Origin of the sequence: Enterobacter cloacae complex sp. I3 (genome assembly GCF_014896175.1) — a bacterium.
Classification (GTDB): Bacteria; Pseudomonadota; Gammaproteobacteria; order Enterobacterales; family Enterobacteriaceae; genus Enterobacter; species Enterobacter bugandensis.
In genome coordinates this window covers 172,768-219,378 of record NZ_JADBQZ010000005.1, presented here as the reverse complement: position 1 = coordinate 219,378, position 46,611 = coordinate 172,768, and the positions used below count along the sequence as shown (strand labels likewise).

The 46,611-nt window shown below is 57.9% G+C and carries 47 protein-coding genes, 2 tRNA genes, 1 other RNA gene and 1 riboswitch (1 of these 51 only partly in view); of the genes, 29 read left to right on the top strand and 21 right to left on the bottom strand.

The features are described 5' to 3' along the window. The 5 genes from IM271_RS05695 to pnuC all read left to right on the top strand — a co-directional run bounded on the left by IM271_RS05695 (window position 1) and on the right by pnuC (window position 2,288). Window positions 1-76, top strand: a tRNA-Val gene (locus IM271_RS05695). A 3-nt stretch (window positions 77-79) separates the two neighbouring features. Further along, window positions 80-155 (top strand) — tRNA-Lys (locus IM271_RS05690). Between the two features lie 26 nt (window positions 156-181). Further along, window positions 182-310: non-coding RNA, RtT sRNA (locus IM271_RS05685), on the top strand. A gap of 191 nt (window positions 311-501) precedes the next feature. Further along, on the top strand, window positions 502-1,545 hold the full coding sequence (nadA, locus tag IM271_RS05680) for a quinolinate synthase NadA (protein WP_193052299.1): 1,044 nt from the start codon (window positions 502-504) through the stop codon (window positions 1,543-1,545). 23 nt (window positions 1,546-1,568) lie between these two features. Further along, window positions 1,569-2,288 (top strand): nicotinamide riboside transporter PnuC, encoded by a 720-nt coding sequence (gene pnuC, locus IM271_RS05675; protein WP_028012391.1) that lies wholly within the window; start codon window positions 1,569-1,571, stop codon window positions 2,286-2,288. Here pnuC and zitB read toward each other — a convergent pair. After that, complete coding sequence (gene zitB / locus IM271_RS05670) at window positions 2,285-3,220, bottom strand: CDF family zinc transporter ZitB (RefSeq protein WP_193052298.1); 936 nt, start codon at window positions 3,218-3,220, stop codon at window positions 2,285-2,287. The genes pnuC and zitB overlap by 4 nt on opposite strands. Before the next feature lie 105 nt (window positions 3,221-3,325). Beyond that, entirely contained in the window at window positions 3,326-3,706 is a 381-nt protein-coding gene (locus IM271_RS05665; RefSeq protein ID WP_045259933.1) for a protein YbgS, read from the bottom strand. Window positions 3,707-4,009: 303 nt separating this feature from the next. Between IM271_RS05665 and aroG the strand changes: the two genes are divergently transcribed. Further along, a complete protein-coding gene (aroG, locus tag IM271_RS05660) occupies window positions 4,010-5,062 on the top strand; it encodes a 3-deoxy-7-phosphoheptulonate synthase AroG (protein WP_028012394.1) in 1,053 nt (350 codons plus the stop codon). 61 nt (window positions 5,063-5,123) lie between these two features. Here the strand turns inward: aroG and gpmA are convergent, their stop codons facing one another. The 7 genes from gpmA to modE form a co-directional block, all read right to left on the bottom strand. Continuing rightward, window positions 5,124-5,876, bottom strand: a complete 753-nt coding sequence (gene gpmA / locus IM271_RS05655) for a 2,3-diphosphoglycerate-dependent phosphoglycerate mutase (RefSeq protein WP_008501111.1) — start codon at window positions 5,874-5,876, stop codon at window positions 5,124-5,126. 206 nt (window positions 5,877-6,082) lie between these two features. Next, complete coding sequence (galM, locus tag IM271_RS05650; protein ID WP_059357964.1) at window positions 6,083-7,123, bottom strand: galactose-1-epimerase; 1,041 nt, start codon at window positions 7,121-7,123, stop codon at window positions 6,083-6,085. Further along, window positions 7,117-8,265, bottom strand: a complete 1,149-nt coding sequence (gene galK / locus IM271_RS05645; RefSeq protein WP_193052297.1) for a galactokinase — start codon at window positions 8,263-8,265, stop codon at window positions 7,117-7,119. Before galK ends, galM begins: the two co-directional genes overlap by 7 nt. Before the next feature lie 2 nt (window positions 8,266-8,267). Next, on the bottom strand, window positions 8,268-9,314 hold the full coding sequence (galT, locus tag IM271_RS05640) for a galactose-1-phosphate uridylyltransferase (protein WP_041910755.1): 1,047 nt from the start codon (window positions 9,312-9,314) through the stop codon (window positions 8,268-8,270). 9 nt (window positions 9,315-9,323) lie between these two features. Then, window positions 9,324-10,340: a UDP-glucose 4-epimerase GalE gene (galE, locus tag IM271_RS05635; protein ID WP_193052296.1), complete on the bottom strand. Its 1,017-nt coding sequence runs from the start codon at window positions 10,338-10,340 to the stop codon at window positions 9,324-9,326. A gap of 200 nt (window positions 10,341-10,540) precedes the next feature. Beyond that, on the bottom strand, window positions 10,541-12,013 hold the full coding sequence (modF, locus tag IM271_RS05630) for a molybdate ABC transporter ATP-binding protein ModF (protein ID WP_028012399.1): 1,473 nt from the start codon (window positions 12,011-12,013) through the stop codon (window positions 10,541-10,543). A gap of 67 nt (window positions 12,014-12,080) precedes the next feature. Next, entirely contained in the window at window positions 12,081-12,869 is a 789-nt protein-coding gene (gene modE / locus IM271_RS05625; RefSeq protein WP_047367754.1) for a molybdenum-dependent transcriptional regulator, read from the bottom strand. A gap of 127 nt (window positions 12,870-12,996) precedes the next feature. On the opposite strand from modE, the gene IM271_RS05620 reads away from it, so the two are divergent. The 4 genes from IM271_RS05620 (at window position 12,997) to modC (ending at window position 15,848) form a co-directional block, all read left to right on the top strand. Next, on the top strand, window positions 12,997-13,146 hold the full coding sequence (locus tag IM271_RS05620; RefSeq protein WP_041910751.1) for an AcrZ family multidrug efflux pump-associated protein: 150 nt from the start codon (window positions 12,997-12,999) through the stop codon (window positions 13,144-13,146). Between the two features lie 178 nt (window positions 13,147-13,324). Next, complete coding sequence (gene modA, locus IM271_RS05615; protein ID WP_193052295.1) at window positions 13,325-14,098, top strand: molybdate ABC transporter substrate-binding protein; 774 nt, start codon at window positions 13,325-13,327, stop codon at window positions 14,096-14,098. After that, the gene (modB, locus tag IM271_RS05610) at window positions 14,098-14,787 is read left to right on the top strand and encodes a molybdate ABC transporter permease subunit (protein WP_041910749.1); all 690 of its coding nucleotides are present in this window, start codon (window positions 14,098-14,100) and stop codon (window positions 14,785-14,787) included. The genes modA and modB overlap by 1 nt, the downstream gene beginning before the upstream one ends. 2 nt (window positions 14,788-14,789) lie before the next feature. Continuing rightward, the gene (gene modC / locus IM271_RS05605; protein ID WP_028012403.1) at window positions 14,790-15,848 is read left to right on the top strand and encodes a molybdenum ABC transporter ATP-binding protein ModC; all 1,059 of its coding nucleotides are present in this window, start codon (window positions 14,790-14,792) and stop codon (window positions 15,846-15,848) included. Here the strand turns inward: modC and IM271_RS05600 are convergent, their stop codons facing one another. Further along, the gene (locus IM271_RS05600; protein ID WP_045259940.1) at window positions 15,849-16,667 is read right to left on the bottom strand and encodes a pyridoxal phosphatase; all 819 of its coding nucleotides are present in this window, start codon (window positions 16,665-16,667) and stop codon (window positions 15,849-15,851) included. A gap of 140 nt (window positions 16,668-16,807) precedes the next feature. Between IM271_RS05600 and pgl the strand changes: the two genes are divergently transcribed. Beyond that, on the top strand, window positions 16,808-17,803 hold the full coding sequence (gene pgl, locus IM271_RS05595; protein ID WP_041910746.1) for a 6-phosphogluconolactonase: 996 nt from the start codon (window positions 16,808-16,810) through the stop codon (window positions 17,801-17,803). A gap of 443 nt (window positions 17,804-18,246) precedes the next feature. Next, window positions 18,247-18,336, top strand: a complete 90-nt coding sequence (gene tisB, locus IM271_RS05590; RefSeq protein WP_023332440.1) for a type I toxin-antitoxin system toxin TisB — start codon at window positions 18,247-18,249, stop codon at window positions 18,334-18,336. Window positions 18,337-18,391: 55 nt separating this feature from the next. Here tisB and IM271_RS05585 read toward each other — a convergent pair whose 3' ends face one another. Continuing rightward, window positions 18,392-19,675 carry a putative acyl-CoA thioester hydrolase gene (locus IM271_RS05585; protein WP_193052294.1) on the bottom strand — a complete coding sequence of 428 codons (1,284 nt, stop codon included), beginning with the start codon at window positions 19,673-19,675 and terminating at the stop codon, window positions 18,392-18,394. Window positions 19,676-19,899: 224 nt separating this feature from the next. Between IM271_RS05585 and hutI the strand changes: the two genes are divergently transcribed. From hutI to hutH, 5 genes are all read left to right on the top strand, one after another. Beyond that, entirely contained in the window at window positions 19,900-21,120 is a 1,221-nt protein-coding gene (gene hutI / locus IM271_RS05580; protein WP_226841092.1) for an imidazolonepropionase, read from the top strand. Then, complete coding sequence (hutG, locus tag IM271_RS05575) at window positions 21,117-22,055, top strand: formimidoylglutamase (protein ID WP_193052293.1); 939 nt, start codon at window positions 21,117-21,119, stop codon at window positions 22,053-22,055. Before hutI ends, hutG begins: the two co-directional genes overlap by 4 nt. Window positions 22,056-22,074: 19 nt before the next feature. Continuing rightward, window positions 22,075-22,809, top strand: a complete 735-nt coding sequence (locus IM271_RS05570; protein ID WP_126326701.1) for a histidine utilization repressor — start codon at window positions 22,075-22,077, stop codon at window positions 22,807-22,809. A 127-nt stretch (window positions 22,810-22,936) separates the two neighbouring features. Next, window positions 22,937-24,625, top strand: a complete 1,689-nt coding sequence (hutU, locus tag IM271_RS05565; RefSeq protein ID WP_063154684.1) for a urocanate hydratase — start codon at window positions 22,937-22,939, stop codon at window positions 24,623-24,625. Continuing rightward, the gene (hutH, locus tag IM271_RS05560; protein ID WP_193052292.1) at window positions 24,622-26,142 is read left to right on the top strand and encodes a histidine ammonia-lyase; all 1,521 of its coding nucleotides are present in this window, start codon (window positions 24,622-24,624) and stop codon (window positions 26,140-26,142) included. The genes hutU and hutH overlap by 4 nt, the downstream gene beginning before the upstream one ends. A gap of 84 nt (window positions 26,143-26,226) precedes the next feature. Here hutH and IM271_RS05555 read toward each other — a convergent pair whose 3' ends face one another. Next, the gene (locus IM271_RS05555; protein WP_193030866.1) at window positions 26,227-26,703 is read right to left on the bottom strand and encodes a kinase inhibitor; all 477 of its coding nucleotides are present in this window, start codon (window positions 26,701-26,703) and stop codon (window positions 26,227-26,229) included. Between the two features lie 48 nt (window positions 26,704-26,751). Next, on the bottom strand, window positions 26,752-28,059 hold the full coding sequence (bioA, locus tag IM271_RS05550) for an adenosylmethionine--8-amino-7-oxononanoate transaminase (RefSeq protein WP_088204423.1): 1,308 nt from the start codon (window positions 28,057-28,059) through the stop codon (window positions 26,752-26,754). Window positions 28,060-28,127: 68 nt separating this feature from the next. Here bioA and bioB point away from each other — a divergent pair, with 68 nt between their 5' ends. From bioB to bioD, 4 genes are read left to right on the top strand one after another with little or no spacing between them, the layout of a single operon-like run. Continuing rightward, window positions 28,128-29,168, top strand: a complete 1,041-nt coding sequence (gene bioB, locus IM271_RS05545) for a biotin synthase BioB (RefSeq protein ID WP_028012414.1) — start codon at window positions 28,128-28,130, stop codon at window positions 29,166-29,168. Continuing rightward, on the top strand, window positions 29,165-30,322 hold the full coding sequence (bioF, locus tag IM271_RS05540; RefSeq protein ID WP_193052291.1) for an 8-amino-7-oxononanoate synthase: 1,158 nt from the start codon (window positions 29,165-29,167) through the stop codon (window positions 30,320-30,322). Before bioB ends, bioF begins: the two co-directional genes overlap by 4 nt. After that, window positions 30,306-31,061 (top strand): malonyl-ACP O-methyltransferase BioC, encoded by a 756-nt coding sequence (gene bioC, locus IM271_RS05535; protein ID WP_045259949.1) that lies wholly within the window; start codon window positions 30,306-30,308, stop codon window positions 31,059-31,061. Before bioF ends, bioC begins: the two co-directional genes overlap by 17 nt. Continuing rightward, complete coding sequence (bioD, locus tag IM271_RS05530; protein ID WP_047367763.1) at window positions 31,054-31,755, top strand: dethiobiotin synthase; 702 nt, start codon at window positions 31,054-31,056, stop codon at window positions 31,753-31,755. The genes bioC and bioD overlap by 8 nt, the downstream gene beginning before the upstream one ends. Here the strand turns inward: bioD and IM271_RS05525 are convergent. Next, window positions 31,718-32,440, bottom strand: a complete 723-nt coding sequence (locus IM271_RS05525) for an ABC transporter ATP-binding protein (protein WP_193052290.1) — start codon at window positions 32,438-32,440, stop codon at window positions 31,718-31,720. The two genes, bioD and IM271_RS05525, sit on opposite strands and share 38 nt — an antisense overlap. A gap of 749 nt (window positions 32,441-33,189) precedes the next feature. Here IM271_RS05525 and uvrB point away from each other — a divergent pair. Then, entirely contained in the window at window positions 33,190-35,205 is a 2,016-nt protein-coding gene (uvrB, locus tag IM271_RS05520; RefSeq protein ID WP_028012419.1) for an excinuclease ABC subunit UvrB, read from the top strand. Between the two features lie 74 nt (window positions 35,206-35,279). On the opposite strand, the gene yvcK is transcribed toward uvrB, so the two are convergent. Further along, entirely contained in the window at window positions 35,280-36,188 is a 909-nt protein-coding gene (yvcK, locus tag IM271_RS05515) for a uridine diphosphate-N-acetylglucosamine-binding protein YvcK (protein ID WP_193052289.1), read from the bottom strand. A 225-nt stretch (window positions 36,189-36,413) separates the two neighbouring features. Further along, a riboswitch (molybdenum cofactor riboswitch) is annotated at window positions 36,414-36,547 on the top strand. Here yvcK and moaA point away from each other — a divergent pair. The 6 genes from moaA to IM271_RS05485 all read left to right on the top strand — a co-directional run bounded on the left by moaA (window position 36,535) and on the right by IM271_RS05485 (window position 40,016). After that, window positions 36,535-37,524: a GTP 3',8-cyclase MoaA gene (gene moaA, locus IM271_RS05510; RefSeq protein WP_193052288.1), complete on the top strand. Its 990-nt coding sequence runs from the start codon at window positions 36,535-36,537 to the stop codon at window positions 37,522-37,524. (Overlaps the previous riboswitch by 13 nt.) Window positions 37,525-37,548: 24 nt before the next feature. Then, window positions 37,549-38,061: a molybdenum cofactor biosynthesis protein B gene (moaB, locus tag IM271_RS05505; protein WP_028012422.1), complete on the top strand. Its 513-nt coding sequence runs from the start codon at window positions 37,549-37,551 to the stop codon at window positions 38,059-38,061. Window positions 38,062-38,064: 3 nt separating this feature from the next. Then, on the top strand, window positions 38,065-38,550 hold the full coding sequence (moaC, locus tag IM271_RS05500; RefSeq protein WP_008501142.1) for a cyclic pyranopterin monophosphate synthase MoaC: 486 nt from the start codon (window positions 38,065-38,067) through the stop codon (window positions 38,548-38,550). Further along, window positions 38,543-38,788: a molybdopterin synthase sulfur carrier subunit gene (gene moaD, locus IM271_RS05495; RefSeq protein ID WP_045259953.1), complete on the top strand. Its 246-nt coding sequence runs from the start codon at window positions 38,543-38,545 to the stop codon at window positions 38,786-38,788. The genes moaC and moaD overlap by 8 nt, the downstream gene beginning before the upstream one ends. A gap of 1 nt (window position 38,789) precedes the next feature. Then, window positions 38,790-39,242, top strand: a complete 453-nt coding sequence (moaE, locus tag IM271_RS05490) for a molybdopterin synthase catalytic subunit MoaE (protein WP_048999201.1) — start codon at window positions 38,790-38,792, stop codon at window positions 39,240-39,242. Window positions 39,243-39,308: 66 nt separating this feature from the next. Then, window positions 39,309-40,016: a Bax inhibitor-1/YccA family protein gene (locus tag IM271_RS05485; RefSeq protein ID WP_010428846.1), complete on the top strand. Its 708-nt coding sequence runs from the start codon at window positions 39,309-39,311 to the stop codon at window positions 40,014-40,016. Window positions 40,017-40,121: 105 nt separating this feature from the next. On the opposite strand, the gene IM271_RS05480 is transcribed toward IM271_RS05485, so the two are convergent. The 3 genes from IM271_RS05480 to IM271_RS05470 are packed head-to-tail and all read right to left on the bottom strand — an operon-like array spanning window position 40,122 to window position 43,080. Then, on the bottom strand, window positions 40,122-41,084 hold the full coding sequence (locus tag IM271_RS05480; RefSeq protein ID WP_048959982.1) for a YbhN family protein: 963 nt from the start codon (window positions 41,082-41,084) through the stop codon (window positions 40,122-40,124). Continuing rightward, complete coding sequence (gene clsB / locus IM271_RS05475; RefSeq protein ID WP_193052287.1) at window positions 41,084-42,322, bottom strand: cardiolipin synthase ClsB; 1,239 nt, start codon at window positions 42,320-42,322, stop codon at window positions 41,084-41,086. The genes IM271_RS05480 and clsB overlap by 1 nt, the downstream gene beginning before the upstream one ends. Further along, a complete protein-coding gene (locus tag IM271_RS05470; RefSeq protein WP_041910727.1) occupies window positions 42,319-43,080 on the bottom strand; it encodes an endonuclease/exonuclease/phosphatase family protein in 762 nt (253 codons plus the stop codon). Before IM271_RS05470 ends, clsB begins: the two co-directional genes overlap by 4 nt. A gap of 133 nt (window positions 43,081-43,213) precedes the next feature. On the opposite strand from IM271_RS05470, the gene IM271_RS05465 reads away from it, so the two are divergent. Beyond that, a complete protein-coding gene (locus tag IM271_RS05465; protein WP_028012428.1) occupies window positions 43,214-43,624 on the top strand; it encodes a YbhQ family protein in 411 nt (136 codons plus the stop codon). Here the strand turns inward: IM271_RS05465 and IM271_RS05460 are convergent. The 3 genes in view from IM271_RS05460 to IM271_RS05450 are tightly spaced (at most 9 nt apart) and all read right to left on the bottom strand, a layout consistent with a single transcriptional unit that may run on beyond the window. Beyond that, window positions 43,586-44,692 carry an ABC transporter permease gene (locus IM271_RS05460; protein ID WP_041910726.1) on the bottom strand — a complete coding sequence of 369 codons (1,107 nt, stop codon included), beginning with the start codon at window positions 44,690-44,692 and terminating at the stop codon, window positions 43,586-43,588. The two genes, IM271_RS05465 and IM271_RS05460, sit on opposite strands and share 39 nt — an antisense overlap. Before the next feature lie 9 nt (window positions 44,693-44,701). Beyond that, on the bottom strand, window positions 44,702-45,835 hold the full coding sequence (locus IM271_RS05455) for an ABC transporter permease (protein ID WP_193052286.1): 1,134 nt from the start codon (window positions 45,833-45,835) through the stop codon (window positions 44,702-44,704). After that, window positions 45,825-46,611 carry the end of an ATP-binding cassette domain-containing protein gene (locus IM271_RS05450; RefSeq protein ID WP_193052285.1) on the bottom strand. 953 nt of this gene lie beyond the right edge of the window, so 787 of the gene's 1,740 nt are visible here — the last part of the coding sequence; its start codon lies beyond the right edge, outside the window; it ends in the stop codon at window positions 45,825-45,827. Before IM271_RS05450 ends, IM271_RS05455 begins: the two co-directional genes overlap by 11 nt.

Genomic DNA, 46,611 nt, shown 5'->3' with positions numbered 1-46,611 from the left:
GGGTGATTAGCTCAGTTGGTAGAGCATCTCCTTTACACGGAGGGGGTCGGCGGTTCGAGCCCGTCATCACCCACCACTCGGGTCGTTAGCTCAGTTGGTAGAGCAGTTGACTTTTAATCAATTGGTCGCAGGTTCGAATCCTGCACGACCCACCAATGTAAAAAAGCGCCCTAAAGGCGCTTTTTTGCTATCTGCGATCTGGATGATTCGAACCTGCAGCAGGTTCGAGCCGAACGTAGTGAGGCACCGGAGCCGTTTACGGCGACGGCCCGAAGGGCGAGCGAAGCGAGTCATCCTGCACGACCCACCAGTGTAGAAAGGCGCCCTAAAGGCGCCTTTTTGCTATCTGCCGTACAACAAATGCTCCTCCCATCTATTCCCGGTGACTTTTCACTCCAGATTCGCTATCTTGTTTAGTATATAAAACACAATTGCCCTGCGTTTTGCTTTGTCAGGCAAAAGAAAGGCAATATTGTTAAGCCAGTAAAACGAGAAGCCATAATGAGCGTGATGTTCGATCCTGAAGCCGCAATCTATCCGTTTCCGCCAAAGCCTGTGCCATTAAGCCAGGATGAAAAACAATTCTACCGCGAGAAGATCAAACGGCTTCTCAAAGAGCGCGATGCGGTGATGGTTGCCCATTACTACACCGATCCGGAAATCCAGCAGCTGGCGGAAGAGACCGGGGGCTGTATTTCTGATTCACTGGAGATGGCCCGCTTCGGTGCAAAACATCCCGCTTCCACGCTGCTGGTTGCAGGCGTGCGCTTTATGGGCGAAACGGCAAAGATCCTCAGCCCGGAAAAAACCATTCTGATGCCGACGCTCAATGCGGAGTGTTCGCTCGATCTCGGCTGCCCGATTGACGAATTCAACGCCTTCTGCGACGCCCATCCTGACCGGACCGTGGTCGTTTACGCCAACACCTCTGCGGCGGTAAAAGCGCGCGCAGACTGGGTGGTTACGTCGAGCATCGCCGTTGAGCTGATTGAGCATCTGGACAGCCTGGGTGAGAAAATTATCTGGGCCCCGGACCGCCATCTTGGCAATTACGTTCAGAAGCAGACCGGCGCTGACGTTCTCTGCTGGCAGGGCGCCTGCATTGTGCACGACGAATTCAAGACCCAGGCGCTGTCCCGTATGAAGGCGCTTTATCCTGACGCGGCCATTCTTGTGCACCCTGAATCACCGCAGTCGATTGTCGATATGGCCGATGCGGTTGGCTCAACCAGCCAGCTTATCAACGCGGCCAGGATGCTGCCGCACAAGCAGCTCATCGTCGCGACCGATCGCGGTATCTTCTATAAGATGCAGCAGGCCGTACCGGAGAAAGAGCTGCTGGAAGCACCAACGGCAGGTGAGGGCGCGACGTGCCGCAGCTGCGCGCATTGCCCGTGGATGGCGATGAACGGCCTGAAGGCCATTGCCGAAGGGCTCGAGACAGGTGGTGCAGCGCATGAAATTCATGTGGACGCCGCTCTGCGTGAAGGTGCGTTAATTCCGCTTAACCGCATGCTGGATTTTGCGGCTACACTACGTACTTAATTCAAAAACGCCCTGGGGAAAAGATGGATTTTTTTAGCACGCAAAACATTCTGGTTCATATACCGATTGGTGCAGGTGGCTATGACCTGTCATGGATTGAAGCCGTAGGCACGCTGGCGGGGTTGCTGTGTATCTGGCTGGCAAGCCTGGAGAAGATCAGCAACTACGCGTTCGGGCTGATTAACGTCACGCTGTTTGCGATTATCTTCTTCCAGATCCAGCTGTACGCCAGCCTGCTTTTACAGCTGTTTTTCTTCGCTGCCAATATTTACGGCTGGTACGCCTGGTCCCGGCAGAACAGCCAGCAGGAGGCGGAGCTACAGATCCGCTGGCTGCCCTTACCGAAAGCCATCGCCTGGTTTGTCGCCTGCGTCGTCGCCATTGGTTTGATGACCGTCTACATCAACCCGGTGTTTGCGTTCCTGACCCGCGTTGCCGTTTCGGTTATGTCCGCGATTGGCCTCAACGTGACGATGCCGGAGCTTCAGCCGGATGCCTTCCCGTTCTGGGATTCATGCATGATGGTGCTGTCGATCGCGGCGATGGTCCTGATGACCCGTAAATACGTTGAGAACTGGCTGCTGTGGGTCATCATCAACGTCATCAGCGTGGTGATTTTTGCCCTTCAGGGCGTCTATGCCATGTCGCTGGAGTATCTGCTGCTGACCTTCATTGCCCTGAACGGCAGCCGGATGTGGATCAAGAGCGCGCGTGAGCGTGGCTCACACGCGCTTTCGAGCTAGTGGTGATGATGTGAATGGTCGGGCTGCTCCTCGTTAAGGTGGCAGTCCGGCCCGCTACAGGGCTGATACTCCATCTGGATGGTGGCGTGACCTATCTCATAGTGATGTTCAAGAAAGTGCTGGATACGTTCAAGCAGCGCGTCGTGGTCGTGGGGCGGGATGACCTGGACGTGCAGCGTCATGACCGGCTTCTCGCCTACCAGCCAGACGTGCACGTGATGAACGTTACGCACTTCCGGGACAGTACGGCGCAGGTTTCGTTTCAGCTCGTCAATGTCCACTGATGCCGGCGCCCCTTCCAGCAGTTCATTGACGCTCTCCTTCAGCAGCCGCCAGGCGCTGCGCAAGACCAGACACGATACCAGCACGGAGAGAATGGGGTCGACAGGCGTCCAGCCGGTATAGAGGATCACCAGCGCGGCGACAATCGCCCCGACTGAGCCGAGCAAATCCCCCAGCACATGCAGAGCCGCAGCGCGAACGTTGAGGTTCTTTTCCCCGCTGCCGCGATGCAAAATCCAGAACGCCAGAATATTTGCCAGCAGCCCCGCCACGGCAATCACCATCATTGTCGTCCCGGCGATGGGCTGCGGGTGCCTGAAACGCTGTACGGCCTCCCAGACGATAAGAACAGTAATAACCACCAGCGCGATGGCGTTAACAAACGCGGCAAGGGTGGTCAGCCTCAGCCAGCCGAAGGTGTGGCGCGCATTGGGTGGACGACGCGCGAACTGCACGGCCAGCAGGGCGAAGAGCAGCGCGGCGGCATCGGTCAGCATGTGTCCTGCATCAGCCAGAAGCGCCAGAGAGCCGGAAACCAGGCCGCCAATGACCTCGATAACCATAAACGTGGCCGTAACGCCAAAGGCCAGCATAAGTCGTTTTGCATTGTCGTTGCCGGGAGAAGATGGGTGTGAGTGGGTGTGCGCCATGTCTGCTTTCCTGATTCGTTATTATTTTAGTGTAGCGTTTTTAACAGGTTACTCCAAAAAGAAAGGAGAGCCTGGGCTCTCCTTTCGCATTTGAAGCATCAAGAATTACTGGGTTGTGCCATCAGTTTTGGTATTGGCGTCGTTACCCACTTTGTCGTTCGGATCGGGACATTTGCCGTCCTTGCACATCGAGTTCTTATGAACCTCATCCGAGCTCATGTTGTCATGATTCATGGTGTCGGAAGCACTACCGTTCGGATGCAGCATAGTGCCGCCGGTATTGGTATTGCCGGTATTGATTTGGCTGTTATCGACATTATTCGGGGCGATATTCTGTTTCGCATCAGGCGCAACCTGGCCTGCCGCTGCTGCCGCATTGGCATCACCGTTGCTGTCTGAAGCCCCCGTTTCTGCGGCCAGGACGCTGCCGCTGGCAAGGGTGAGTGTGGCAGTCAGGAAGAGGGTAGTCAGTTTTGTCATTTTCATGATGGTGCTCCTGTTCTTGTCGTTACGCTGGATAACATTCTCCAACAGTGCATCTTTTTAGAGGCGAAAGATTCCGCCTTACGGACTTACGTCAGTAGGGAATCGCGTTTAAGCGTTTAAAAATGGTTGTTACAGTTAAAAAGCTTAGGTTAGATCTCATTTTTCGCTATTTTGTGGCGATTTTTAGGCAAATTCCAGGAATTATCTGCGTGAAGTGTAAAACCGTGTTTACACTTCCTGGTCGACAAGATAGATTGAAAGGATTGCTTTCATTACTAAAGATATGGCAGAGCTGGAAAGAAGATGAATTATCAGAACGACGATTTACGCATCAAAGAGATCAATGAGTTATTACCTCCTGTAGCACTCCTTGAGAAATTCCCCGCCACTGAAAATGCCGCAAATACGGTTTCTCATGCTCGTAAAGCGATCCACAAGATCCTGAAAGGTAATGACGATCGTCTTCTGGTGGTGATTGGCCCGTGCTCCATTCACGATCCTGCCGCTGCGAAAGAGTATGCGGCGCGTCTGCTCACCCTGCGTGAAGAGTTAAAGGATGAGCTGGAAATCGTCATGCGCGTCTATTTTGAAAAACCACGCACGACCGTGGGCTGGAAAGGGCTGATTAACGATCCGCACATGGATAACAGCTTCCAGATCAACGACGGCCTGCGCATTGCGCGCAAGCTGTTGCTGGAGATCAACGACAGCGGCCTGCCTGCTGCCGGCGAGTTCCTGGATATGATTACGCCACAATACCTGGCAGACCTGATGAGCTGGGGCGCCATTGGTGCCCGTACCACTGAATCTCAGGTTCACCGCGAGCTGGCTTCCGGTCTCTCATGTCCGGTGGGCTTCAAAAACGGTACTGATGGCACCATCAAAGTGGCTATCGATGCCATCAACGCCGCGGGTGCGCCGCACTGCTTCCTGTCCGTGACCAAATGGGGTCACTCCGCCATCGTCAACACCAGCGGTAACGGTGATTGCCACATCATTCTGCGTGGCGGTAAAGAGCCAAACTACAGTGCAAAACACGTGGCAGAGGTGAAGGCCGGGCTGGAAAAAGCCGGGCTGCCACCGCAGGTGATGATCGACTTCAGCCACGCCAACTCCAGCAAGCAGTTCAAAAAGCAGATGGAAGTGGGGGCGGACGTCTGTCAGCAGATCGCTAACGGTGAGAAGGCGGTAATTGGGGTGATGATCGAAAGCCATCTGGTTGAAGGTAACCAGAACCTGGAAGGCAGCGAGCCGCTGGTGTATGGCAAAAGCGTCACCGATGCCTGCATTGGCTGGGACGATACCGATGCCATCCTGCGTCAGCTGGCGAATGCGGTAAAAGCGCGCCGCGGCTGAGTCCTCACGCACAAATAAAAAAGCGCGGAAGGGTCCGCGCTTTTTTTATGTCCGGCGAAAATTACTTCGCTTTACCCTGGTTCGCGACAGCCGCTGCTTTCGCTGCGATCTCGTCCGCGTTACCCAGGTAGTAATGTTTGATTGGCTTAAAGTTTTCGTCGAACTCATATACCAGCGGTACGCCAGTTGGGATGTTCAGTTCGAGGATCTCGTCTTCGCCCATGTTGTCCAGGTATTTCACCAGCGCGCGCAGAGAGTTACCGTGAGCAGCGATGATCACGCGCTCACCGCTTTTCAGGCGTGGCAGAATGGTTTCGTTCCAGTAAGGCACAACGCGGTCGATGGTCAGCGCCAGGCTCTCGGTAGTTGGCAGCTCAGCATCGGTCAGTTTCGCGTAGCGCGGGTCGTGGCCCGGATAGCGCTCGTCATCTTTGGTCAGCTCTGGTGGGGTGACCGCGAAGCCGCGACGCCACTGTTTAACCTGCTCGTCGCCGTATTTCTCAGCGGTTTCCGCTTTGTTCAGACCCTGCAGCGCACCGTAGTGACGCTCGTTCAGTTTCCAGGATTTCTCAACCGGCAGCCAGGCCTGATCCAGTTCGTCCAGCACGTTCCACAGGGTGTGGATGGCACGTTTCAGCACAGAGGTGTAAGCAAAATCAAAGCTGAAGCCTTCTTCCTTCAGCAGTTTACCTGCTGCTTTTGCTTCGCTTACGCCTTTCTCGGACAGATCAACGTCGTACCAACCGGTAAAGCGGTTTTCGTTGTTCCACTGGCTTTCGCCGTGACGCACCAGGACCAGCTTAGTAATAGCCATCTCTTACTCCTCAAGCATTTTTAGAATGATAACAATTCTCATTATATTGCTGTGGCCGTGCCAGCAGCAACGCTTAACCCTAACCATAGCGAAAATAGTCTCTGAGTGTAAGATGCTTGTGAATCCAGGGTTAGGATTTTGTCAGCGATCGGCGCTATTTTCAGCAAGACGCGCAGAAAAAAGCCCTCCGATGGGAGGGCTGGAAATCATTTCGGAATAAAATGGTATTCCGTCACGCTAATGTACTCTTCACCGGGGCGCAGCACGCAGTCCGGCTGCGGCCATTCAGGATGATTGGGGCTGTCCGGCAGGAACTCGCTCTCAAGCGCAAGTCCTTGCCAGTCGCTGTACTCATTGTGTTCGCGCGCCGTCGTGCCGCCGAGGTAGTTGCCCGAGTAGAATTGCAGGGCTGGGGCGGTGGTATACACCGTCATCTGCAGTTTCTCATCGCTGGACCAGACCTGTGCGGCAGGCTGCTTCACATCACCTTTGGCGTGCAGCAGGAACGCGTGATCGTAGCCTTTCACCTTGCGCTGATCGTCATCGCTCAGGAAATCCTGGGCGATAACTTTCGCGCTGCGGAAGTCAAAGCTGGTCCCGCTCACGTCTTTCAGGCCCTGATACGGAATGCCCATCTCGTCAACCGGCAGATACGCGTCCGCCAGGATCTGCAGCTTGTGGTTACGCACGTCGCACTGGTTGCCGTCGAGATTGAAGTAGGCATGGTTAGTCAGGTTAACCGGACACGGCTTGTCGACCGTCGCACGGTATTCAATAGCGATACGGTTGTCGTCCGTCAGCGTAAAGCGCGCGGACGCGGTAAGGTTCCCCGGGAAGCCCTGATCGCCATCAAGCGAATCCAGCGAGAACAGCACTTCGCCGTCGTTTTGACGAACAATTTTCCAGCGGCGTTTATCAAACCCGTCCGGACCGCCGTGAAGCTGGTTCTCGCCCTGGCTTGGCAGCAGCGGGTACTGCACGCCGTCGAGCTCAAAACGGCTTTTCGCGATGCGGTTGGCATAGCGCCCGACGGACGCGCCCAGATAGGCAGACTGATTAACGTACTGCTCGGGTGAGGCGCAGCCCAGCAGGGTTTCGCGCACGCTGCCGTCCGGCATCGGTACGCGGGCAGAAAGCAGGGTCGCACCCCAGTCCATCAGCGTAACCACCATCCCCGCGCTGTTGCGCAGGGTTAACAGGCGATACGGCAGACCATCCGGTGCGAGGGTAGGTGTTTCGTTTAGCACTGTCCGGCTCCTTGTGATGCTTTACATACATAGAACGTTTCTTTGATGCCCGTTTGCGCTTCGTACTGCTTCGCCACGGCGTCCTGGACGGCAGGGACCAGCTCTTCCGGCACCAGCGCGACGATGCAGCCGCCAAAGCCGCCGCCCGTCATGCGCACGCCGCCTTTATCGTCAATAACCGCTTTGACGATGTCCACCAGGGTGTCGATCTGCGGTACGGTGATTTCAAAATCATCGCGCATGGAGGCGTGAGATTCCGCCATCAGCTCACCCATGCGCTTCAGGTCGCCTTTCGCCAGCGCGGAGGCGGCTTCAACGGTACGGGCGTTTTCGGTCAGCACGTGACGCACGCGTCTGGCGACGACAGGATCCAGCTCGTGCGCCACTTTGTTAAATTCATCGAGCGTCACGTCGCGCAGGGCAGGCTGCTGGAAGAAGCGCGCGCCGGTTTCGCACTGTTCGCGGCGGGTGTTGTACTCGCTGCCCACCAGCGTGCGTTTAAAGTTACTGTTGATAATCACGACGGCCGCGCCTTTTGGCAGGGGAACGGCTTTGGTACCAAGCGAGCGGCAGTCGATCAGCAGCGCATGCTCTTTTTTGCCCAGCGCGGAGATCAGCTGGTCCATAATGCCGCAGTTGCAGCCCACGAACTGGTTTTCCGCTTCCTGACCGTTCAGGGCAATTTGCGCCCCGTCCAGCGGCAGATGATACAGTTGCTGGAAGACGGTTCCCACGGCCACTTCGAGCGAGGCCGACGAGCTTAAGCCCGCACCCTGCGGCACGTTGCCGCTGATGACTAAATCGGCACCGCCGAAATTCTTGTTGCGCTTCTGCAGATGCTTCACTACGCCGCGCACGTAGTTAGACCACTGCTGGCTGTCGTGCGTCACAATCGGGGCATCAAGGGAAAACTCGTCCGTCTCATTACCGTAATCCGCCGCAATGACGCGGACTTTACGGTCGTCGCGCTTCGCACAGCTGATAACCGTCTGGTAATCGATGGCGCACGGCAGCACGAAGCCGTCGTTGTAGTCGGTGTGCTCGCCGATCAGGTTGACGCGACCAGGCGCCTGAATTACGTGGGTGGCAGGGTAGCCAAATTTCTCAGCAAACAGGGATTGTGTTTTATCTTTCAGACTCATTTTTAGACTCCTGATTCGCGATAGTGGACGTCGCTGACGGCACGCAGACGCTCTGCCGCCTGTTCCGCCGTCAGGTCACGCTGGGTTTCCGCCAGCATTTCATAGCCCACCATAAATTTACGCACCGTTGCAGAGCGCAGCAGCGGCGGATAGAAATGGGCGTGCAGCTGCCAGTGCTGATTATCTTCGCCGTTAAACGGCGCGCCGTGCCAGCCCATGGAGTACGGGAAGGAGCACTGGAACAGGTTGTCGTAACGGCTGGTCAGCTTTTTCAGCGCCAGCGCCAGGTCGTCGCGCTGCGCGTCGCTGAGATCGGTAATGCGCTGAACGTGCGCTTTCGGCAGCAGCAGCGTCTCAAACGGCCAGGCGGCCCAGTAAGGCACGACCGCCAGCCAGTGTTCGGTTTCCACTACGGTACGGCTGCCGTCGGCCAGCTCGCGCTGGGTGTAGTCCACCAGCATGGGTGAGCCGTTTTCTACGAAATAGTCCTTCTGCAGACGGTCTTCACGCTCGGCTTCGTTGGGCAGGAAGCTGTTCGCCCAGATCTGGCCGTGCGGATGCGGGTTAGAGCAGCCCATCGCCGCGCCTTTGTTTTCGAACACCTGCACCCACGGATAGCTCTGCCCCAGCTCAGCGGTTTGCGCCTGCCAGGTGCTGACCACCTCTTTCAGCGCGTCCACGCTCAGCTCCGGCAGCGTTTTGCTGTGATCGGGCGAGAAGCAGATCACGCGGCTGGTACCGCGCGCGCTTTCGCAGCGCATCAGCGGGTCGTGGCTCGCGGGGGCATCCGGGGTATCGGTCATCAGGGCGGCAAAATCGTTGGTAAACACGAAGGTGCCTTTGTAGTCCGGGTTTTTATCCCCGGTCACGCGCGTGTTGCCCGGACAGAGGAAGCAATCCGGATCGTGCTGCGGCAGGGTCTGTTTTGCAGGCGTCTCCTGCGCCCCCTGCCAGGGACGCTTGGCGCGATGCGGAGAGACCAAAATCCATTGCCCGCTTAGCGGGTTAAAACGACGATGCGGATGATCGACGGGATTAAACGAAGTCATGACGGATCCTTAGTCCGGATAACCCTGCGGGTGGCGTGACTGCCAGTGCCAGGTATCCTGTGCCATTTCATCAAGCGTGCGGGTGACACGCCAGTTAAGTTCTTTATCGGCTTTGGTGGCATCGGCCCAGTAAGCAGGCAGGTCCCCATCACGACGCGGAGCGAAGTGGTAGTTCACCGGCTTACCGCAGGCTTTGCTGAAGGCGTTAACCACGTCCAGCACGCTGCTGCCGACCCCGGCACCGAGGTTATAAATATGCACGCCCGGTTTGTCAGCCAGCTGCTGCATGGCTGCAACGTGGCCGTCTGCTAAATCCATCACGTGGATATAGTCACGCACGCCGGTGCCGTCTTCGGTAGGGTAGTCATTGCCAAAAATGGCCAGCGACTCGCGACGGCCTACCGCCACCTGGGCGATGTACGGCATCAGGTTGTTCGGAATGCCCTGCGGATCTTCACCCATATCGCCAGACGAATGGGCGCCGACCGGGTTGAAGTAGCGCAGCAATGCGATGCTCCACTCCGGCTGGGCTTTTTGCAGGTCGGTCAGGATCTGCTCTACCATCAGCTTGCTTTTGCCGTATGGGCTTTGCGGCGTACCGGTCGGGAAGCTTTCAACGTAAGGAATTTTTGGCTGATCGCCATAGACGGTGGCGGAGGAGCTAAAGATAAAGTTTTTGACGTTTGCCGCGCGCATTGCGGAGATCAGACGCAGGGTACCGTTGACGTTGTTGTCATAATACTCAAGCGGTTTCGCAACGGATTCACCGACCGCTTTCAGCCCCGCGAAGTGGATCACCGCTTCGATGGCGTGGTCGTGAAGGATTTCGGTCATCAGCGCTTCGTTGCGGATGTCGCCTTCCACGAAAGTCGGCTGTTTACCGCCAAGACGTTCAATCACCGGCAGCACGCTGCGCTTACTATTGCACAGGTTGTCGAGGATGATCACATCGTGACCATTTTGCAGCAGCTGCACACAGGTATGACTTCCGATGTAACCGCTACCACCTGTTACCAGAACTCGCATAATTCGCTCCATTGGGCTTATGGTATGTAATAACCATAGCATAACAGAGACGCAAAAAGTGTGACATGGGATAAAATAGTGGAATCGTTTACACTCGTTTTCATACTCGCTTTTTCGATGACGTAGAGCATTCTAGATCAAAGAGATAGCGATGTATTGATGCAAGTTATCTGAAAAGAGGAGGGCGGTGCCCTCCGCGGTTAATCTACGTTGCTGAGAAGGTAGCGATAACCCTCGCCGTCCGCGACAAACTCGAGGCGGTGGGTGATGCAGGAGGGGGCATCTTCGGCATGGTGTGAAACGAACAGCAGCTGCGTTTCACCTTCGCTAATCAGCACGTCCACAAAGCGGCGGACCAGCTGTCGGTTAAGCGGATCCAGCCCCTGCAGCGGCTCGTCGAGGATCAGGAGCGTAGGGTGTTTTACCAGCGCGCGAACGATCAGTGCCAGGCGCTGCTGCCCCCACGACAGGCTATGAAACGGTGCGTCAGCCACCCGGTTATCCATCCCCAGAATATCCAGCCACTGCTGGGCCAGCTTGTGCTGTTTATCTGACACTGCCTGATAAATGCCGATGGAATCAAAATAGCCGGAAAGGATCACGTTGCGTACCGTGGTACTGACCCGGTAATCCAGATGCAGGCTGCTGCTAACGTAGCCAATGTGCTTTTTGATATCCCAGATGGTTTCGCCGCTGCCGCGACGGCGGCCAAACAGCGTCAGATCGTTGCTGTAGCCCTGCGGGTGATCGCCGGTTATCAGGCTCAGCAGCGTGGATTTCCCCGCGCCGTTGGGACCGACGATCTGCCAGTGTTCGCCAGGATTAACCGTCCAGCTGAGGTGATTCAGGATCGGTCGTTCGTCATAGGAGACTACGCCATCGCGCAGGACGATAAGCGGCTGACGGGGATCGAGACCGTGGCGTGCTGCCGGCGCGTCGGGATCCGGCAGCGCAATGCCCGCCAGCTTTTCGCTGTGCGCAAGCTGGGCAATCAGCGCCTGTCGGAGCAGCGCGGACTTTTCTCCGGTTTCGATCAGGCTACAGTCTGCCAGCACGCCCGCGTTCTGCACGAAGTCAGGAATTTCATCAAAGCGGTTCAGCACCAGTACGATCGTATAGCCTTCCTGATTCAGAGAGTCCAGCAGGGCAGCCAGCTGGGCGCGGGAGTGGACATCCAGCCCGTCAAAGGGCTCATCCAGAATCAGCAGCTCCGGCTGGCTCATTAACGCCTGGCACAGCAGCGTTTTCCGCGTCTCGCCGGTAGAGAGGTACTTAAAGCGCCGGTTCAGCAGCGCGGAAATGCCAAACTGTTCCGCCAGATGCTGACAGCGGGCGGGATCTTTCACCTCATCCTGAATAATTTCCGCCGCCGTGCGGCCGGTATCTTCTTCGCCAGGACTGAGTAAATCGGTATTGTTGCGCTGCCACTCGTCGCTGACCAGCTTCTGCAGCTGTTCAAAGGACAGGCGCGTCAGGCGCGTGAAATCGCTCCGGCATTCGCCTTTGAGAAGGGTAAGCTCTCCGGCCAGCGCGCGGGCCAGCGCGGATTTACCGCTGCCGTTAGTGCCGACAAACGCCCAGCTTTCACCCGCGCGTATTGTCAGATCGGCAATCGTCAGCGTTCGGGTATCGCTAAGACGAAACGTACCTTGCGAAATATGCAATGATGACATGATGTATCCCATTTTTTGCAGCAATAGATATCAGGGATACGCACTGTCGTCACGATTGTCAATGCGCTCAGCACAATGTGGCGATAATCACCCGGTCCGCGTTGAAATATGCGGTGACGACAGCACCTTCTTCTAAATCGTTCGCCTCGCTGAGCGGGACCGTGGCGCAAAGCGCCTGTCCGTCTGCCAGGGGCATCAGCACTTCGCACTGCTCCTTGCCGCGTTCGATATGGCTGATGGTGCCCCGCAGCTGGTTATCAGCCGCCTTTGCCTTGTCCGGGTCGCGTGTGATATTGACCCAAGGTGCTTTCAGCAACACCAGCACCTCTTTACCTTCATCCAGGTCAAGGCGCTCTGCGCTCTGGGCCGTTATCGCCGCTTTCAGACGGGTGACACCATCGGCAAGCAGGATCTCAACATGCTGCTGTACCTGGAGATTATCGCGCGCTGTCACCGTACCAAACCACTGGTTGCGGGCGCTGGTCTGCAACGAGAAACGGGAAATGGCGGCCAGCAAGCTGTCCAGCGGAACGTTGTCGTCGTCACTCAATACATCGAACGCTTTTTGCTGAATCTGGCCCAGGAGATCGTAGAGCTGAATCAGGCGCAGGCCGTAGCGTGTGACAACAGCACCTCCACCGCCTTTGCCCCCTGTGGCTCTGTCCACCAGCGGATGCTCGCTCAGGGTGTTCATGTCATTGATGGCATCCCAGGCGCTTTTATAGCTAATCCCAGCGTTCTTAGCGCCCTGGCTAATTGAGCCGGTTTGTTCTATCTGTTTAAGCAGGGCAATACGTCGGGGATCGGCGAAAAGCTTTTGCTGAAGTCGGAGAGTAAGAAGAATTTCGGCCTGCATAACAGTGTCCTGGCAAAAAGAATATTGTGACCCAAATGGTGCAGGGCGCAAAGGGCACCGCACAAAAGGGGATGTTTTTCTTACTTTTCAGGGTAGAATAGCCCATTCACAAAATCTGGAGAAAACCATGTTAGAGTTGTTAAAAAGTCTGGTATTCGCCGTGATCATGGTACCAGTAGTGATGGCCATCATCCTCGGTGCCATCTACGGCCTGGGTGAAGTGTTCAACATCTTTTCGAATATCGGTCACAGAGACCGTGCGAAAAAGCAGCATTAATTTCCCACAAAACGCCCGGCTTGCCCGGGCGTTTTGCTCTCAAGCTTTTCTTACTTTCGCCGATATTATTTAACGTAACACACCGTGTTACCCCTTGAGCGGTACGAATTACCGCTGGGATCTCCCTGACGATACCGTTATATTAATATGTATATAACGATACTCACAGGAGTTACAGATGGCACGTTCATGGGTACGCCTTTTCGCAGGGGCAACGCTGACGCTTTCACTTACCGGACACGCGCTGGCGGACGAAGGTAAAATCACGGTCTTTGCGGCGGCGTCGTTGACCAACGCGCTGCAGGATATTGCGGCGGCGTATAAAAAAGAGAAAAACGTCGAGGTAGTCTCCTCTTTTGCCTCTTCCTCTACGCTGGCACGGCAGATAGAAGCGGGCGCTCCGGCAGATCTGTTTATCTCTGCTGACCAAAAGTGGATGGACTACGCGGTTGAGAAGAAATCGATTGATGCGGCGACCCGCGAAACGCTGCTGGGCAATAGCCTGGTTGTGGTTGCACCGAAGGCCAGCGCGCAGGGTGAAATCACCATCAATAAAGAGACAAACTGGACCCGCCTGCTGAACGGTGGCCGTCTGGCGGTGGGTGACCCGGAACACGTTCCGGCCGGAATTTACGCCAAAGAAGCGCTGCAAAAGCTGGGCGCGTGGGAGACCTTGTCACCAAAACTGGCCCCGGCGGAAGATGTGCGCGGCGCGCTGGCGCTGGTGGAGCGTAACGAAGCTCCGCTGGGCATTGTGTATGGTTCCGATGCCGTTGCCAGCAAGGGCGTAAAAGTGGTTGGCACCTTCCCGGAAGACTCCCACAAGAAAGTGGAATATCCTGTGGCGATTGTTGATGGACATAAAAATGCGACCGTAACGGCCTTCCGCGATTATCTGAAGGGGCCGGAGGCGTCCGCAATCTTTAAACGTTATGGATTTACGACTTACTGATGATACTGACCGATCCTGAATGGCAGGCTGTTCTGCTGAGCCTTAAAGTCTCTTCCCTGGCGGTTGCGCTGAGTTTGCCCTTTGGGATCTTTTTTGCCTGGCTACTGGTTCGCTGTCGGTTCCCCGGCAAAGCGCTGCTCGACAGCGTCCTTCATCTTCCCCTGGTTTTACCGCCCGTGGTGGTCGGTTATCTGCTGCTGATTTCGATGGGGCGACGCGGTTTTATCGGCGAAAAGCTCTATGACTGGTTCGGAATCACCTTTGCCTTTAGCTGGCGCGGTGCGGTACTGGCGGCGGCGGTGATGTCATTCCCGCTGATGGTCAGAGCGATCCGCCTCGCGCTGGAAGGCGTGGATATGAAGCTCGAACAGGCGGCCCGCACGCTCGGTGCCGGGCGCTGGCGCGTCTTTTTTACCATCACGCTTCCGCTTACGCTGCCGGGCATCATTGTCGGGACGGTGCTGGCGTTCGCCCGCTCGCTGGGCGAGTTTGGTGCGACCATCACCTTTGTGTCGAACATTCCCGGCGAGACGCGGACCATCCCATCGGCCATGTATACCCTGATTCAGACGCCAGGGGGAGAGAGTGCCGCAGCGCGGCTGTGCATCATCTCTATCGTATTAGCCCTGGTTTCGCTGCTGGTTTCTGAATGGCTGGCACGGCTAAGCCGCGAACGGATGGGGAAATAACGATGCTGGAACTGAATTTCACCCAGACGCTGGGAAACCATACTCTGACGCTTAACGAGACGCTGCCTGCAAGCGGCATCACCGCCGTCTTCGGCGTGTCGGGCGCGGGTAAAACGTCTCTGATTAACGCTATCAGCGGCCTGACGCGCCCGCAGTCAGGGCGCATTGTCCTGAACAACCGCGTCCTGAATGACGTGGAGAACAAGATTTACCTTTCGCCGGATAAGCGCCGCATCGGCTATGTTTTTCAGGACGCGCGCTTATTCCCGCACTACAGCGTGCGCGGCAACCTGCGCTACGGCATGGCGAAAAGCATGGCCGGGCAGTTTGATAAGCTGGTGACGCTTTTAGGCATTGAACCCCTGCTCGACAGGCTGCCGTCCTCGCTCTCCGGCGGGGAGAAACAGCGTGTGGCTATAGGCCGCGCGTTGCTGACCGCCCCCGAACTGCTGCTGCTCGACGAGCCGCTGGCCTCGCTGGATATACCGCGCAAGCGCGAGCTTTTGCCTTACCTGCAGCGTCTGACCCGCGAAATTAATATTCCGATGCTCTACGTCAGCCATTCGCTGGATGAGATCCTGCATCTGGCCGACAAAGTGCTGGTGCTGGAAGAGGGCAGCGTGAAGGCCTTCGGCAACCTGGAAGAGGTGTGGGGCAGTAGCGTGATGCACCCCTGGTTACCCAGGGAGCAGCAGAGCAGCATCCTGAAGGTGAGCGTTCTGGAGCATCATCCGCACTACGCGATGACCGCCCTGGCGCTGGGCGACCAGCATCTTTGGGTCAATAAGATCGACAAACCGTTGCAGTCCGCGCTGCGGATTCGCATCCAGGCATCGGACGTCTCGCTGGTGCTGCAGCCGCCGCTGCAAACCAGTATTCGAAATATTCTGCGCGCCAAAGTGGCGGAATGTTTTGATGATAACGGGCAAGTGGAGGTGAAGCTCGACGTGGGCAGCAGGACGCTCTGGGCGCGCATCAGCCCGTGGGCCAGGGATGAGTTAGCAATCAAGCCCGGCCTGTGGCTTTACGCGCAAATCAAGAGCGTTTCGATCACCGCCTGATTACAGCAGGTGGGTATAGATGTACTGCGCGATGCTGTCGGTGGTGTTGTCGCCAATCACCACGTTAGCGCGCGCTTTTACCGCGTCGTCGGCATTGCCCATCGCCACGCCCGTACCGACGGCTTCCAGCATGCTGATGTCGTTGTAGTTGTCGCCGAAGGCGATCGCGTCCTGCATTGACCAGCCCTGCGATTCCACGTACTGCGTCAGGCGCTTGCCTTTGCTGTTGCCTTTGCGGGCAATATCCACCTGATCGTGCCAGGACCATTCGCACTCCAGCCCCAGCGTGTCCTCGACGTGTTTCGCGAAGGTATTCAGTTTGGTGGTGTCTTCATCCGTCAGGGCAAACTTCCAGATAGCCTCAACGTCCTGGGCCGCCTGACGCAGAGAGGAAACTTGGGTAAAGACCGGACGCTGCGCTTCTGGCAGGGACAACGCCCAGTTGCTGGTGCGTACCACATGGCCGGTTGGGCGCTCGTACACCATCGCGTTATCCACATACATCAGGCCGTGAACGTTATGCTCATCCAGCAGATCAATCAGCTGCAGCGCCTGGGGAACCGGCAGCGGGTCGGAGGCTAAAACCTTTTTTGCCTGATAATCATACAAATAAGTGCCATTACAACAAATTGCAGGTGTATCCAGCGCCAGTGCCTGATAAAAAGGGTGAATGGCAACGTGATGTCGACCCGTTACGATAAGGAGTTGATATCCCACTTCCTGCGCGCGTTTAAGCGCTTCAAGGGAGGAGGGGAGCAGGGTTTTCTGAGGGGTAAGTAATGTTCCGTCTAAATCCAGTGCAATCACACGCGAGGTCATTTGTTCTTCCGGGTTAATGTTGAATTTTAGGTCTCAGGGGATGTTACACCGAGAGTAAATCGCTGCAAAATTCCTGGCTAAAATTCAGCATTCACCGTTAAAAATAATCACTTTCACGTGCAGTGAGGAAAGGAGTATTCATGAAACAAACCGTTTATACCGCCAGTCCTGAAAGTCAGCAGATCCACGTCTGGCGCTTGAATGCAGAAGGTTCGCTCACGCTGGTTCAGGTTGTTGATGTGCCGGGCCAGGTGCAACCGATGGTCGTCAGCCCGGATAAACGTTTCTTATACGTGGGTGTGCGCCCGGAGTTTCGCGTGCTAGCCTACCGCATCTCTCCTGACGACGGCGCGCTGACCTACACCGCTGAAGCGCCACTGCCGGGCAGCCCAACCCACATCTCGACCGATCGTAAAGGCCGCTTCATTTTTAGCGGGTCTTACAATGCCGGTTGCGTCAGCGTGACCCGTCTTGACGATGGTATTCCGGTAGAAACTGTCGACGTGGTGGAAGGGCTGGAAGGCTGCCATTCGGCGAATATCTCCCCGGACAACCGCACGCTGTGGGTGCCTGCGCTGAAGCAGGATCGAATCTGCCTGTTCACCCTGAGCGACGATGGTCACCTGGTGGCGCAGAATCCTGCGGAAGTCACCACCGTTGAGGGCGCAGGTCCTCGCCATATGGTCTTCCACCCGAACCAGCAATATGCCTACGTCGTTAACGAACTGAACAGCTCGGTGGACGTATGGGAGCTGAAAGATCCAAACGGCCAGATTGAGTGCGTGCAGACGCTGGATATGATGCCATCTGACTTCTCTGACACTCGCTGGGCGGCAGATATTCACATCACGCCGGATGGTCGTCATCTCTACGCCTGCGACCGCACCTCCAGCCTGATTACCGTCTTCAGCGTCTCCGAAGATGGCAGCGTGCTGGCTATTGAGGGCTTCCAGCCAACGGAAACCCAGCCGCGCGGCTTTAATATCGATCACAGCGGTAAATACCTGATTGCGGCGGGGCAGAAATCCCATCACATCGCGCTGTATGAAATCAAAGGCGAGCAGGGCCTGCTGGAAGAGAAAGGACGCTACGCTGTAGGCCAGGGGCCAATGTGGGTGGTGGTTAACGCGCACTAAGCGGCTTAAAACAAAAAACCTCGCGAATGCGAGGTTTTTTTATGCCCGGTGGTAGCCGGGTGAGCACATCAAAACGTAACCAACAGGGCCATCATAATGTCGACTCAAGGCGATGTAAATTCATCGTCAACGAACAAAGGAGAACACGGAATGATCGGTGAATAGTATATAAATAATAATCAGACACTTAAGTGCTTTTGCTTTATAAATTCCTAAATTGGTTTTAACTGTTTTTATGTACAGTAGTGATTTGATATCATTCTGTGCGTTGGTTCGATGTGTTGCAGTTCCGCAATTCAGGATCCTTTTTAAGTCCTGGCTGTCGGGTGGTGCCGACGGTGCCTAAACTGCGGAGCACATCAAAACATAACCAACACACCTCTGGTGACAGGCAGCGGAAAGGTAAACCAGAGGAGAAGTGCTCTATACCAAAGGAGTGGCGTATGAGCGGTGTGGAATGGGCAATTCTGTTCCTGCAACTCATGGTTGCGATTATGCAACTATTGGATGCGTATCTTAAGTTTGGAGCCTGACGCATTCAGTCGCAGTAAAAAGGGGGATTAAACTCCCCCTTTTACTCTCATCTCGTTACTGCTTCGGCTCAGCAACCACGTTGCTGCCCAGACCGCGGTTGTTGTATTCCCACATGCGGTTGAAGTTCGCGTCGTTCAGGTTGCGCTGCACGTTTCCTTTATCGTCCACCGCACCGGTGTTGCCGGAGAACGGACGTTTGGAGACAGCCGCATCAGCCCACGGCTTCGCCACGTTAAAGCCTTCGTTGATCACGCTGTCGCGGATAACGACCTGGCCATTGGTCGCAGAGTCCACGTCCAGGGAGCGGCCCAGCTGCGCCACGCCGTCACCGGCCGCGTTAAAGCGGCTGTTCACGGCCAGGAAGCCGTAAAACAGGTTAGACTGGGTTGCCGGAGCAAACACATAGCCTTCCTGCTGGGTACGGGAATTCACCACGCGGAAATCGGTGTTATCAAACACCACCGCGCCGCGACCGGACACCAGATCCACGTCACCTTCAACGTAGCTGTTGGTCACCAGCGTGCGGGTCAGACGGTTGTTCTGCAGCGTGTTCTGTACGCCGCTGTTGGTCACGAAGAAGGTGTTCTGACGGCCCAGAATATTGACGTTGTTAATCTGCACCTTATCGCCGTCGCTACGCAGCGCCACGGCCTGATGGTTACCGGCATCCACGCTGTCACCCAGGGTATTCTGAATGGTCAGGTTCTGCAGTTGCAGGCCATTATTCTGCGACCAGAACACCGCCGAGCACATCACGCCAACGGTGGCGGAAAGCTTGCTCTGGCAGTTATCAAACATATACCACGCCGGTTTGCCCGGCATATATTTGCCTGCCGGGTTTACCAGGTGACGCCAGGCGGTGCTGTCGATTTCGGAATCAATCGCCAGGCCAATTTTTACGTCGATGGCTTTTTCACCCAGACCGTAAATCGTAATGCTGCCAGGAGCCGCCGGAACATACACGGTGCCTTCGTATTCACCCGGCAGGATCGCGATGTACTGGCGAGACGCGCTGTGTTTAGTGATAGCCGCGTCAACCGCTGCCTGGATAGAGGTATGCGTTACGCCCTGCGCGCCAGCCGGGCCAACAACGAAGTCAGGCTGTTTAGGCAGGTTAATAGAAGACGGTGTCCACGGCGCGGCGTTAGGATCCATCGCCGAGAAGTAATGGGCGCGGTCGAAATTCTTCGCTTCATCCGCGGACAAAATCGGGCGGGAGGCGGTACCGGGCGCTACCTGCTCAGAAGGACGCTGATCCGGTGGTGTAGAACTGCATGCGGATAATGTCACGCCAAAGGCGAGCGCTAACGCCAGACGGGAAATCCTGGAAATGTTCAAGGTGAAGCTCCTGGGTATGCAAGTCTTTACGGGATAGACGAAATAGCCTGCTTTTTTATACTAAGTTGAGCGAAACGGGAAGATAAAAAGGGTAAAAGTTGTATTTTTTGCCCGGAGGTGACGGGAAAGTCATCACAAATAAATAACATTTTCCCTTAAGGCGGTTGACAGCAGACGAAGGATGCAAATAAATGTCTATACAACCCATGACAAGTGGAATGCCCATGCAGCTTCAACCTGACGATGTTATATGGCGAAATGCGCGCCTGGCAACAATGGTTCCCGGTACATCCGCGCCTTATGGCCTGAAAGAGCAGCACGCGCTGGTCGTGCGTGGCCAAACTATCCTTGCCGTGCTTCCTGAATCTGACCTTCCTTCCGGACACCGTCACGTCATCGATCTTGAGGGACGTCTGGTCACGCCTGGCCTGATTGACTGCCATACCCATCTGGTATTTGGCGGCGACCGCGCGGCGGAGTGGGAACAGCGTCTGAACGGCGTCTCTTACCAGACCATCAGCGCTCAGGGGGGCGGGATTAACGCCACCGTGACGGCAACGCGCAGCAGTTCCCTGGAAACCCTGCTGAAACTGGCGCAGCAGCGGCTCCAGCGTCTGATGAATGAAGGTGTAACGACCGTTGAAATCAAATCGGGATACGGACTCAACGCCGAGGCCGAAGAGAAGATGCTGCAGGTTGCCCGCCAGCTGAGCCTCAATAACCCGGTTGATATCAGCCCAACGCTGCTGGCGGCCCATGCGGTTCCGCCGGAATACCGACAGGATCCGGATGCGTACCTCACGCTGGTCTGTGAGCAGATCCTACCCACGCTGTGGCAAAAAGAGTTATATGAAGCAGTAGACGTGTTTTGTGAAAACGTCGGCTTTACCCCGTCGCAAACCGAGCGCCTCTTCCAGGCCGCCGCCGCGCTCGGTATTCCGGTGAAAGGGCATGTTGAACAGCTGTCGAATCAGGGCGGAGCGGCGCTGGTCAGCCAATATAACGGACTGTCGGCCGATCATATCGAATATCTCGACGACGCGGGCATTCAGGCGATGGCGCAAAGCGGTACGGTTGCGGTACTGCTCCCCGGCGCGTTCTATTTTCTGCAGGAACGCCAGCGTCCGCCGGTTGATCAGCTCCGAAAACGTGGTGTGCCGATGGCCGTCGCCACCGACTATAACCCCGGCACCAGCCCGTTTGCCAGCCTGCACCTGGCGATGAATATGGCCTGCGTCCAGTTTGGCCTCACCCCTGAAGAGGCCTGGGCTGGCGTCACGCGGCATGCGGCGCAGGCGCTGGGCCGCGGCGCAACGCACGGGCAGCTGCAGCCGGGGTTTGTCGCTGATTTTATCGTCTGGGATGCTCACCATCCGGTAGAGATGGTCTACGAGCCGGGACGCAATCCGCTGTATCAACGTATTTTCCGTGGGGAGGCAGTATGAAGTTATGGCGGCCCGTCGCCGAAACGGTCTGGCAGGGGCGAGACGACAGCGCCGAAGCCAGCAATGCAACGCGCATTTTCCAGACGATACAACAGCAGGCGCAGTTCACGCCGCTTTCATCCGGCATCGCGCTGATAGGCTTTGAATGCGATGCAGGGGTTAAACGCAATCAGGGCAGGCCCGGCGCCGCGCAGGCCCCTGATATTCTGCGCAAAGCGCTGGCGAATATGGCAAGCCATCAGGGACACGAACGGCTGGCGGATATGGGCTCGGTGTACGTTGAAGGCGATGAGCTTGAACACGCGCAGCGGGCGTTAAGCCATGCCGTGACGGCCTGCCAGCAGTCCGGGATGCGCACGCTGGTTTTTGGCGGCGGGCATGAAACTGCCTGGGCGCATGGACGGGGTGTTCTGGATGCATTCCCCGGCGAGCGCGTGGCGGTGATAAACCTGGATGCGCATCTCGACCTGCGCAAGGCCGACCGGGCGACGTCCGGTACGCCGTTTCGTCAGCTGGCTCAATACTGTGATGAATGCGGGCGCGAGTTTCGCTACGCCTGCTTTGGCGTCAGCCGCGCGGCGAACACCCAGGCTCTGTGGGATGAGGCCGAACGCCTGAACGTCACGCTGGTGGAGGATCTTCATTTCAGACGCGAGGCATTATCGGCGCTGGAAAAGGTGCTGGCACAGGCCGATCGTGTCTATCTGACAATCGATCTGGATGTCCTGCCCGCGGGCGAAATGCCTGCCGTTTCCGCCCCTGCGGCGTTAGGCGTCCCGGCAATGGATCTAATGCCGGTTATTGAACAAATCTGCCGCAGCGGTAAGCTGCAGGCCGCCGATCTGGTAGAGTTTAACCCGCAGTACGATCGGGACGGACAGGGCGCAAAGCTCGCCGCCCGTCTGGCCTGGCAAATTGCTCACTGGTGGGCATAACACTATTAAAGGAGTCACGATGTTTTCACGCTCACCCCTGCCGCAACCGAGCCCGCCCGCGCCTTTCTATGAAAAGGTGAAGCAGGCGATCAGCGAAAAAATCGCCACCGGCGTCTGGCGCCCGCACGATCGCATTCCGTCGGAGGCCGAACTGGTGGCGCAGTTCGGTTTTAGCCGGATGACCGTCAACCGGGCGCTGCGCGAGCTCACCGATGAAGGACTTCTGGTGCGCCTGCAGGGCGTGGGGACGTTCGTGGCGGAACCGAAAGGGCAGTCCGCCCTGTTTGAAATCCGCAGCATTGCCGATGAGATAACCTCGCGTAATCATCAGCACCGCTGCGAAGTGCTGGTGCTGGAAGAGACCCAGGCCAGCGCCGAGCAGGCCGCTGAGCTAAATGTCAAAGAGGGTAGCCGCATCTTCCACTCTGTGATGGTGCATTTTGAAAACGACATTCCGGTGCAGATTGAAGATCGCTGCGTCAACGCAGAGCGGATACCGGAATACCTGAACCAGGATTACACCCACACCACGCCGCACGCGTATCTCTCGCTCGTCGCACCGCTCACGGAAGGGGAGCACATTGTAGAGGCCGTACGCGCGACACCGCAGGAGTGCGAGCTGTTGCGCATTAAAGAACACGATCCGTGCCTGCTGATCCGCCGTCGTACCTGGTCATCATCGCATATCGTGTCGCATGCCCGACTGCTTTTCCCGGGGAACCGTTACCGGCTTCAGGGCCACTTTATGTCATAAGTTTTATAAGCGTGATCGCTAACGCAATATAACAAAATTGTATCTTTTTTGTTAAATCCGACCTTGTGTGTGCTTGTCTATACAAGTATATCTAAATGCATCATCTGTCCCTTATGAGGAGCACACAATGTCGTCAGGTAAATACCGCCAGCAGGACGTCCGCGCCGCGCGCGGCACCACGCTTACTGCCAAAAGCTGGCTCACCGAAGCCCCGCTGCGCATGTTGATGAACAACCTTGATCCTGAGGTGGCGGAAAACCCCCACGAACTGGTGGTCTACGGCGGCATAGGCCGTGCCGCACGCAACTGGGAATGCTATGACGCAATTGTAAAATCCCTGACCGAACTCGAACACGACGAAACCCTGCTGGTGCAGTCCGGCAAGCCGGTTGGCGTATTTAAAACCCACAAGAACGCGCCGCGCGTGCTGATCGCCAACTCTAACCTCGTGCCGCACTGGGCCACCTGGGAACACTTCAACGAGCTGGACGCGAAAGGGCTGGCGATGTATGGCCAGATGACCGCCGGGAGCTGGATCTACATCGGCAGCCAGGGGATTGTGCAGGGCACCTACGAAACCTTCGTGGAAGCGGGGCGTCAGCACTATAACGGCTCGCTGAAAGGCCGCTGGGTGCTTACCGCCGGTCTGGGCGGGATGGGCGGCGCGCAGCCGCTGGCCGCCACGCTGGCCGGCGCGTGCTCGCTGAACATTGAATGCCAGCAGAGCCGCATTGATTTCCGTCTGCGTACCCGTTACGTCGACGAACAGGCCGAGAATCTCGATGACGCGCTGGCGCGCATCAAAAAATACACGTCCGAAGGCAAAGCGATGTCGATTGCCCTGTGCGGTAACGCGGCGGATATTCTGCCGGAGCTGGTTGCCCGCGGCGTGCGTCCGGATCTCGTTACCGACCAGACCAGCGCCCATGACCCGCTGCACGGTTACCTGCCAAAAGGCTGGACGTGGGAAGACTACCAGCAAAAAGCGGAAACCGACCCTGAAGGCACGGTACTGGCGGCTAAGCGTTCGATGGCGGAACACGTCTCCGCGATGCTGGCCTTCAGCCAGTTGGGCATTCCAACCTTTGACTACGGCAACAACATCCGCCAGATGGCGAAAGAGATGGGCGTGAATAACGCCTTCGACTTCCCCGGCTTCGTGCCTGCCTATATCCGTCCGCTGTTCTGCCGCGGCATCGGCCCGTTCCGCTGGGTGGCCTTGTCCGGCGATCCGCAGGATATCTACAAAACCGACGCCAAAGTGAAGGAGATCGTCGCCGACGACGAACACCTGCACCACTGGCTGGATATGGCTCGCGAACGCATTAGCTTCCAGGGCTTGCCGGCGCGCATCTGCTGGGTAGGGCTGGAGTGGCGGCAAAAGCTGGGTCTGGCCTTCAACGAAATGGTGCGCAGCGGTGAAGTCTCCGCGCCGATCGTCATTGGCCGCGACCATCTGGACTCCGGCTCCGTCGCCAGCCCGAACCGTGAAACCGAAGCCATGCGCGACGGATCTGACGCGGTCTCCGACTGGCCATTGCTTAATGCCCTGCTGAATACCGCCAGCGGCGCCACCTGGGTCTCTCTGCACCACGGCGGCGGCGTCGGGATGGGCTTCTCCCAGCACTCAGGGATGGTCATCGTCTGTGACGGAACCGATGAAGCGGCCGCGCGCATCGCCCGTGTGCTGCACAACGACCCGGCAACCGGCGTGATGCGCCACGCGGATGCGGGTTACGAGATTGCCATTGACTGTGCCAAAGAGCAGGGACTGAACCTGCCGATGATCCCTGCCACACAAGGAAAGCATGCATGAACGCGTTAACACTCACTCCCGGCTCGCTGACGCTCAAACAGCTGCGTAACGTCTGGCGCCAGCCGGTCACCCTTTCACTTGATGAAAGCGCCCACGCCGCGATAAACGACAGCGTCGCCTGCGTAGAAGCGATTGTTGCCGAAGGGCGCACCGCCTACGGGATTAACACCGGCTTTGGCCTGCTGGCGCAGACCCGCATCGCCACGCACGATCTGGAAAACTTACAGCGTTCGCTGGTGCTGTCGCACGCGGCAGGCGTCGGCCAGCCGCTGGATGATGAGATTGTCCGTCTGATGATGGTGCTCAAAATCAACAGCCTGGCGCGCGGTTTCTCGGGCATTCGCCTGAGCGTGATCCAGGCGCTGATGGCCCTGGTGAATGCAGAAGTCTATCCGTGGATCCCGGCAAAAGGCTCCGTCGGCGCCTCCGGCGATCTCGCCCCGCTGGCGCATATGTCGCTGCTGCTGCTGGGTGAGGGCAAAGCGCGCTGGCAGGGCGAGTGGCTGCCTGCGAAAGAGGCGCTGGCAAAAGCCGGCTTAACGCCAGTCACCCTCGCGGCAAAAGAGGGGCTGGCGCTGCTCAACGGCACGCAGGCGTCGACGGCCTTTGCGCTGCGCGGCCTGTTTGACGCGGAAGATCTGTTTGCGTCGGCGGTGGTGTGCGGTGCGCTGACCACCGAGGCGGTGCTCGGCTCGCGTCGTCCGTTTGACGCGCGTATTCACGCGGTGCGCGGCCAGCGCGGGCAGATTGATGCCGCCGCCATGTACCGCCACGTGCTCACCGACACGAGTGAGATTGCGGATTCACACCATAACTGCGAGAAGGTGCAGGATCCGTATTCTCTGCGCTGTCAGCCGCAGGTGATGGGCGCGTGCCTGACGCAGCTGCGCCAGGCGGCGGAAGTGTTGCTGGTGGAGGCCAACGCGGTCTCCGACAACCCGCTGGTGTTCGCCGAGGAAAACGAGGTGGTCTCCGGGGGCAACTTCCACGCCGAGCCGGTGGCGATGGCGGCGGATAATATCGCGCTGGCGATTGCAGAAGTCGGGGCGTTGTCCGAGCGCCGTATCGCGCTGATGATGGATAAACACATGTCCCAGCTGCCACCGTTCCTGGTGCGTAACGGCGGGGTTAACTCAGGCTTTATGATCGCTCAGGTGACGGCCGCAGCGCTGGCAAGTGAGAACAAGGCGCTGTCGCACCCGCACAGCGTGGACAGCCTGCCAACCTCGGCGAATCAGGAAGATCACGTTTCGATGGCCCCGGCTGCCGGGCGTCGTCTGTGGGAGATGGCCTCCAACACCCGCGGCGTGCTGGCGGTGGAGTGGCTGGCGGCGTGTCAGGGTATCGATCTGCGCGAAGGGCTTAAATCCAGCCCGCTGCTGGAGCAGGCGCGCCATGTGCTGCGCGAGCACGTCACGCATTACGATGATGACCGCTTCTTTGCGCCGGATATTGATAAGGCGATGCAGCTTCTGGAAGAGGGACGCCTTGTAGGACTGCTACCTTCGGTGCTGTGATGTTTTGCCCGGTGGCGCTGCGCTTACCGGGCCTACGAATGCGAAATCCAGGCCGGGTAAGGCGTAGCCGCCACCCGGCTTTTTTCAGGAATACATCGCCGTAATCGACGCGCTCCCCAGGGAATGGAAATGCACGTTAAACCCGACCATCGCGCCGCTCGCGCCTTCATCGATCTCAATCTTCTCCACATCCAGCGCGTGCACCGTGAAGATATAGCGGTGGGTTTCCCCTTTTGGCGGCGCCGCGCCGCCGTAGCCCGCTTTACCAAAGTCAGTGCGCGTCTGAATGGCACCTTCAGGCAGGGCAACCAGGTCTGAACCGGAACCCTGCGGCAGCACGCGCGTGTCGGCGGGCAGGTTCGCCACAACCCAGTGCCACCAGCCCGAGCCGGTCGGCGCGTCCGGGTCGTAGCAGGTCACGACAAAGCTTTTGGTTCCTGCAGGAACGTCGTCCCACGCCAGGTGCGGGGAGATATTATCCCCCTGATAGCCCATGCCGTTGAAAACGTGGCGTTCGGGGAGTTTTTCACCGTCGCGCAGATCTTTACTGATGATTTTCATACGGTTTACCCTCGTTATTCACTCGTTCAGGAAGTGTAACGCATGGGATTAAATCGCGAAATGCGCGGGAATGTTAACGGCTGTTACGACCGCGTCGGTTAATTTACGCAACTGCTCCGGCGTGATGCTGTACGGCGGCATCAGGTAGATAAGCTTGCCGAAAGGCCGCACCCAGACGCCCTGCTCAACGAAGAAGCGCTGCAGCGCCGCCATGTTCACCGGGCGGGTGGTTTCAATCACCCCGATGGCACCGAGCACGCGCACGTCCGCCACAAAATTCGCTCCCGAGGCGGCGCTCAGCTCTCCTTTCAGCTGTGCCTCAATCGCCGCGACCTGCGTCTGCCACTCGCCGCTCTCCAGAATGGCGAGGCTTTCGCTTGCCACGGCGCAGGCCAGCGGGTTGCCCATAAACGTCGGGCCGTGCATAAAGCAGCCCGCCTCGCCGTCGCTGATGGTGTCGGCAACCTGACGAGTGGTGAGGGTGGCGGAGAGCGTCATGGTGCCGCCGGTCAGCGCTTTGCCCAGACACAGAATATCCGGGGCGATACCCGCGTGTTCGCAGGCAAACAGCTTGCCGGTGCGGCCAAAGCCGGTGGCAATTTCATCGGCAATCAGCAGAATGCCCTCGCGGTCGCACATCTTGCGAATGCGCCTCAGCCATTCCGGATGGTACATCCGCATTCCGCCCGCGCCCTGCACGATCGGCTCAAGAATGACGGCGGCGATCTCATGGCGATGGGCCGCCATCAGCCGCGCGAAGCCCACCATGTCCATCTCGTTCCACTCGCCGTCAAAGCGGCTTTGCGGCGCAGGGGCAAACAGGTTTTCTGGCAGATAGCCCTTCCACAGGCTGTGCATGGAGTTGTCCGGATCGCAGACCGACATCGCCCCGAAGGTATCCCCGTGATAGCCGTTGCGGAAGGTGAGGAACCTCTGGCGCGTTTCGCCCTTCGCATGCCAGTACTGCAGCGCCATCTTCATCGCCACTTCCACCGCCACCGAGCCGGAATCCGCCAGGAACACGCACTCCAGCGATTCAGGCGTCATTGCCACCAGGCGACGGCATAAATCCACCGCGGGCTGATGGGTGATCCCGCCAAACATCACGTGCGACATCTGGTCAATCTGGGCCTTCATCGCCGCGTTCAGGCGCGGATGGTTGTATCCGTGAATGGCCGCCCACCAGGAGGACATTCCGTCAACCAGCCGCTCGCCGCTGGCGAGATGCAGCTCGCAGCCGTGGGCGGAGGCCACCGGATAGACGGGAAGCGGGCGGGTCGTGGAGGTGTAAGGGTGCCAGATATGCTGCTTGTCGAAGGCGAGATCGTCCTGGGTCATAATCGACTTGTAAACCATTTTGAAAAGTTTTAGGTTTACGAGTATAAACCGAACCGAAAATTAACAAAACCCTTTGGAGAAGCCCAATGGCTCACCACGCACGCTGGACGATGTCGCAAGTTACTGAATTATTCAATAAACCTTTCCTTGAGCTGATGTTCGAAGCGCAACAGGTGCATCGTCAGCACTTCGATCCGCGTCATGTTCAGGTCAGCACGCTGCTGTCGATCAAGACCGGCGCCTGTCCCGAAGACTGCAAATATTGCCCGCAGAGCGCGCGCTACAAAACCGGTCTCGAATCCGAGCGTCTGATGGAAGTGGAGCAGGTGCTCGACTCCGCGCGCAAGGCGAAAAACGCGGGCTCAACCCGCTTCTGCATGGGCGCGGCGTGGAAGAACCCGCACGATCGCGATATGCCCTATCTGGAGCAGATGGTGAAAGGCGTGAAGGAGATGGGGCTTGAGGCCTGCATGACCCTCGGAACGCTGAACGAGGAGCAGGCGCAGCGCCTCTCGGCCGCGGGGCTGGACTACTACAACCACAACCTGGACACCTCCCCGGAATTTTACGGCAACATCATCACCACGCGCACCTATCAGGAGCGCCTGGACACGCTGGACAAAGTGCGTGATGCAGGGATCAAGGTCTGCTCCGGCGGCATCGTGGGCTTAGGTGAAACGGTGAAAGACCGCGCGGGCCTGCTGCTGCAGCTGGCGAACCTGCCCACCCCGCCTGAAAGCGTGCCCATCAACATGCTGGTGAAGGTCAAGGGCACGCCGCTGGCGGATAACGAGGATGTGGATGCGTTTGATTTTATCCGCACCATCGCGGTGGCGCGCATCATGATGCCAACGTCTTACGTTCGCCTCTCTGCGGGCCGCGAGCAGATGAACGAGCAGACTCAGGCGATGTGCTTTATGGCCGGCGCCAACTCCATCTTCTACGGCTGCAAGCTGCTGACCACGCCGAACCCGGAAGAGGACAAAGACGTTCAGCTGTTCCGCAAGCTGGGGCTGAACCCGCACCAGACCGGGGTGCTGACGGGCGATAACGAGCAACAGCAGCAGCTGGAGCAGCAGATTCTCAACGCCGATACCGACCAGTTCTACAACGCGGCAGCCGTATGACCTGGCAGGCACGGATTAATGCCGCGCTGGAAGAACGCCGGGCGGCAGAGGCGTTTCGCGTTCGCAGAGTGGTGGAAAACGGCGCGGGCCGTTTTCTGACCCGCGAGGGACGGCAGTTTTGTAATTTCTCCAGCAACGACTATCTCGGGCTGAGCCAGCATCCGGCCATTATCCGCGCCTGGCAGCAGAGCGCGGAGCAGTTTGGCGTGGGCAGCGGTGGCTCGGGTCACGTCAGCGGATACACCACGGCGCATCAGGCGCTGGAGGAAGAGCTGGCCGACTGGCTGGGCTACCCGCGTGCGCTGCTGTTTATCTCCGGCTATGCCGCCAATCAGGCGGTCATCACGGCCATGATGGGGAAAGAGGACCGCATTGTCGCCGACCGTTTAAGCCACGCCTCGTTGCTGGAAGCGGCAAACTTAAGTCCCGCCCAGCTGCGGCGTTTTGCCCATAACGATGCGTCACAGCTCGCCTCGCTGCTGGACAAACCCTGCGACGGGCAACAGCTGGCGGTCACGGAAGGGGTGTTCAGCATGGACGGCGACAGTGCGCCGCTTGCCGCGCTTCACGAGGCCGCAAAGCGGCAAAATGCCTGGCTGCTGGTCGATGATGCTCACGGCACCGGCGTGATGGGCGATGAAGGACGCGGCAGCGCCCATCAACAAAACGTGAAGCCGGAACTGCTGGTGGTCACCTTTGGCAAAGGCTTTGGCGTCAGCGGCGCCGCCGTGCTGTGCAGCGAATCCGTCGCTGACTATCTGCTGCAGTTTGCCCGTCACCTCATCTACAGCACCAGCATGCCCCCGGCGCAGGCCGTGGCGCTGTCGGCGTCGCTGGCGGTGATCCGCAGCGCAGAAGGGGATGAACGCCGTCAGCAGCTGGCAGAGCACATCTCCTGCTTCCGTCAGGGGCTGGCGGCGCTTCCCTTCCAGAGTCCCGATTCGCAGAGCGCCATCCAGCCCGTGATTGTCGGCGAAAACGGCCGCGCGCTGGCGCTGGCCCAGGCGCTGCGCGAGCGGGGGATGTGGGTAACGGCCATTCGTCCGCCAACCGTTCCGCCGGGCACCGCGCGTCTGCGCTTAACCCTGACGGCGGCGCATGAGGCGCAGGATATCCAGACGCTGCTGGAGGCGCTTCATGATGCCGGTGAATAAGCAGGCCGTTGCGGCGGCGTTTGGCCGGGCCGCGCGGAGCTATTCGCAGCACGATGAACTCCAGCGCCAGAGCGCGCAGGGGCTTCTGGCCGCGCTTGGCGAGAACCGCTTCCCGCAGGTGCTGGACGCTGGCTGTGGTCCCGGCAGCAACAGCCGCTACTGGCGCGAGGCGGGGAGCGAGGTGACGGCCATCGACCTGTCGCCCGCTATGCTGGACGAGGCGCGCCAGCAGCAGGCTGCGCACCACTATGTAGTGGCGGATATCGAGGCGATCCCGCTGGCGGACGCGCAGTTCGATCTGGTCTGGAGCCATCTGGCGGTGCAGTGGTGCAGCAGCCTGCCGCAGGCGTTACGCGAGCTTTATCGCGTCGCACGACCGGGCGGAAAGGTAGCCTTTACCACCTTGCTGGAAAGTTCGCTGCCGGAGCTGAATCAGGCGTGGAAAGCGGTGGATGAGCAGCCGCACGCGAACCGCTTTTTATCGTATGAGCAGGTGACGCAGGCGCTGGCAGGCTGGCGCTGTCGCAGCACGGTGCAAACCATCACGCTTAATTTTAGCGACGCGTTCAGCGCCATGCGCTCTCTGAAGGGCATCGGAGCCACGCACCTGCACGCCGGGCGGGAGAAAAAACCGCTGACCCGGGGGCAGCTGCAACGCCTGGAGCTGGCCTGGCCGCAGCAGCGGGGCCTTTTCCCGCTCTCTTATCAACTTTTTCATGGGATTATCGAACGTGACTGAACGTTATTTTGTTACCGGCACGGATACGGAAGTGGGCAAAACGGTTGCCAGCGCTGCGCTGCTGCAGGCGGCACGACTGCTCGGAAAAAACACCGCCGGATATAAGCCCGTGGCTTCCGGCAGCGAGATGACGGCGGAAGGGTTACGCAACACCGACGCGCTGGCGCTCCAGCGTAACAGTAGCCTTGAGCTTGCCTATTCGGCGGTGAATCCCTATACCTTTGCCGAGCCGACGTCGCCACACATTATCAGCGCTGACGAAGGCCGTCCGATTGATTTCGCCGTGCTGTCTGCCGGGTTACGGACGCTGGAAAGCCAGGCCGACTGGGTGCTGGTGGAAGGCGCGGGAGGCTGGTTTACGCCGCTTTCGGACACGCAGACCTTTGCTGACTGGGTGCAGGCCGAGCGGCTTCCGGTCATTCTGGTCGTCGGCGTGAAGCTGGGCTGCATCAATCACGCCATGCTGACGGCGCAGGCCGTTCAGCAGGCAGGGCTGACGCTGGCAGGCTGGATAGCCAACGACGTGGTTGCGCCGGGCAGGCGGCATCAGGAGTATCTGGCGACCCTCAAGCGCGTGCTCCCGGCACCGTTCCTCGGGGAAATCCCCTGGATTGCTGGCGATGCTGAGCAGGCCGAAACCGGGCGCTATCTCGACCTCAGCGTCTTGCTTCCCGCGACATCCAGTGGGCAATGAGCTCATCGTTCAGCTCGCTAACGTGGCCCTGAGCCACGTTACGCCCGCGATAAAGCATGCAAAACCGATCCGCCACCCGGCGGATAAACGACAGCTGCTGCTCCGCCAGCAGCACCGTCATGCCTAACTCCCGGTTTAAGCGCACCAGCAGCTGCGCCAGCTTCTGGGCAAATCCGTGTCCTGCCCCATGCGTAGGCTCATCCAGAATCAGCATCCGCGGACGGTTGACCAGTGCATTCGCCAGGGCAAGCTGATACTGATCCTCTGGCGAAAGGGCATTGCCCCGCGTCTGACGTCGCGCGTAGAGTTCCGGGAACAGATCGTATACGCCGCTTTTCGCCGCCGGGTCGGGTTTCCCCATCGCCCGCATGGCAATATGCAGATTCTCCTCAATCGTCAGTTGAGAAAAAATACGCCTGTCCTGCGGCACATAGCCTATTCCCGGCTCTGAACGTTGTTCCGGTGCCGGGCTGAGCAAATCACGCGGCGGTGCGCCCGCTTCATGCCAGATAATCGTGCCGCTTTCGACGGGGATGTTTCCGGTAATACAGTTCATCAGGGTGGTTTTACCCATCCCCGGCAGGCCTATGACGCCTGTACACATCCCTTGCGGAAAATCCAAATCCACGTTCCATAGCGTATGTTGGCTTCCGTAAAACTGATTCACTGCACGCAGACTCAACATCTTTCTCTCCTTAAAAATGCGTAGGGATAGGCCTGACGTGAAGCTGCAAAACGCTTGCCAGAAACCTGAAATCGATTAAAAAAACGACTTTTTTAGGAATAAGCCACAGGAGAGCAGGGTAAAAACGCGTGGCTTGCACATCGACGGTGCCGGGAATGGTGAGTTGTGGTGCAGGACAAAAAATGGCTGAAATGTGAGCAGGATCGCATCTGTTGGTTATGAATGACTCAACTGTTTATCGTCAAAAAAGAGCTATAAAAATTTTTTGTTGCCGCCTCGTGGGAAAATCCGGGAATTTGCTGAGCGGCGGTCTACACGGGCTGGAAGCAGTTATCCACTATTCCTGTGGATAACCATGTGCATTAGAGTTAGAAAACACGCGATAAGCGAGAGAAGACGCGGCTTTCGCCCAAATTGACGCGAAACGCGGCTTTAGAAAATATCGTTTAAAATTTAATTGCTTAGATAAAAGCAATTACCGTAATGAAAGTGTCACTCGTTGCCATAAAACTATCATTACCTGGCTTGACAAATGTTAAAAAAGAAAAAGTTCTGGGGATAACCCAACCTGGCTGGTTTTTTATCTCGTCAGAGCCTAAATTTTGTCCGCTAACGCGCTAATGACTCCGCCGCTACGCTAAATATCCTGACACGCTACTGGTTTTTCATCCAGTGTTTTTTACTGGCATTCCTGGCAACAACGAGTAAAATTACTCACCTGCCGCTTATAACGTCATCAGGTCGTCGCCATGAGTAAACCGTTCAAACTGAATTCTGCTTTCCGCCCCTCTGGCGATCAGCCTGAGGCTATCCGTCGTCTTAAAGAGGGGCTGGAAGACGGGCTGGCGCACCAGACGCTGCTGGGGGTAACCGGCTCGGGCAAAACGTTTACTGTCGCCAACGTGATCGCTGACCTGCAGCGCCCCACGATGGTGCTTGCACCCAATAAAACCCTCGCGGCACAGCTTTACGGCGAGATGAAAGAGTTCTTCCCGGAAAACGCGGTGGAGTATTTTGTCTCCTACTACGATTACTACCAGCCGGAAGCCTATGTGCCGAGCTCTGATACCTTCATCGAGAAAGATGCTTCGGTGAACGAACACATCGAACAGATGCGACTGTCTGCGACCAAGGCGCTGCTTGAGCGACGCGATGTGGTTGTGGTCGCGTCTGTTTCGGCGATTTACGGCCTGGGCGATCCGGATCTCTATCTGAAGATGATGCTGCACCTGACGCAGGGGATGATCATCGATCAGCGCGCAATTTTGCGCCGTCTGGCCGAGCTGCAGTACACCCGTAATGACCAGGCCTTCCAGCGCGGGACGTTCCGCGTGCGCGGTGAGGTGATCGACATCTTCCCGGCGGAATCGGACGATATGGCGCTGCGCGTCGAGCTGTTTGACGAAGAGGTCGAGCGTTTGTCACTGTTCGACCCGCTGACCGGCCACGTTGAGTCGGTGATACAGCGTTTTACCATCTACCCTAAAACGCACTACGTGACGCCACGCGAGCGTATCGTGCAGGCGATGGAAGAGATCAAAGAGGAGCTTGCAGAGCGCCGTAAGGTGCTTCTGGCTAACAATAAGCTGCTGGAAGAGCAGCGCCTGAGCCAGCGCACCCAGTTCGATCTGGAGATGATGAACGAGCTGGGCTACTGCTCGGGTATCGAAAACTACTCGCGCTTCCTCTCCGGGCGCGGGCCGGGCGAGCCACCGCCGACGCTGTTTGACTACCTTCCGGCCGACGGTCTGCTGGTGATCGACGAATCCCACGTCACGATCCCGCAGATCGGCGGGATGTACCGCGGCGACCGCGCGCGTAAAGAGACGCTGGTGGAGTACGGCTTCCGCCTGCCGTCAGCGCTGGATAACCGTCCGATGAAGTTTGAAGAGTTTGAGGCGCTGGCGCCGCAGACCATCTACGTGTCGGCCACGCCGGGCAACTACGAGCTGGAAAAATCCGGCGATGAGGTGATCGATCAGGTGGTCCGTCCGACCGGGCTGCTGGACCCGATTATCGAAGTGCGCCCGGTGGCGACCCAGGTGGACGATCTGCTCTCTGAGATCCGCGCCCGTTCCGCCATCAACGAGCGCGTGCTGGTGACGACGCTCACCAAGCGCATGGCGGAAGACCTGACCGAGTATCTTGAAGAACACGGTGAGAAGGTGCGCTATCTGCACTCGGATATCGACACCGTGGAGCGCATGGAGATTATCCGCGATCTGCGTCTGGGCGAGTTTGACGTGCTGGTGGGGATCAACCTGTTGCGAGAAGGTCTGGATATGCCGGAAGTCTCGCTGGTGGCGATTCTGGACGCCGATAAAGAGGGCTTCCTGCGCTCTGAACGCTCCCTGATCCAGACCATTGGCCGCGCCGCGCGTAACGTCAACGGGAAAGCGATTCTGTACGGCGACAAAATCACCCCGTCGATGGCGAAAGCGATTGGCGAAACGGAACGCCGACGCGAGAAGCAGCAGCGCTACAACGAAGAACACGGCATTACACCGCAGGGGCTGAACAAGAAGGTGGTGGATATTCTGGCGCTGGGTCAGAACATTGCGAAGACCAAAGCGAAAGGCCGCGGCAAGGCACGTTCAGTGGTGGAAGAAGATACCGTCGTACTGACGCCGAAGGCGCTGCAGCAGAAAATCCACGAGCTGGAAGGGCAGATGATGCAGCACGCCCAGAACCTGGAGTTCGAAGAGGCGGCGCAGATCCGCGACCAGCTGCATCAGCTGCGGGATCTGTTTATCGCGGCATCATAGGTAAAGCGGCGTGTATTCCCCCTCTCCCCGTGGGAGAGGGCTGGGGTGAGGGCATCACGCCGCACAAAGCGAACCTAACCCAACGCCTGAATCGCTTTCTCCAGCGCCTCGCGCAGCAGGTGGCGGTCGTGACGATATTTAATATCGCTGGCTTCCAGCGGCTCCTGCACCACCACGCGATCGCCAATCCCTGTCACATCCACTTTTGGCCCAACCACGACACCGTCGATAATTTTCTTACCGACGTACTGCTCCATCAGGTCCAGCTTGTCCGCCAGCGACAGGATCGCCGCTGCCGGGCTCAGCTCACGGCCCAGGTTACCGATATAGACCATCGGGGCAGGGGTGCGACGCAGCGCCTGCGCCAGCTCTTTTACCAGCAGAATGGGCATCAGGCTGGTATAAAAACTGCCTGGACCGATCAGGATAAGATCCGCTTCACCAATGGCCTCCACCGCTTCCCGCGTGGCGGGTACGCTCGGATAGGTCATCAACTCCGTTGGCGGCAGGAGGAGCTGGTCAATGTTCACCTCGCCGTAAACTTCATGCCCTTCGGCATCGATTGCCATCAAGTCAACCGGTTGTTCAGACATGGGGATCAGGAATGCGTCCACCTTGAGCAGATTACGGATTAAGTTGATGGCTTCCAGAGGCCGTACGCTCAGGTGATCCAGCGCCTTTAACATCAGATTTCCGAGGTTATGCCCGGAAAGTTCGCCATTGCCGCCAAAACGGTACTCAAACATCGCCGACGCGACGCTCGGCTCGGTAATTAACTGGTTCAGGCAGTTGCGCATATCTCCCCAGGCAATGCCGCCTTCAGCCCGCCTGATCCGCCCGGTTGAGCCGCCGTTGTCGGTGGTTGTCACTATCCCTGTCAGCCGTGAGCCCAGTGACGACAAAGAGGACATGACGCGGCCCAGGCCGTGGCCTCCGCCAAGAGCGACCACTCGGTCAAGATCCGCAAAAGTGCGATTGCGCATACGTATTCCTTATCACGTTCGATCGCGTAACAGTAACCTAACTACCCCCAAAAGACGATGCCTCACCCAATGCAAAATGACGTATATCAATGCGAAAATGCGGTTTTTAGGTATTCTGTAGCGAAAATGCAGGACTGAATCGCTATATACATAATTATATAGCGAAAAGCGACAATGGCGGAGTGTCGATTTCCACGCTACTATCGCCATAACCACGTTTTCAAAACTGAAAACATACACTCTAGCCCTGGCGCCTGTGTCGAATGATATGGCGCCCTGGCCGTGGCGGATTTGCCACCAGGGTACAGAAAGAAATGACTGTGCCTCCCGATTTGGAAAGGTGTACATGGCTTCACAACTTACTGATGCTTTCGCGCGTAAGTTTTACTACTTGCGTCTGTCGATTACCGATGTGTGCAACTTCCGTTGCACCTACTGCCTGCCCGATGGCTACAAGCCGGGCAGCGTCACCAATAATGGCTTTCTCTCCGTAGATGAAGTGCGCCGCGTCACGCGTGCGTTCTCTGAGCTCGGTACTGAAAAAGTCCGTCTGACCGGTGGCGAACCCTCCCTGCGCCGCGATTTCCCCGACATCATTGCCGCCGTACGCGAAAACGAACGCATCCGCCAGATCGCGGTGACCACCAACGGTTACCGCATGGCGCGTGACGTGGCCAACTGGCGCGACGCTGGCCTAAACGCGATCAACGTCAGCGTGGACAGCCTTGATGCCCGGCAGTTTCACGCCATTACCGGTCAGGACAAGTTCCGCCAGGTGATGGACGGCATCGATGCGGCGTTTACCGCCGGGTTCGAAAAAGTCAAAGTCAACACGGTGCTGATGCGCGACGTAAACCACCATCAGTTGGACACCTTCCTGGCGTGGATTAAATCCCGTCCCATTCAACTGCGTTTTATCGAGCTGATGGAAACGGGCGAGGGCAGCGAGCTGTTCCGCCGTCACCATATTTCCGGCATGGTGTTGCGCGACGAGCTGCTGAAACGCGGCTGGATCCACCAGATCCGCCAGCGCAGCGACGGCCCGGCACAGGTCTTTTGTCACCCGGATTACGAAGGCGAAATTGGGCTTATCATGCCCTATGAAAAAGACTTCTGCGCCAGCTGTAACCGCCTGCGCGTATCGTCGGTGGGCAAGCTTCATCTCTGCCTGTTTGGCGACGGCGGCGTGGATCTTCGCGATCTGCTGGAAGACGATGCCCAACAGGGTGCACTTCAAGCACGCATTTCCGAGGCGCTGACTCACAAAAAGCAGACCCATTTCCTGCATCAGGGCAATACCGGCATTACTCAGAACCTGTCCTACATCGGCGGGTAATCAGTCTTTAGAAGGAACCAGAAGATGAGTCAGGTCAGCGCAGAATTTATCCCGACACGCATTGCTATTCTTACCGTTTCCGACCGCCGTGGAGAAGAAGATGATACCTCCGGCCACTGGCTGCGTGAGGCGGCCCATGACGCGGGGCATACCATCGTCGATAAAGCGATTGTGAAAGAGAACCGCTACGCCATTCGCGCGCAGGTCTCTCAGTGGATCGCCAGTGCTGAGGTGCAGGTGGTGCTGATCACCGGCGGCACCGGCTTTACCGCGGGCGATCAGGCCCCCGAGGCGCTAATCCCGCTGTTTGACCGCGAGGTGGAAGGCTTCGGCGAAGTGTTCCGCATGCTCTCCTTTGAAGAGATTGGCACCTCCACGCTGCAGTCGCGCGCGGTGGCCGGCGTGGCAAACAACACGCTGATTTTCGCCATGCCGGGCTCGACCAAAGCCTGCCGCACCGCGTGGGAAAATATTATTGCCCCGCAGCTGGATGCCCGTACCCGTCCGTGTAATTTTCATCCCCATTTGAAGAAGTAAACTATGTCACAACTGACCCACATTAACGCCGCTGGCGAAGCGCATATGGTGGATGTCTCCGCCAAGGCCGAAACGGTGCGCGAGGCGCGTGCTGAGGCATTCGTCACCATGCTGCCGGAGACGCTGGCGATGATTATCGACGGCAGTCACCATAAGGGTGACGTCTTTGCCACCGCCCGCATCGCCGGTATTCAGGCTGCAAAACGGACCTGGGACCTCATCCCGCTCTGCCATCCGCTGATGCTGAGCAAGGTGGAGGTGAACCTGCAGGCGCAGCCGGAGCACAACCGCGTGCGTATTGAGTCCCTCTGCCGCTTAACCGGCAAAACCGGCGTGGAGATGGAAGCCCTGACGGCGGCCTCCGTCGCCGCGCTGACCATCTACGACATGTGCAAAGCGGTGCAGAAAGATATGGTGATTGGCCCGGTTCGTCTGCTGGCAAAAAGCGGCGGCAAATCCGGTGATTTTAAGGTGGACAGCCATGATTAAGGTGCTCTTTTTCGCCCAGGTGCGCGAGCTGGTCAATACCGACAGCCTGACGTTGGACGCCTCTTTTGAAAATGTCGCCGCCCTGCGCGCGCACCTGGCGGCACAAAGCGACCGCTGGGCGCTGGCGCTCGACGAAGGCAAGCTGCTGGCGGCCGTTAACCAGACGCTGGTGGAGTTCACCCACCCGCTGACTGAAGGGGATGAAGTGGCCTTCTTCCCGCCGGTCACAGGGGGCTAAGATGGTTGAAACCCGAATTCTGGTCGGTCCCGAGCGCTTTAACGTCGGTACAGAATATGACTGGCTGGCGGAGCGCGATGAAGACGGCGCGGTCGTTACGTTCACCGGTAAAGTGCGTAACCACAATCTCGGCGACAGCGTAAAAGCGCTGACGCTGGAGCACTATCCGGGCATGACGGAGAAATCGCTGGCGGCAATTGTGGATGAAGCGCGAGGCCGCTGGCCGCTCGGGCGGGTCACGGTGATCCACCGCATCGGCGAGATGTGGCCCGGCGAAGAGATTGTCTTTGTCGGCGTGACCAGCGCGCACCGCGGTAGCGCCTTTGCGGCAGGGGAGTTCATTATGGATTACCTCAAAACCAAAGCGCCGTTCTGGAAGCGCGAAGCCACGCCGGAAGGCGACCGCTGGGTGGAATCTCGCGACAGCGATAAACAGGCCGCCAGTCGTTGGTAGTCGGTTTACGTGGATGTGTTACTCTTAATGTGTGTGTGTCTTCTTAACCTTAATCAGGAGTGAATCATGGACCGATTTCCGCGTTCCGATTCAATAGTACAGCAGACCCGTAGCGGGCTGCAGACGTATATGGCGCAGGTGTACGGCTGGATGACGGTCGGCCTGCTGCTTACCGCGTTTATCGCGTGGTATGCGGCGAACACGCCTGAGCTGATGATGTTTATCTTCTCCAGCAAAATCACCTTCTTTGGGCTGATTATCGCACAGCTGGCGCTGGTGTTTGTGCTTTCCGGCCTGGTGCAGAAACTCAGTGCCGGAATGGCGACCACGCTGTTTATGCTCTATTCGGCGCTGACCGGGCTGACGCTCTCCAGCATTTTCATCGTCTACACCTACTCCTCCATCGCCAGCACCTTCGTGGTGACCGGCGGGATGTTCGGCGTGATGAGCCTTTACGGTTACACCACCAAACGTGACCTGAGCGGCTTAGGTAATATGCTGTTTATGGGGCTGATCGGGATTGTGCTGGCATCGCTGGTGAACCTGTGGCTGAAGAGCGACGCGCTGATGTGGGCCGTGACCTATATCGGTGTAGTAGTCTTTGTCGGGCTGACGGCCTATGACACTCAGAAGCTGAAAAACATCGGCGAGCAGATCGACGTGCGCGACAGTTCAAACCTGCGCAAATACTCGATTCTGGGCGCGCTGACGCTGTATCTGGACTTCATCAACCTGTTCCTGATGCTGCTGCGGATTTTCGGCAACCGTCGCTGAGGTTGTTTTGCCGGGTGGCGGTGCGGTCTGGTGCCCTCACCCTGACCCTCTCCCACGGGAGAGGGAACAAACGCTTAAAACGGCAACAAAGTTGCCGTTTTGCTTTTATTTCGCCATTGCCTTCTCATTTTTCGCCCGTAACTTTTTCGCCCGGCTCTCCAGCACCAGATAACAGACCGTTGCCAGCGCCAGCGGCAGGAAGTAATAGAGCATGCGGTAGGCGAGCAGGGCGGCAATAATCGTCCCCTGTGAAACATGTTCTCCGGCCAGCAGCGCGATAAACACCGCCTCCAGCACACCAATTCCCGCCGGAATATGCACGATAACCCCGGCGATACTGCTCACCAGCAGCACGCCCAGCACGAAGAAGTAGTTCACGTCCTCGCCAATCAACAGCCAGATGATCGCCCCCATCGCCATCCAGTTGGCGCTGGATACCGCCATCTGCAGCACCGCGAACTTCCACGACGGCAGTACCAGTTTCTGCCCTTTAATGGTCATATGGCGACGTCTGGCAAAGGCGCAGGCCCACAGATACACGGCGATGATCAGCAGCAGCACGATGCCGAGAATGCGCAGCGTGGCCTCGTCGATATACCAGTGCGCGGGCAGCTGCACCACGCCGATGGTGAAAATCACCCCGCCCAGCAGAATGTACCCCAGCCAGTTGGTGGTGATACTCAGCGAGAAAATGCGGGTGATGGTGCCACCCGGCAATCCGAGACGCGAGTACAGGCGATAGCGCATGCCGATGCCGCCCACCCAGGTGCTCAGCGTCAGGTTGAAGGCGTAGCAGATAAACGACACCAGCATCACCTGACGTTTAGCCAGCTTGTGGCCGCAGTAGGCACGACCGAGCAGATCATAGCAGCCGTACATCAGGTAGCTGACGATAACCAGCCCTACGGCACCGAGCAACACCAGCCGGTTATAGTTGCGGATAACCTTCCACACCTCTTCCCAGTCCACTTTCTGCGCGTAGACCACCAGCAGTACCGCGACCGCAATAAAAAATACCCAGGTGAGGATTTTTTTCGCCAGCCGCCAGCGAGGATGAGATTTTGACATCAGGGTTTGCCTCCATCTTCCGCTTCAACGCGGTCCTGGGTTTCCATTTCAGGCTGTACCGGCGGGTCAACCTGCGCCAGCTTTGGCGTATGCGCCGGCAGCCAGCCGACCATCGCCGGGAAGTGGCGCAGGAAGTGGAACACCACCACGCCGATGCCAACGTTCCACCAGCTCCGTTTCGGCACCATGGACTCATCCACCCGTACGCAGTCCTTATGGATAAGTCCCTGAAGGTTATCCCGCAGGGTCTGGTTAAACTGACGGTCGTGGATGATCAGGTTCGCTTCCAGGTTAAGCGACAGGCTCAGCGGATCGAGGTTACTGGAGCCGACGGTTGCCCAGTGGTCATCCATGACGGCCACTTTGCCGTGCAGCGGGCGGCGGCGGTATTCATATATCTGCACGCCGCTTTTCACCAGGTAGCGGTAGAGCAGGCGCGCGCCCACCTTCACAATCGGCATATCCGGCTCGCCCTGCACAATCAGTTTAACGCTCACGCCGCGTCGGGCCGCGTTGCGCATGGCGTGCAGAATACGGTAGCCGGGGAAGAAATAGGCGTTGGCGATAATCACTTCGCGCTTCGCATTGGCCAGCATCTTCAGGTAATGACGTTCAATATCGTCCCGATGCTCCTCGTTGTCCCGCCAGACAAACAGCGCCTGCGCTTCGCCGGGCTTGCGGTTCTCTTCCGGGCGATGACGGCGTCGCCACCAGCGGCGAGCGGCCTCTTTACCGGGCAAGTTTTCCAGCACGAACAGCTGGATGTCCTGAACCACCGGTCCCTCAATGCGGATCGCGTAGTCCTGCTTGGCCTCCGGGCCGTAATCCGACATATGCTCGGCGGAGTAGTTAATGCCGCCCACGAACGCCACCGTTTCGTCCACTACGACGATTTTGCGGTGCATGCGGCGGAACAGGTTGGTGCGCATGCCGAACAGACGCGGAGCGGGATCGTAGTAGCGGAACACCACGCCGGCGGCGGTGAGCTCGTTAACAAATTCATCGCTAAGATCCGGCGAGCCATATCCATCGAGCAGCACCTCGATTTTTATCCCGCGCCGGGCGGCATGCAGCAGTACGCTGTGCAGCTGCCTGCCAACGTCGTCTTCAAACCAGATAAACGTTTCAAGGTAGACTTTCTGCTGTGCGTGGCTAATCGCCTCAAAAACCGCCGGATAGAAGTTATCGCCGTTTTCCAGCAGCGTAATACGGTTACCTTCCTGCCAGGTGCATTTCATAAGTGGATCTCCGCGCTCAGCGGGGCATGGTCGGAAAGATGTCGCCAGTTCAGTAACGCCAGCGCCGTCGGGCTGCTGGCATGCGCATTTTTCACGTAGATGCGGTCCAGGCGCAGCAGGGGGAAGCGCACCGGAAACGTCCGTGCGGGACGACCATGTGCCCTGGTGAAAATTTCCTCCAGTCCCGCTTTGACCTTCAGCGGATGGTTGGCGCGCTGCCGCCAGTCGTTAAAATCCCCGGCGACCACCACGGGTTCGCCTTCCGGCAGCGCATTGGTCCAGTCCGCCAGCATCTGCAGCTGCGCCTGGCGGTGGGCTTCACGCAGTCCGAGGTGAACGCAGCCCACGTGAACCGGAACGTCAAGTTCTGGCGGCGTGATGCGGCAGTAAAGCAGCCCGCGCTTTTCGCTCTCCCCGACGGAAACGTCCCGGTTCTCATAATGTTCTATAGGAAAACGCGACAGCACCGCATTACCGTGATGGCCTTCCGGATAGACCGCGTTGCGGCCGTAAGCGTAATCGCTCCACATGGTGTCGGCCAGGAATTCATAGTGCGGCGTATCGGGCCAGTTTTCAAAATGCATGGGGTGTACCTCGTGCGCGCCCATCACCTCCTGCAGGCAGACAATGTCCGCGCTGACGGTGCGTACCGCGTCGCGCAGCTCCGGTAAAATGAAGCGGCGGTTAAATGCTGTGAAGCCCTTATGAATGTTTATCGTCAGCACCTTAAGCGAGAAATGCTGCGTTTTTTTGCTCATAAACACCTTCCTGGGTGACTATCCCGATGAAAATAAAGTGTAGTCGGCGTCACAAAAAGATGCGGCGTTACGGAATTTTCCGTAAAGTGCGGTAGTCTGATTAAGCAGAGAAAAATCCTTCAGGAGAGAAGCCATGAAGTGGCAACAACGTGTTCGTGTCGCAACGGGTTTGAGTTGCTGGCAGATAATGTTGCATTTACTGGTCGTGGCCGTACTGGTGATGGGCTTGATGAGCGGCACGCTGGTGCGTGTTGGCTTAGGGTTATGCGTCCTCTATGGCGTCACCGTACTGTCGATGCTGTTCTTACAGCGCCACCATGACGCGCGCTGGCGCGAGGTGGGTGATGTGCTCGAAGAGCTCACCACCACCTGGTACTTTGGTGCCGCGATGATCGTGCTGTGGCTGCTGTCACGCGTGCTGCAAAACAACCTGCTGCTGGCCCTCGCGGGTCTGGCAATCCTTGCAGGGCCAGCGGTAGTGTCGCTGCTCACTAAAGAGAAAAAGCTACGCAATGTTGCGTCTAAACATCGCATAGGCCACTGACCCCGTCGTGGCCGCTATGACCAGTAGCGGCCACAAACTTCCCCACACAATGTCCAGACTCGCATCCTTCAGATAGATCTGCTTGGTGATATCCGTAAAATGTCGAATCGGGTTTATCCACGTCAAATCCTGCAGCCACACCGGCATGTTCTCGACGGGCGACACGTACCCGGAGAGCAGAATCGCCGGCATCATAAAGACGAATACCCCGATAAACGCCTGCTGCTGCGTGGAGCAGAGCGCTGAAATCAGCAGCCCAAACCCCACCAGCGACAGCCCGTAAATCACCATCGTGAAGTAAAACAGCGCCAGCGATCCGGCGAACGGGATCTCGTAGGCCCAAATTCCCACTCCCAGCACGATGGTGGCCTGGAAGGTGGCGACGATCAGCGCTGGTACCGCTTTGCCGACGAAAATCTGCCAGGTGGCGAGCGGGGAAACCAGCAGCTGATCCAGCGTGCCCTGTTCGCGCTCGCGAGCCACGGACAGGGAGGTCACGATCATCACCCCGATGGTGGTGATCATGGCGATCAGCGACGGCACCACAAACCACTTGTAGTCCAGATTCGGGTTGTACCAGTTGCGCACCACCAGCTCGCTGTTATTGGGCTTCGGTTTGCCCTCCATCAGCTCCTGCTGATACTCCTTCACTATCTGCTGCAGGTAGTTGGCCGCTATCTGGGCGCTGTTGGAGTTGCGCCCGTCGAGGATCAGCTGCATTGGCGCGGTCTGGAAGGTATCCAGATTGCGGGAGAAATCCGCCGGAAAACGCACCAGCAGCAGCGCTTTTTGCGTGTCGATAGTGGGCTGGATCTCCTGCGGGCTTTTAAGCAGCAGGATGTGGGTAAAGGCCTTCGCCCGGGCAAAACGCTGCGTCAGCTCGACGGCGTGTTTGCCGTTGTCTTCATTATAAATGGCAATGGTGGCGTTAGTTACCTCAAGGGTGGCGGCAAACGGGAACAATAAAACCTGAAGCAGCACCGGCAGCACCAGAATGGCGCGGGTTTGCGGCTCGCGCAACAGGGACTGCAGCTCTTTGCGGATCAATGTCCATAAGCGGTGAAACATGTGCGCTCCTTAATCCAGTCGCCGTTTGGTTTTCAGCCACGTCAACCCGATAAACATCACTGCCGACGCCAGCAAAAACACGGTATTGATAATCAGCACCACCGGGATATTCCCCGCCAGAAACAGGCTCTGCAGCGTGCTCACGAAGTAGCGCGCCGGAATGATGTAGGTCACAGCGCGGATCACCGCCGGCATGCTGTCTATCTGGAAGATAAAACCGGAGAGCATAATCGATGGCAGGAAGGCGGCGTTGAGCGCTACCTGGGCGGCGTTAAACTGGTTGCGGGTGATGGTGGAGATGAGCAGCCCCATCCCCAGCGTGCTCAGTAAAAACAGGCTGGTGATAAAGAACAGTACCACCAGCGAGCCGCGGTAAGGCACGCCAAGAATAAAGACCGCGACCAGCATGCAGAGCAGCATCGCCAGCATGCCGAGGAAGTAGTAGGGGATGAGCTTGCACAGCAGCAGCTCAACCCGCGTCACCTCGGTGGAGAGCAGCGCCTCCATAGTGCCGCGCTCCCACTCGCGGGCGATGACCAGCGAGGTGAGGATCGCGCCAATCACCGTCATAATGATGGTCACCGCCCCCGGAATAATAAAGTGCTGGCTGATGGCGGCGGGGTTAAACCAGTAGCGCGTCTGCACATCGATGAGCGGTTCAAACGTCTCGCCCCGATCTTCGGCGCGCTGCATCTGCCAGAGCTGCCAGATCCCCTCCGCATAGCCCTGCACGAAGTTGGCAGTGTTCGGCTCGCTGCCGTCGGTAATCACCTGAATCGGCGCATCGGCACCCGGGCGCGCCATGGTGGCGGCGAAATCCACCGGGATGACGATCATGCCGCGAATTTTCCCGGCCTGCATTTTCTGGATCAGTTCCTGCCGGTTGTCGCTGACGGTGGCGTCAATGTAGGGTGAGCCGGTCATGGCATGGGTGAAGTCCAGCGCCTCTTCGCTCTGCTGCTCCAGCAAAATACCGACCCGCAGTTTGCTGGAGTCGAGGTTAATGCCGTAGCCAAAGATAAACAGCAGCAGCAGGGGGATCACCACCGCAATCAGCCAGCTGCTGGGGTCACGCACGATCTGCCGCGTCTCTTTGATGCACAGGGCGCGCACCCGGCGCCAGGAAAGGGCGTTACTGCGCATGAGCATTCTCCTTATCCCAGTCGTGGATGAGGGTGATAAACGCCTGCTCCATGGTCGGGTCTGGCTGTGCGTCGTCGGCGGCCTGCGCTTTCAGGTCGTCCGGCGTGCCGTGGGCAATCAGCTTGCCGCGATAGACCAGCCCGATGCGGTCGCAGTATTCCGCCTCATCCATAAAGTGGGTGGTGACCATCACGGTCACGCCTTTTTCCACCATGCTGTTGATGTGCAGCCAGAACTCGCGGCGGGTGAGGGGATCGACGCCTGAGGTGGGTTCATCAAGAAACAGGATATCCGGCTCGTGCATCAGCGAGCAGGCCAGCGCCAGCCGCTGCTTAAAGCCGAGCGGCAGCTCGTCGGTGGCGTGGGACGCAATATTCGTTAACCCGAAGGCGTCGCTCATACGGCGGATTTTTTCATTCTGCGCCCGCCCGCGCAGGCCGTACACGCCGGAGAAAAAGCGCAGATTCTGCTCGACCGTCAGGTTGCCGTACAGCGAGAATTTCTGCGCCATATAGCCGAGATGCTGGCGCGCTTTGCCGGAGCTGACCTTGAGATCCATGTCCAGCACCAGCGCCTTGCCGGACGTCGGGACCAGCAGGCCGCACATCATCTTAAAGGTGGTGGATTTTCCCGCGCCGTTCGGCCCGAGCAGGCCAAATATCTCGCCGCGCTTCACCGCAAAGTTGACGTTGTCGGTGGCGGCGAAGTCCCCGAATTTTTTGGTGAGCGATTTTGCTTCGATCACCGTTTCGCCCGGCGTGCCTTCCACCGTGTGC

What these genes read in the sequence shown, in the direction of transcription:
- nadA (WP_193052299.1), top strand. Translation starts at nt 502, where the DNA reads ATGAGCGTGATGTTCGATCCTGAAGCCGCAATCTATCCGTTTCCGCCA.
- pnuC (WP_028012391.1), top strand. Translation starts at nt 1,569, where the DNA reads ATGGATTTTTTTAGCACGCAAAACATTCTGGTTCATATACCGATTGGT.
- zitB (WP_193052298.1), bottom strand. Translation starts at nt 3,220, where the DNA reads ATGGCGCACACCCACTCACACCCATCTTCTCCCGGCAACGACAATGCA.
- IM271_RS05665 (WP_045259933.1), bottom strand. Translation starts at nt 3,706, where the DNA reads ATGAAAATGACAAAACTGACTACCCTCTTCCTGACTGCCACACTCACC.
- aroG (WP_028012394.1), top strand. Translation starts at nt 4,010, where the DNA reads ATGAATTATCAGAACGACGATTTACGCATCAAAGAGATCAATGAGTTA.
- gpmA (WP_008501111.1), bottom strand. Translation starts at nt 5,876, where the DNA reads ATGGCTATTACTAAGCTGGTCCTGGTGCGTCACGGCGAAAGCCAGTGG.
- galK (WP_193052297.1), bottom strand. Translation starts at nt 8,265, where the DNA reads ATGAGTCTGAAAGATAAAACACAATCCCTGTTTGCTGAGAAATTTGGC.
- galT (WP_041910755.1), bottom strand. Translation starts at nt 9,314, where the DNA reads ATGACTTCGTTTAATCCCGTCGATCATCCGCATCGTCGTTTTAACCCG.
- galE (WP_193052296.1), bottom strand. Translation starts at nt 10,340, where the DNA reads ATGCGAGTTCTGGTAACAGGTGGTAGCGGTTACATCGGAAGTCATACC.
- modF (WP_028012399.1), bottom strand. Translation starts at nt 12,013, where the DNA reads ATGTCATCATTGCATATTTCGCAAGGTACGTTTCGTCTTAGCGATACC.
- modE (WP_047367754.1), bottom strand. Translation starts at nt 12,869, where the DNA reads ATGCAGGCCGAAATTCTTCTTACTCTCCGACTTCAGCAAAAGCTTTTC.
- IM271_RS05620 (WP_041910751.1), top strand. Translation starts at nt 12,997, where the DNA reads ATGTTAGAGTTGTTAAAAAGTCTGGTATTCGCCGTGATCATGGTACCA.
- modA (WP_193052295.1), top strand. Translation starts at nt 13,325, where the DNA reads ATGGCACGTTCATGGGTACGCCTTTTCGCAGGGGCAACGCTGACGCTT.
- modB (WP_041910749.1), top strand. Translation starts at nt 14,098, where the DNA reads ATGATACTGACCGATCCTGAATGGCAGGCTGTTCTGCTGAGCCTTAAA.
- modC (WP_028012403.1), top strand. Translation starts at nt 14,790, where the DNA reads ATGCTGGAACTGAATTTCACCCAGACGCTGGGAAACCATACTCTGACG.
- IM271_RS05600 (WP_045259940.1), bottom strand. Translation starts at nt 16,667, where the DNA reads ATGACCTCGCGTGTGATTGCACTGGATTTAGACGGAACATTACTTACC.
- pgl (WP_041910746.1), top strand. Translation starts at nt 16,808, where the DNA reads ATGAAACAAACCGTTTATACCGCCAGTCCTGAAAGTCAGCAGATCCAC.
- tisB (WP_023332440.1), top strand. Translation starts at nt 18,247, where the DNA reads ATGAGCGGTGTGGAATGGGCAATTCTGTTCCTGCAACTCATGGTTGCG.
- hutI (WP_226841092.1), top strand. Translation starts at nt 19,900, where the DNA reads ATGCAGCTTCAACCTGACGATGTTATATGGCGAAATGCGCGCCTGGCA.
- hutG (WP_193052293.1), top strand. Translation starts at nt 21,117, where the DNA reads ATGAAGTTATGGCGGCCCGTCGCCGAAACGGTCTGGCAGGGGCGAGAC.
- IM271_RS05570 (WP_126326701.1), top strand. Translation starts at nt 22,075, where the DNA reads ATGTTTTCACGCTCACCCCTGCCGCAACCGAGCCCGCCCGCGCCTTTC.
- hutU (WP_063154684.1), top strand. Translation starts at nt 22,937, where the DNA reads ATGTCGTCAGGTAAATACCGCCAGCAGGACGTCCGCGCCGCGCGCGGC.
- hutH (WP_193052292.1), top strand. Translation starts at nt 24,622, where the DNA reads ATGAACGCGTTAACACTCACTCCCGGCTCGCTGACGCTCAAACAGCTG.
- IM271_RS05555 (WP_193030866.1), bottom strand. Translation starts at nt 26,703, where the DNA reads ATGAAAATCATCAGTAAAGATCTGCGCGACGGTGAAAAACTCCCCGAA.
- bioA (WP_088204423.1), bottom strand. Translation starts at nt 28,059, where the DNA reads ATGGTTTACAAGTCGATTATGACCCAGGACGATCTCGCCTTCGACAAG.
- bioB (WP_028012414.1), top strand. Translation starts at nt 28,128, where the DNA reads ATGGCTCACCACGCACGCTGGACGATGTCGCAAGTTACTGAATTATTC.
- bioF (WP_193052291.1), top strand. Translation starts at nt 29,165, where the DNA reads ATGACCTGGCAGGCACGGATTAATGCCGCGCTGGAAGAACGCCGGGCG.
- bioC (WP_045259949.1), top strand. Translation starts at nt 30,306, where the DNA reads ATGATGCCGGTGAATAAGCAGGCCGTTGCGGCGGCGTTTGGCCGGGCC.
- IM271_RS05525 (WP_193052290.1), bottom strand. Translation starts at nt 32,440, where the DNA reads ATGTTGAGTCTGCGTGCAGTGAATCAGTTTTACGGAAGCCAACATACG.
- uvrB (WP_028012419.1), top strand. Translation starts at nt 33,190, where the DNA reads ATGAGTAAACCGTTCAAACTGAATTCTGCTTTCCGCCCCTCTGGCGAT.
- yvcK (WP_193052289.1), bottom strand. Translation starts at nt 36,188, where the DNA reads ATGCGCAATCGCACTTTTGCGGATCTTGACCGAGTGGTCGCTCTTGGC.
- moaA (WP_193052288.1), top strand. Translation starts at nt 36,535, where the DNA reads ATGGCTTCACAACTTACTGATGCTTTCGCGCGTAAGTTTTACTACTTG.
- moaB (WP_028012422.1), top strand. Translation starts at nt 37,549, where the DNA reads ATGAGTCAGGTCAGCGCAGAATTTATCCCGACACGCATTGCTATTCTT.
- moaC (WP_008501142.1), top strand. Translation starts at nt 38,065, where the DNA reads ATGTCACAACTGACCCACATTAACGCCGCTGGCGAAGCGCATATGGTG.
- moaD (WP_045259953.1), top strand. Translation starts at nt 38,543, where the DNA reads ATGATTAAGGTGCTCTTTTTCGCCCAGGTGCGCGAGCTGGTCAATACC.
- moaE (WP_048999201.1), top strand. Translation starts at nt 38,790, where the DNA reads ATGGTTGAAACCCGAATTCTGGTCGGTCCCGAGCGCTTTAACGTCGGT.
- IM271_RS05485 (WP_010428846.1), top strand. Translation starts at nt 39,309, where the DNA reads ATGGACCGATTTCCGCGTTCCGATTCAATAGTACAGCAGACCCGTAGC.
- IM271_RS05480 (WP_048959982.1), bottom strand. Translation starts at nt 41,084, where the DNA reads ATGTCAAAATCTCATCCTCGCTGGCGGCTGGCGAAAAAAATCCTCACC.
- clsB (WP_193052287.1), bottom strand. Translation starts at nt 42,322, where the DNA reads ATGAAATGCACCTGGCAGGAAGGTAACCGTATTACGCTGCTGGAAAAC.
- IM271_RS05470 (WP_041910727.1), bottom strand. Translation starts at nt 43,080, where the DNA reads ATGAGCAAAAAAACGCAGCATTTCTCGCTTAAGGTGCTGACGATAAAC.
- IM271_RS05465 (WP_028012428.1), top strand. Translation starts at nt 43,214, where the DNA reads ATGAAGTGGCAACAACGTGTTCGTGTCGCAACGGGTTTGAGTTGCTGG.
- IM271_RS05460 (WP_041910726.1), bottom strand. Translation starts at nt 44,692, where the DNA reads ATGTTTCACCGCTTATGGACATTGATCCGCAAAGAGCTGCAGTCCCTG.
- IM271_RS05455 (WP_193052286.1), bottom strand. Translation starts at nt 45,835, where the DNA reads ATGCGCAGTAACGCCCTTTCCTGGCGCCGGGTGCGCGCCCTGTGCATC.